Below are 56,547 nucleotides of genomic sequence, written 5' to 3'. Positions count from 1 at the left end.
CAGGAGACTCCTTCATAGATGGTCTTGGCTTCTTCCTCGCCCGAGATGATCTCGATGCTGTGGTTGAGCACCCGTTCCGCTTCGCTGATGAATTCGTCGACGTTGGTGGCCAGGCGCAGGGTGGCGGTGCCCACTACCCGGATGTTGTCGGACGGGATGTCCTGCAACTGCTCGGAGAAGAGGCGCAGACAATCCCAGCCCCGCTCCATGGCGGCACGGTTGAGGCGAAAATCGGCATCGAGGCCAGCGGCGAGGCGTACCTTGCGCTTGACCTTGGTGACGGTGCGCAGGGCACCGGCGACCTCGCGCACCACCAGCATGTGAAAGCTGTTGGAGCCGAGGTCGATGGCGGCATAGAGAGGCGAGTTGTGCAACTTGGCCGATCCCTCAGTTCTTGCGGGGGAGACGACGACGGTTGTTGCTGTTGCCACCGCCCTGGCGATCCCGCATGTTGCGGTTCACCGGCTGGCGGTTGCGGAACACCCGTTTTGGCGCGGTGACGTCATCCAGCAGCGCCTCGCGGTCATACTTGCTGACCGGGATGGGGTGGTGGATGTACTCCTCGATGGCCGGCAGGTTGAAGGCATAGTCTTCACAGGCCAGGCTGATGGAGTGACCGCTTCTGCCGGCGCGGCCGGTACGACCGATGCGGTGGACATAGTCTTCGGCATCATCGGGCAGGTCGTAGTTGAAGACGTGAGTCACGTCGGGGATGTGCAGACCACGGGCGGCCACGTCGGTGGCGACCAGGATATCCAGGGTGCCCTTGGTGAACTCTTCCAGGATCTTCATCCGCTTCTTCTGCGGCACGTCGCCGGTCAGCAGGCCGACGCGGTGGCCGTCGTTCTCCAGCCAGGCGTGAACGTCTTCACAGACGTGCTTGGTGTTGGCGAAGACGATGGCTTTCTCGGGCCACTCCTCTTCCATCAGGGAGAGCAGCAGCAACATCTTGTCTTCGTTGGAGGGGTAGAAGAGCTCCTCCTTGATCCGCACGCCAGTCATCTGTTCCGGTTCGACCTGTACATGTTCCGGGTGGTTCATGTGTTCATAGGCCAGCTCCTGCACCCGCAGGGAGAGGGTGGCGGAGAACAGCATGCTCAGACGCTCGGTGGCGGGGGGCATGCGGCGGAACAGGAAACGGATGTCCTTGATGAAGCCCAGATCGAACATGCGATCCGCTTCGTCCAGCACCACGACCTGGATGTTGCCGAGATCGATGACCTTGGACTTGAAGTAGTCGATGATGCGACCCGTGGTGCCGATCAGGATGTCGACGCCCTGTTCCAGCACGGCCAGCTGCTTGTCGTAGCCTTCGCCACCATAGGCGAGACCGAGCTTGAGCCCGGTGGAGGCGGACATGCTCTCTGCATCGTTATAGATCTGGACGGCCAGCTCCCGGGTCGGGGCCATGATGATGGCGCGGGGCTGGTTGACGAGGCGCGGCCTGGTCAGCGGATGGGTCAGCAAATAGTTGAATGTCGCCGCCAGGAAAGCCAGGGTTTTGCCGGTCCCCGTCTGGGCCTGACCGGCAAGGTCATGACCTTCAACCAGCAGGGGCAGGGACAGTGCCTGGATGGGCGTACAATAGTGAAATCCCTTTGATTCCAGACCAGCCAGAACTTCGGGTTCGAGGCCCATTTGGGCGAATTTTTCGGTCGTTAGATGTGTTTTGCTCATGGCGGTAGGTTATCAGGTTAGGCTTGCAATAATAAACAGGATCATTTCAAATAGGGCAACTATTGCCTTTGTTGAACCATCAATAAAGCCTTAATTACTGACTGGAGTTGGAGATGAGTGACAAGATTGTTCAGCTGAGCGATGCCAGCTTCGAGGCCGATGTAATCAACGCCGACAGCCCTGTTCTGGTCGATTTCTGGGCCGAATGGTGTGGACCGTGCAAGATGATTGCCCCGATCCTGAACGAAGTTGCTCAGGAATATGAAGGTCGCGTGACCGTGGCGAAATTGAACATCGATCATAACGCCGACACTCCGCCCAAGTACGGCATTCGTGGTATCCCGACCCTGCTGCTGTTCAAGAATGGTGAAGTGGCAGCGACCAAGGTCGGCGCCCTGTCCAAGACCCAACTGAAAGAGTTCCTGGACGGCAACCTGTAATAATCAAGAAGGAGCGCATTGCAATAATGCGCTCCTTGTGTTTTATCACCTAGACGCTCACCCTGATTGGTGCTAGTTTATCGCTCGTTTGCTAACCTTTTTGCCTGACTCTTTGCTTAACTACCAGCCTGGCAAGTCAAATCCGATCAGCATCAATCCAGCAGACTGTCTCCTCATTTCAATCCTTGCTTACAGACTTTCACCACTATGAATCTGACTGAACTTAAGAACACTCCTGTGTCCGAGCTGGTCCAGCTTGGCGAATCCATGGGGTTGGAAAATCTGGCTCGGGCGCACAAGAAAGACATTATCTTTGCAATCCTCAAGGCGCACGCCAAGGGCGGCGAGGATATCTTTGGCGACGGTGTGCTGGAAATCCTGACCGACGGTTTCGGTTTCCTGCGCAGTGCAGACGGCTCTTATCTCGCTGGTCCGGATGACATCTATGTCTCCCCGAGCCAGATCCGCCGCTTCAACCTGCGTACCGGCGATACCATTTCCGGCAAGATCCGGCCGCCGAAAGAGGGCGAGCGCTATTTCGCCCTGCTCAAGGTCAACGATGTCAACTACGACCGTCCGGAAAACTCCCGCAACAAGATCCTGTTTGAAAACCTCACTCCCCTGCACGCCAACGAGCGTCTGCGCATGGAGCGTGGCAACGGTTCCACCGAAGACATCACCGCCCGTGTACTGGATCTGGCATCCCCGATCGGCAAGGGCCAGCGCGGTCTCATCGTTGCACCGCCCAAGGCCGGTAAGACCATGCTGCTGCAGAACATCGCCCAGAGCATCGCCTACAACCACCCGGATTGTGAGCTGATCGTGCTGCTGATTGACGAGCGTCCGGAAGAAGTGACCGAGATGCAGCGCATGGTGAAGGGCGAAGTCATCGCCTCCACCTTCGACGAGCCGGCCTCCCGTCACGTCCAGGTCGCCGAAATGGTGATCGAGAAGGCCAAGCGTCTGGTCGAGCACAAGAAGGACGTGGTGATCCTGCTGGACTCCATCACCCGTCTGGCCCGCGCCTACAACACCGTCATCCCGTCTTCCGGCAAGGTGCTGACCGGTGGTGTGGACGCCAACGCCCTGCACCGTCCGAAGCGTTTCTTCGGTGCGGCGCGCAACGTCGAAGAGGGCGGCAGCCTGACCATCATCGCCACCGCGCTGATCGATACCGGCTCCAAGATGGATGAAGTCATCTACGAAGAGTTCAAGGGTACCGGCAACATGGAACTGCACCTCTCGCGCAAGATTGCCGAGAAGCGCGTCTACCCGGCCATCGACATCACCCGTTCTGGCACCCGCAAGGAAGAGCTGCTGACCGCCCCGGACGAGCTGCAGAAGATGTGGATCCTGCGCAAGATCATTCACCCCATGGGCGAGATCGACAGTATCGAGTTCCTCATCGACAAGCTGGCTGCGACCAAGACCAACGACGAGTTCTTCGACTCCATGAAGCGTCAACAGAAGTAACAGCCTCTTCAATGACAAAACCGCGGCCCAGGTCGCGGTTTTTGTTTATCTATTTCACGGCTGGCTTAGTAGTATGAAGCCTCGATGTCACAAGGAAAGGGACGTCATGAAGCTGGTGTTGTTCATATGGATGGGTTGGTTGTGGCTGGCGGCCCCGGTGCATGCCGACTCCCCGCCGCAATTGCAGGCTCCCCTGGTGGCGGACGAGGGACTGGAGGGGCATCGGGCGTACCTGGACGGCCGCATGGCGCTCGGACAGTTTGATGCCATGGACTCGTTGCTCGAGACCCTGTCGGTGGGGCAGCGGGAGTTCCTGTTGTTCCAGTTGCTGGGTGAGCTCAAGTCATCGGGCGCACCGAGCCCGGCGCTGCTGGCCTGGGTGCGGGCACAAGCGGCCAAGGCGCCACAATGGCTGGTGGAAGGGAAGGTGGATGGTTTCCTGGTACAGCTACCCGCCTACGACTTCCCCGCCGAGGCCCGGCTGGTGCTGAGCCACTGGCAGCAGCTGGCCTGGCAGGACAACTATCGCCAGTTGCTGGAGCAGGATCGCTTCGACTTCAAGCAGGTCTACTACAGCCGCAATCCCGAGCTGACACAGCAGCAGCAGGCCCTGCTGGCGGTGCTCGATCGGCAGCCGGTATCCGTGCTGCGCCGGGAGGCGCAGCGGCTTGCCGCCCTCAATCTCTTCCTGCCGGACAACCAGTTGCTGCTGTACTTCATCGAACAGACCGGGGAGACGGCACTCTACCTCAAGCTGTGGCGTCAGCCAGTGGATCACGATAGCCTGACTGCACTACACACCATTTCCCGCTTTTATTCAGGGCAGGAGGCGAGCGATCTGCTGATCGCCGCCAGCCAGAACAGCCGCCTGATGGTCCCCGCCCTGCATCAGCTCAGCCGCCTCTCCCCCTTGCCGGACGGGGCCCAGCAGTTCCTCCTGGCCGAACTCGGCAAGCACCAGTATGGCGGGCTGGTGGCCGGCCTGTTGTTGCAGATGGACGAGCCCAGGCTCCTGGGTCAATTGGCAAACCGGCTGACGCTTCAGGAGCGGCGACACGCCTCGTCCGTCATGAGGTCCGATACGGGTACACCGGATACGCCGCCAGGGTTATAATGCGGGACCACCTGATCCCGCTGGGGTACTTGCATGAAATACAAGGACTTGCGTGATTTTATCGCGCAGTTGGAACAAAACGGACAGCTCAGGCGCATCAGTCGCGAGATAGACCCCTATCTGGAGATGACCGAGATCAGCGACCGCACCCTGCGGGCGGGCGGGCCTGCCCTGCTGTTTGAAAATCCCAAGGGCTATACCATGCCGGTGTTGACCAACCTGTTCGGCACGCCGGACCGGGTTGCCATGGGCATGGGCCAGCCCAACGTCAGCGCCCTGCGCCAGGTGGGGACCTGGCTCTCCTATCTGAAAGAGCCGGAGCCGCCTCGCGGGCTCAAGGAGCTGATGGAGAAGCTGCCCATCTTCAAGCAGGTGTTCAACATGCCGACCAAGCTGCTCTCTTCGGCCCCCTGTCAGCAGGTGGTGCTGGAAGGGGGCGCGGTGGATCTGGATCAGATCCCGATCCAGCACTGCTGGCCCGGGGATGTGGCGCCCCTGGTCACCTGGGGTCTGACCATCACCCGCGGTCCCTACAAGAAGCGGCAGAACCTCGGCATCTATCGTCAGCAGAAGATCGGCAAGAACAAGCTGATCATGCGCTGGCTGGATCATCGGGGCGGCGCTATCGATTTTCGCGAGTGGCAGGAGGCCCACCCGGGCGAACGCTTCCCGGTGGCGGTGGCGCTGGGCGCCGATCCGGCGACCATCCTGGGCGCGGTGACGCCGGTGCCGGACAGCCTCTCCGAATACGCCTTTGCCGGTCTGCTGCGGGGCAGCCGTACCGAGGTGGTGAAGGCGCTGAGCTGCGATCTGGAAGTACCCGCCAGCGCCGAGATCGTGCTGGAAGGCTATCTGGAGCCGGGGGAGATGGCCCCCGAAGGGCCTTACGGCGATCACACCGGCTACTACAACGAAGTGGACGAGTTCCCGGTCTTCACCATCACCCACATGACCATGCGCCGGGATGCCATCTACCACAGCACCTACACCGGACGTCCGCCCGATGAGCCGGCGGTGCTCGGGGTGGCGCTCAACGAGGTGTTCGTGCCGCTGTTGCAGAAGCAGTTCCCCGAGATCGTGGATTTCTACCTGCCGCCGGAGGGGTGCTCCTACCGGATGGCGGTGGTGACCATCAAGAAGCGTTACCCCGGCCACGCCAAGCGGGTGATGCTGGGGGTCTGGTCCTTCCTGCGCCAGTTCATGTACACCAAGTTCGTGATCGTCTGCGATGACGACATCAACGCCCGGGACTGGAAAGACGTGATCTGGGCCATCACCACCCGGATGGATCCGGCCAGGGACACCACCCTGATCGAGCACACCCCCATCGACTACCTGGACTTCGCCTCGCCGGTCTCCGGGCTCGGCTCCAAAATGGGGCTGGATGCCACCAACAAGTGGCCGGGGGAGAGCAATCGGGAGTGGGGTCAGCCCATCGTCCAGGACGAGGCGGTAAAGCAGAAGATCGATGCCATCTGGGACGAGCTGAAGATCCTCGACTGAGGGATCCCCGATGCGGCGCGGCCATTGTGACGCAAAAGTGCGGTATTGCCGTGCCGAATTGGGTATGCTCGACGGACCTGACCACCAACTGGTCGCCATAAAAACAGTGAAACCATGAGCGAAGCGGGCCGGGCAGGCCCCTCACAAGGACAAGAATGCAACGTATCAAGTGCCGCGTAGAGGAACTGCGCGAATATGTCGACACCATCTGGCACGTGGCGCTGGCGCCGCAGCAGGAGGTGAGCTTCAAGCCGGGCCAGTATCTGCTGGTGGTGATGAGCGATTCGGACAAGCGCCCCTTCTCCATCGCCAACTCGCCGACCCGCTCCGGCGTGCTGGAGCTGCAGATCGGTGCCACTCCCGAGAATGCCTATGCCGGTCAGGTGCTGGCCCGCATGCGCGAGCAGGGAGAGATCGAGGTCGAGCTGGCCGCCGGCAAGGCGTTCCTGCGCGACGAATCCCCCCGACCGCTGATCCTGATGGCGGGCGGCACCGGCTTCTCCTATGCCCGCGCCATCCTGGAATACCTGATCGGCAGTGGCAGCAAGCGTCCGGTGTTCCTCTACTGGGGGGTACGCCAGGCGCACTGGCTCTACGAGCTGGAGCAGATGCAGCAGTGGGAGCGCGACTACGCGCCGCTGACCTTCATTCCCGTGGTGCAGGAGCCCGAGAGCGACTGGACCGGCAGGACCGGGCTGGTGCACAAGGCCATCATGGATGACTTCGTCAGCCTGCATGACTACGACATCTATGTGGCGGGCCGATTCGAGATGGCCGGTGCCGCGCGGGAAGAGTTCAAGGTGCTGGGCGCCGAGCCAGAGCGCATCTTCGGCGATGCCTACGAGTTTATCTGACCACGGCCAACCGCAGTGCGTCGATCTGCCCCCTTATCGTCTTGCGAGAGAGGGGGGATGAGAAACTCGTTGTCCCCATAAAAACGACAAACCCCAGCCTGGCTGGGGTTTGTGCTATCTACGGCGGGTCACGCCGGATCATTCGCCCTTGGCGGCGAGCTGCTGCTCGAGCTGGGCCAGCTTGGCCTCGAGGGCGGTCAGCTTCTCCCGGGTGCGCAGCAGCACCTTGGTCTGCACGTCGAACTCCTCGCGGCTCACCAGATCCAGCTTGTTGAGCTGGGCCTGCAAGACCTGACGGGTCTTTTTCTCCACCTCTTCACCCATGCTGCGAATGCCGGGGGGCAGGGCGTTGTGTATCTGTTTGGCGATCTCTTCCAGTTTTTTCGGGTCGATCATGGGGGTCTCCTTAAGCAATGGCGCCATTCTACCGACAAATCGTCCCCTTTGCCGAGATCGGGGCGGCTTTTTGCGCCATGGATCCCATCGGGCTCTGGTCGGGTCTGGTTGATGCACCCTGGCTGCTACCCTGTGACACCGGGAATCAATTCCAATTCCTTGATGGTGTACACAAAAAAATCAGATCAGATGACTGACCAGAGGCTTATTAATTGTTGCGTTGCTGTTAATATGATTCGGTCGGGTTTGAACCCTACCCCGTCAGGCTCATCATGGATAACAACATAAAAGAGATAAGGATATGAAGAAAAAGCTAATTTACGCGGCCGTCGTCAGTGCGCTGCTGAGCGGTTGTGGTGGCAGTGACGACAACACAGGCGATACCTCAAGCTATCTCGATTATCTGCTGAGCGGCTCCAATGCAGTCCGACCCAGCGCCCTGGCAGCCCGTGCGACCGACGGTACCCTGAAATTCTCCACGGAAACGGCGGATCTCTCCAACCCGGTGTCCGCCCTCTCCACCCTGGATGGCTGGTCGACTACCCAGGCGATCCAGATAGTGCCGGTGACGGCCTCCGGCATCTAGGTCAAGGCGCCGGCCGCTGCTGAATTCGCAGCCTCCGTGGCACCCCTCTACCTGATGGAGCTGGAGTTTGACAGTGCGGCCCTGCGTCCGAGCGGCGTGAAAAAGGTGCTGACCTACGGGGTGGACTTCGTGGTGGCCGAGACGACCGGCAAGCTGAATCTGGTGCCGCTCAAGCCGCTCAACCCCTCTTCCTACTACATGATAGTGGCGACCGATACCCTCAAAGACAGCACGGGTGCCCCCCTGCGACCGGGTAGCGACTACAGCAACTACAAGACCAGCACCGGCAGCAACGCCCAGGAGCAGACCATCAGCGGCCTGATTGCGCTGCAGGAAGGGCTGTTCAAGGCTGCCACCGGTATCACCAGCGACCACGTGATCTTCTCCGACTGGTTCGGTACCCAGTCCGGCGCCGACGTGCTGGTGGCGGTGAAAGGGGCGGCCGCATCCGTGCTCAAGAGCCCGACCCTGGACGCCGCCGCTCTGTGGAAGCAGGACGCCCTGGGCAATACCAGCCTGCCTGGCACCTATACCCTGTCGGTGAGCGGCGGCAGCCCCTTCCTGACCCAGCTGGACGCCGAGAACTTCCTGCCCCAGGAGCAGAAGGATGCGATTGCCGCCGCTTTTGGTGACGGCACTCCACTCCACAATCTGGCCTTGGGTACCACCGTCTACAGCGGTACCGTCAAGCTGCCCTACTTCCTCTCCTCCCCGGCCACCGCCGGCTCCTGGGACAAGGCGAAGACCCAGTCCTGGCACGGTGCCATCCCCAGCCTCTACGCCATCGCGAACGCCCTGAAAGCCCAGGATGCCGAAGTGATCGGCGGCCTGGTGGGGGCGGGCGTGGATCCGGCCCTGCTGGGCGAACTCATCGCCGATCCGAGCCGTCAGGCCGAGCTGCTGGCGGAGGCGAGCAAGCTGATCGGGGTGACCCTCACCTCCGGCGGCAAGGCGCTGGATCCCGAGATGAACATCGGGCGCTTCAACCCGCTGCCGGCACAGGAAGAGGTGCAGTCCGTCCCGATGCGGATCTTCGCCGCCGCACCGCTGGCGAACATCACCGACGTGATCATCTATCAGCACGGCGTCACCTCCGTGAAGGAGAACGCCTATGCGCTGGCCCTTGGCCAGATTGGTGCCGGTGCCCAGGCGAGCAAGAACGTGGCCGTGGTGGTGATCGATCATCCGTTGCACGGTGAACGCGGCTTCGCCCTGACCGGCAGCATGGACTCGGTGACCACCTCCGACAACCCGACCCCCTACCTGAACCTGAGCTACCTGACCGTGGCCCGCGACAACCTGAAACAGAGCGTGGCGGATCTGCTGGGCCTGCGTCTGGCAGTGGGGCTGGCCAATGCCAAGGGCGCCATCGGCACCGCAGGCAGCCTCAAGGTACACTTCCTGGGTCACTCTCTGGGTGCCATCGCGGGGGCCAACCTGCTGGCGGTGGCCAACCAGTCTGTTGGCAACCCGACGGCAGACGCCCTGTTCAAGTTCGACACTGGCGGCCTGGCCATGCCGGGTGGCGGCATAGCGCCGCTGTTGCTGAACTCGCCGACCTTCGGCCCGACCATCCAGATGAGCGTGCTGACCGCTGGCAGTGCGGCCCTGAAGGCAGCCTTCACCGCCTATGCCCCGAACTGCAAGACGGCGGTGCCGACCTGCTTCGTCAACGAGTTCCTGCCGAGCCAGGATGCGGCCACCCAGGCCACGGCGGCCAGCACCCTGCAGAGCTACAGCTTCGCGGCGCAGTCGGTGCTGGATTCGGCAGACCCCATCAACCTGGGGAGCGGTATCGCGGCGGACTTCCCGCTGTTTGCCACCGAAATCGTCGGCGACGGCGCCCTGAGTCTGTCGGATCGGGTGATCCCGAACAGCATCGCCACCGCCCCGCTGGGTGGCACCGAGCCGCTGTTCAAGGTCCTGGCCCTGCAACCGCTGACCGCCACCGGCGCCGCCAACCACAGAGCGGCCCGTTTCGTGGCCGGGGGTCACAGCTCGCTGCTGGCACCGGACGAGAACTTCGATCCGACCGGCGCCGTCACCACCGAGATGCAGACCCAGTTCGGCAGCTTCTTCGCAAGCGGCGGTACCGCGGTCAAGGTGACCGACGGCAGCCTGCTCAAGCAGTAAGCCGGCCGACCAATAAAAACGCCGCCCCTTGGGGCGGCGTTTTTTTATGGCAAATCGGCTCAGGCTGGCCTGTGGTGCCTGTCCAGCCAGCCCTGGGCAAGGCCGATCAGCAGGCCCGCTAGGTGAGCCATGTTGGTGGTCGCTTTGGTTACCGAGCAGTTGCCGGCAACCAGGCCTCACCCCGGCCTGTGGTGCCTGTCCTGCCAGCCTTGGGCAAGGCCGACCAGCAGACCCGCCAGGTGAGCCATGTTGGTGGTCGCTTTGGTTGCCGAGCCGTTGCCGGCAACCAGGCCTCACCCCGGCCTGTGGTGCCTGTCCAGCCAGCCTTGGGCAAGACCGACCAGCAGGCCCGCCAGGTGAGCCATGTTGGTGGTCGCTTTGGTTACCGAGCAGTTGCCGGCAACCAGGCCTCACCCCGGCCTGTGGTGTCTGTCCAGCCAGCCCTGGGCAAGGCCGACCAGCAGGCCGACCAAATGGGCCATGTTGGCTGTGGGGGTGCCGAGCATGTCCAGGAAGCCGAGCACCAGCCAGACCAGCATGAAGCCCATCAGGGCTGGCGGCATGGCGAGGCCGCAATCCGGTTGAAGCCTGGTTCGCAGCCAGCTGTAGCCGAGCAGGGCATAGACCACCCCGGAGAGGCCGCCAAAGCGCGGGCCGCTGACAAAGAACTCGGCGATATTGGGCAGGGCAGCCCCGACGATGAGCAGTATGAACAGCTTGCCGCTGCCGAGGCGCTGCTCTATCTGGCCACCGAGATACCACCACCACAACAGGTTGAACACCAGGTGCAGCACCGAGAAGTGGATGAAGGCCGGGGTGACGTAGCGCCAGGCCTGCCAGTCGGTGAACTGGGCCAGGGTGGGGTGGAAGGCGAGCTCGTCGAAGATGGGCAGGCCGATGGCATCTAGAGCGTAGATGGCCAGGCAGGCGATGATGACCACCAGGGTCAGGGGGCCCGCCTGGTGGAGGAAATCGGTGACCGGATCCGTCATCCCCTTGCTGTAGTCGATCCGGGCATCGGCATGGCCGGATTGCCAGGAGGCCTCCATGTAGCGGGGGTGATTGGGTTCGCTCAGGAAGCGCTTGACCTCCTGCTGGGCCTGGGCGAGGCGCCGTTCGTCTGCCAGCCAGACCGAGACGCCAAGCTCTGACTGGGTCAGCTCGCACGGAATGCCCAGGGTAGCGAGATAATCCACCAGCGCCTGGGCCATGCGGGCGTCACCCAGCACCAGCAGTTGGATCATGCCGGTGGAGGAGGAGCGACCCGCCTCTGTCATGCGTCCCCCGCCTGGATGGGGAACTCCCTGCGCCAGGCCTCGAAACCGCCATCCAGGCTATAGACCTCGTCATAGCCTTGTTGCAGCAGGTACTGGGCCGCCCCCTGGCTGCTGTTGCCGTGATAGCACATCACGATGACAGGGGTATCGAAGTCCACCTCGTTCATAAAGCGAACCAGGGTGCCGTTGGTGAGGTGGAAGGCGCCGACTGCGTGGGCCGTCTCGAAGGATTGGGGATCGCGAATGTCCACGAGACGGGCTTCGCCTGCGCTCAGCTTCTGATGGGCATCCTGGGCGCTGATATGGGCAAACTGGTCCATTGAGATGTCCTGAAAATGGAAGGTTGAAGGGCAGTTTACCGCAAGCGGCGGTTTGCGCTAAGTGTGCAATGGAGGCGGCATCCAGGGGATCGCAATTTTCTTCAATATCGTGCCGCCCGGGCCGGGTAGGCTCGGGCTTCCCTCAATTGAATGAGCATCATCCATGGAATTCAGTCTGCTGTTATCCATGGCCGGGTTTGCCCTGGCCATGTCCATCTCCCCGGGGCCGGTGAATCTGGTCGCCCTTGGCACCGGCGCCCGGTACGGTTTCACGGCCAGCCTGCGCCACGTGGTGGGGGCCACCCTCGGCTTCATCCTGCTGCTCCTGCTGATGGGGCTGGGTCTTGGTGGCGCCCTGTCCCGCTGGCCTGTGGCGCTGGGGGCCATTCACTGGGGCGGCGTGCTCTTTCTCGGCTGGATGGCCTGGCAGTTGCTGGTGGACAGCGGCGAGGTGAAGGAAGTAGAGGGTGTGCCCCCCGCCTTCTGGTACGGGGCCTTGATGCAGTGGCTCAATCCCAAGGCCTGGCTCGCCGCCAGCATGGGGATGGGAGCCTATGGGATCGCGGGCGGCATGAGCCAGATCGCTTTCTTTACCGGCATCTATCTGGTGATCTGCCTCGGCTCCATCGCCTGCTGGGCCTATGCGGGCAGCCGATTGCAGGGGTGGCTGGTCTCTCCCCGCCGGTTGCGCTGGTTCAATCGGGCCATGGCGCTCTTGCTGCTGCTCAGCGCCGCCTATCTGGTGCGCTCGTCCTGAGGGACGAGCTGCGCTCTGTACTGGCCCGGGGTGGCTGCCACCCGGCGTTTGAACTGGCGCTGGAAGTGGGCCTGATCGGCAAAACCGCTGGCAAGGGCCACTTCCGCCAGGGGCTGCCCCTGGCGCAGCAGGGTGCGGGCGTGGCGAATGCGCTGATCGAGCAGGTAGGCGTGGGGCGTCATGCCGTAATGGCGGCTGAAGGCGCGCACGAAGTGGGAAGGGGTAAGCCCGGCCACCGCACTCAGCTGTGCCAGGGTGAGGGCGCAGGCACTCTCGTCCTGCATCAGCTCGGCGGCTCGCTGCAGGTGCTGGGGAGGGCGGTCATCCCACTTGGCCGGGGTGAGCCTGGCCAGAAGCTGGCGGCTGAAGAGGTGGCAGGCCACTTCGCGAGCCAGGGGATCCGGCTCCGCCACCAGTTGCCGATGAAGCCGGCAGAGCCCCTGGTAGAGCAGGGGATCCCGGCTTGCGGTCATGTCGAAGGGGCGAAACGCGTTGCCGAGCCCGGCCTCCTCCTGCTGGCGCTGCAACCAGAGGTTGTCGATGTAGAACATCAGATAGGACCAGGGCTGGTCCGCGACGGGATTGCAGGCGTGCACCTCTTCCGGGTTCATCAGCACCAGGCTGCCGCGGCCGACCTCTTGCAGGCTGCGCTGGTTGAGGTAGTGGCTGTGGCCGCCGGTGATGGCGCCGATGGAGAAGTGGGGGTGGCTGTGCTTGTCATAGCAGACGCGCCGGCCATCCTGCACCGCCCGCGCCTCGATGAAGGGCAGGGCGGGATCGTGCCAGAAGTGGTGCTGATCCTGCGTTGCCCGCGCACGGCTCACAATGTGCTCCTCGGCGGGGGGCTGTTCCCCTGCCTGGCTCGGGGAGCGCGGCAGGGGAAGGGTGACGATGGTAGCTGCATCCTCAGCCGCCGAGATAGGCCTGGCGGACGGCGGGGTTGGCCAGCAGGGCCTCTCCCGTGTCTTGCAGCACCACCCGGCCGTTCTCCAGCACATAGCCGCGATCCGCCAGCTTGAGCGCCTGGTTCGCGTTCTGCTCCACCAGGAAGATGGTCATCCCCTTCTGGCGCAGTTGCTCTATGGTGTCGAAGATCTGCTGGATGACGATGGGCGCGAGTCCCAGGGAGGGTTCATCCAGCAGCAGCAGGCGCGGCTTGCTCATCAGGGCGCGGCCGATGGCCAGCATCTGCTGCTCGCCGCCGGACATGGTGCCTGCCCGCTGCTCCAGCCGCTCGTGAAGGCGGGGGAACAAGGTAAATATCTGATCCAGCAGGCCGCGCTGCTCCGCCTTGTCGACGAAGAAGGCCCCCATCAGCAGGTTCTCCTCCACCGTGAGGCGGGCGAAGATGCGGCGCCCCTCCGGCACCACGGCGATGTCCTTGCGCATGATGCGGGCGGTGGTGAGAGAGTCTATCTGCTCCCCCTCGAACCAGATGGAACCGCTGCTGGGCTTGGGCTCGCCACACAGGGTCATCAGCAGAGTGGTCTTGCCGGCGCCGTTGGCGCCGATCAGGGTGACGATTTCCCCCTCTTTCACCTCGACGCTGACGTCGTGCAGCGCCTGAATTTTGCCGTAGTGGGTCGATACGTTGCGAAGTTCTAACATCTTTTTGTCCTTACGACTCGCCCAGATAGGCCTTGATCACCGCCGGATTGCTGCGGATTTCGTCCGGTTTGCCGTGGGCCAGCGGGGTGCCCTGGTTGACCACGAAGATGCGGTTGGAGATCTCCATCACCAGCTTCATGTCGTGCTCGATCAGCAGCACCGAGACCCCGAACTCGTCCCTCAGGTTGGAGATGAGCTCGTTGAGCTCGTCGGTCTCCTTGGGGTTGAGGCCTGCGGCCGGTTCATCGAGCATCAGCAGTTCGGGCCGGGTCGCCATGCAGCGGGCGATCTCGAGGCGGCGCTGCTGGCCGTAAGCCAGGTTGCCCGCGGCGCGGTTGGCGAGATCCTTGAGGCCCACCTTTTCCAGCCAGAAGGCGGACTGCTCCAGCCCCTCTTTCTCGGCACGGCGGAAGGAGGGGGTCTTGAACAGGCCGGCGATGAAGCCGGTATTGAGATGCCTGTGCTGGGCCACCAGCAGGTTTTCCACCGCCGTCATCTCCTTGAACAGGCGCACGTGCTGGAAAGTCCGCACAATGCCCTTGCGGGCGATGAGGTGGCCGGGCAACCCCTGGATCTCCTCACCCTTGTAGCGAATGACACCGCCACTCGGGCGATAGAAGCCGGTCAGGCAGTTGAAGATGGTGGTCTTGCCCGCCCCGTTGGGGCCGATGATGGAGATCACCTCCCCCTTTTCCACATCCAGCTTGACGCCGTTGACCGCGAGCAGGCCGCCAAAGCGCATCGACAGATCTGAGACATCCAACAATGGTTGATTGTTGCTCATTTACGCAGCTCCATATGGGGTCGACTCATGGGCAGCAGTCCCTGCGGCCGCCAGATCATCATGAATACCATCAAGAGACCGAACATCAGCATGCGATATTCGTTGAACTCGCGGGCGAGCTCCGGCAGCACCGTCATCACGATGGCCGCCAGCACCACCCCGATCTGGGATCCCATGCCCCCCAGCACCACAATCGCAAGAACGATGGCCGACTCGATGAAGACGAAGGATTCCGGGCTGATGAAGCCCTGGCGCGAGGCGAAGAAGCTGCCGGCAAAGCCCGCGAAGCAGGCGCCTATGGTGAAGGCGGTCAGCTTGATGATGGTGGGGTTGAGCCCCAGGGACTTGCAGGCGATCTCGTCTTCCCGCAGCGCCTCCCAGGCACGGCCGAGCGGCATGCGCAGCAGGCGGTTGATGACGAACAGGGTGACCACTACCAGCACCAGGGCCATCAGGTAGAGGAAGATCACCTTGTGGTTGGCGTTGTAGGCGATGCCGAAGAAGTCGTGGAAGGTGCCAAAGCCCCCGTCCTTGACGGTGCGGTTGAACTCGAGCCCCCCCAGGGTCGGTTTCGGAATGCCGGAGATCCCGTTCGGACCGCCGGTCAGGGTGGTCATGTTGTTGAGCAGGATGCGGATGATCTCGCCAAAGCCCAGGGTGACGATGGCCAGGTAGTCCCCCCGCAGCCGCAGCACCGGGAACCCGAGCAGGAAGCCGAAGGTGGCCGCCAGCAGACCGGCGATGGGCAGACACTCCCAGAAGCTCAGACCGAAGTAGGTGTTGAGCAGGGCGTAGCTGTAGGCGCCGACCGCATAGAAGCCGACATAGCCGAGGTCGAGCAGACCGGCGAGGCCCACCACCACGTTCAGTCCCAGCCCCAGCATGATGTAAATCAGGGTGAGGGTGGCCAGATCGATGGCGCCGCGAGAGGCCATGAAGGGCCAGCTCACCGCAAACAGCAGCACCAGCACGGCGGTGAGGTTATAGAGCTTGGGGGCCTCTTCGGGGCTTGGCAGCACCAGCTTGGTGAAACCGACGGAGAAGCCGCTGATGGAAGCCTGGAACAGCCGGCTTATCTGGCCGCGCAGCATCTGGAACCAGAAGACGATGGTGGCGCCCCCCAGCAGCCAGGCCAGCGACACATCGAGGCGGCTCACCACCAGCAGGCGGGAGCCATCGGTCTCCAGCTTGAAGCCGAGCAGCCAGAAGGAGAGCACCAGCAGCACCAGGCTGGCGATGCAGGCATGGATAAATTGACGTTTCATCAGACTTTCTCCACTTCCGGACGGCCGAGAATGCCAGTGATGGTCATGAACAGCAGCACGAGGGCATGCATAGATTGGTTTTTCATACCTTCTCGACCTCCGGACGACCCAGGATGCCGGTGGGCATGAAGAGCAACACGAAGATGAGCAGGGCAAAGGCCATCACATCCTTGTACTCGGTGCTGAGATAGCCCGCGGTGAGCGCTTCCACCACGCCGAGCAGCAGGCCGCCCAGTACGGCACCGGGAATGCTGCCGATGCCGCCCAATACCGCAGCGGTGAAGGCCTTCAAGCCCGCCATGAAGCCGAGATAGGGGTTGATGACACCGTAGTACATGCCGAGCAGCACCCCCGCGACGGCGGCCAGGGCGGCCCCCAGTACGAAGGTGATGGAGATGACCACGTGGGTGTCTATCCCTAACAGGTTGGCCATCTTGATGTCTTCGGAACAGGCACGGCAGGCACGCCCCATGCGGGAGCGGCCGATGAACTGGGTCAGCGCCAGCATGGTGACGAAGGTCACCACGAAGATGATGAGCTGCATGTAGGAGAGGCTGGCCTGGAAGCCATCCTCACCGCCGAGGGTCCAGCCCCCGGAGATCAGAGTGGGCATGGCGATGTCACGCGAGCCCTGGGCCATCCGCATCATGTTCTGCAGGAAGATTGACATGCCGATGGCGGAGATGAGGGGGATCAGGCGGTTGCCGCCCCGCAGTGGGCGATAGGCCACCCGTTCTATGGACCAGCCATAGCTGCCGGTGATGATGATGCTGACCAGGAAGGCGCCCCCCAGCAGCAGCACGGTGCTGTCGATGCCCATCATCATGAGCCCGGCCATCACCATGAAGGCGACATAGGAGCCGATCATGTAGACCTCGCCGTGGGCGAAGTTGATCATGCCGATGATGCCGTAGACCATGGTGTAGCCGATGGCGATCAACGCATAGGTGCTGCCTATGGTCAATCCGTTCAGCAACTGCTGAACCAGATAAAGAAGGTGTTCGGACATACCGCGTTCCCTGTGTACTTGCCCGCAAAGAAAGGAGGGGTGACTCACGTCACCCCGACCGGCAGATTATTTGAGTTGAGTGGAGGTACCGTCGGCGTGCCACTGGAACACACCGAATTCGAAGCCTTTCAGGTCACCGTTCGGCGCCCAGGTCAGGGGGCCCATCACGGTGTCGATCGGTGCGGCCTTGATGGCGGCAGCGACGGCAGCCGGATCATCCTCGCCCGCCTTGGCGATACCGGCCGCCAGGGCCTGCATGGCGGCATAGGTGGTCCAGACGAACGGACCGGAGGAGTCCTGACCCTTGGCCTTGAACGCTTCTACGATGGGGGCGTTGGCCGGCACCAGGTCATATTTGTTCGGCAGGGTCACCAGCAGGCCTTCGGAAGCCGGGCCGCCGATGGCGGAGATGTCCTTGTTGCCCACGCCTTCCGGACCCATGAACTTGGCCTTCAGACCCTTCTCGCCAGCCTGGCGCAGGATCAGACCCAGCTCCGGGTGGTAGCCGCCGTAGTAGACGAAGTCGACGTTCTCTTTTTGCAGCTTGGCGATCAGGGCGGAGAAGTCCTTGTCGCCGGCGGTGATGCCCTCATAGGCAACGACCTTGACGCCTGCCTTGTCCAGCGCGGCTTTCACGCTGGAGGCGATGCCTTCGCCGTACTGTTTCTTGTCGTGGATGACGGCCACGCGCTGGGGTTTGACCTGCTCGATGATGTACTTGGCGGCGGTCGGGCCCTGGTCGCTGTCCAGACCGATGGTGCGCAGAGTCAGCTGGTAACCGCGCTCGGTGATCTTGGGGTTGGTGGAGGCGGGGGTGACCATCAGTACCCCTTCATCTTCATAGATGTCGGAGGCGGGCAGGGTGTTGTCGGAGCAGAGGTGGCCGACCACGAACTTGACGCCGTCGTTGATCACCTTGTTGGCGATGGCCACGGCCTGCTTGGGATCGCAGGCATCGTCATAGATGACGGCTTCGATCTGCTTGCCCTTGATGCCGCCCGCCTTGTTGATCTGCTCGACCGCCATCTTGCCGCCGGTGAACTGCATGTCACCGTACTGGGCGACCGGGCCGGTCAGGGGGCCGGCGATGCCGATCTTGATTGTATCGGCCGCATTGGCCATGGAAACTGATCCAAACAGAGCCAAAGAAACCGCTGCTCTGACTGCCATTTTGCTGAAGTTATGCATTGATTCGTCCCTTAATCAGTGAATTGTTTCATTTTATGCACGTCATTCCGAGCCTGTGTCCCGCCAGCCCGGCGATAGATAAGGTTCTATCATTCCTCGCCGGGCAATAACAAGATGTTAAAGATACTAACCGGAGCAGGCGCGAGAGGGGTTTTGTGAAACTAACACGCAGTTTTTTGATTTTTACTGGAATTTAATGTTGTCAAGTTGATGCAACATACAGATAACAAATTGTCATGGTGACAATTTCCAGAGTAAAAAACTGACGATATTTCATTCTGCGTCCGCTCTCATTTTGACCAAAATCCGTTTGCGCAAAAAGAAATGACCGCATAGATTAGCCAGCATTGATAATTCACTGGCAGCGCCCGTTAAAACCAAGCCTTTATTCGGGAAATCTGCTACTGTTCCGCCTTTGTTATTCAGGAGACAGAGATGGCAACTATCAAGGATGTCGCCTCGCGCGCAGGCGTATCCATCTCCACCGTCTCACATGTACTCAATCACACCCGTCGGGTCAGCGAAGACGCAACCCAGAAAGTGCTTGAGGCGGTGGCAGAGCTGAACTACGCGCCCAACTCGGTGGCGCGCAGTCTCAAGATCAATTCGACCAAGACCATTGGCATGCTGGTGACCACCAGTGCCAACCCCTTCTTCGCGGAAGTGGTACAGGGGGTGGAAGCCTACTGCTTCGAGCAGGGTTACAGCCTGATCTTGTGCAACACCGAGAACCAGCCGCCACGCCAACAGCACTATCTGCGCATGCTGATGGAAAAGCGGGTGGACGGTCTGCTGGTGCTGGGGACCGATATCGACACCCAGTTCAGGGACATGCTGCGCATCCACAAGAAGGTGCCGCAGGTGGTGCTGGACTGGGGCAACGAGTGCGATTTCGCCAACGTGATCAACGACAACGCCCGCATCGGCGCGCGTCTGGCGGTGCGCCATCTGCTGGAGCAGGGCCACACCAACATCGTCTGCATCACCGGCCATCTCGCCAAGCCGACTACCCAGCAACGGCTGGACGGGGTGCGCGATGCCCTGGCTGAACAGGGGATGACCCTGAAAGAAGAGCAGATCTTCGAAGGGGACTACGAGAGCCAGAGCGGCTTCGATGCCATGCAGCGCATCCTGGCCCTCACCCCTCGCCCGACCGCGGTCTTTGCCTTCGACGACCCCATGGCCATCGGTGCCATCTGCGCCGCCTGGGAGGCCGGGGTCAAGGTGCCGGACGATATCTCCATGATCGGCTATGACGACGTGGAGATGGCGCGCTTCTCCAGCCCGCCGCTCACCACCATCCGCCACCCCAAGGCCGAGCTCGGCCTGCTGGCGGTGCAGCAACTGGTGAGCCGGATCCGCAACAAGGAGCTGGAAGTGGAGTCCATGACGGTGCAGCCCGAGCTCATTGTCCGCCGCTCGGTCAAGTCCCTGCGCTGACGGCGCCACGGGTGCCATGAACAAGAAACCCCCTCGCCAGCGAGGGGGTTTCTGTTTTTGGGCCCCTCTCGTATCTGGGGGCGTCAGGCCTTGAGGCCGAGCCGCCTGGCGAGGCGGTGCAGGTTGCCGCCGTCCAGATCCAGCGCCCGGGCGGTGGCGGCCCAGTTGCCGTCATGGGCGGTCAGGGTCTGCTCGATGAGCTGGCGCTGGAACAGATCGGTGGCGGCGCGAAGGCCGAGGCCGGCAATGGCCGGGGAGGCGTGCTGGCTGACGGTGTCGGCGGGCAGGGATGAGCCCGTCGGTCCCAGGTTGAAGTGGTGGGGTTCCAGGGTCGGCGAGGGGCTGCCCTGTTCGGCCCTGGCCAGCACGGCGGCGCGGTGGATGGCGTGCTCCAGCTCCCGCACGTTGCCGGGCCAGTCGTGGCGCTCGAGCAGTTGCAGCGCCTGTGGCTGGATACGCAGCTGCTCCAGCCCCAGGCCGAGCCGGCAGCGCTCGCAAAAGTAACCGGCCAGCAGGGGAATATCGTCTAGCCGCTCGCGCAGTGCCGGGGCGTGGATCGGGAACACGCTCAGCCGGTGGTAGAGGTCGGCCCGAAACTGCCCCTCGACCACCGCCTGTTTCAGGTCCCGGTTGGTGGCCGCCAGGATGCGCACATTCACCTTGAGCGGGGTGTCGTCACCGATCCGCTGCAGATCGCCGTATTGCAGCACCCGCAGCAGCTTGGCCTGCAGCGCAAGCGACAGCTCCCCTATCTCGTCGAGAAACAGGGTGCCCTTGTCCGCGAGCTCGAACTTGCCCGCCCGGTTGTGGATGGCGCCGGTGAAGGCCCCCTTCACGTGGCCGAACAGCTCGCTCTCGGCCACGGATTCGGGCAGGGCGGCGCAGTTGAGGTAGACCAGGGGGGCATGGGCGCGGGGCGAGCCGCCATGCACCGCCTTGGCGATCAGCTCCTTGCCGACCCCGGTCTCCCCCAAAATCAGCACGTTCAGCTCGGAGCTTGCCACCACGTCTATCTCGTGGCGCAACCGGGCCATGGCGGGGGAGCGGCCAATCATCTCGGGCTGGCCCGGCCCATTCTGGGTGGAGGGAGCGAGGGGTTCGCTGCTCTGGCGGGCGAGCCGCTCCAGCAGCAGGGCGTTGTCGAGGGCGGCGGCGGCCAGAGCCCCCACCAGCCGCAGCTCCTCGTCGCTGATGCCGTCGAACTGGGTCGGGTTCATGCCGTCTATGGTCAGGGCGCCGATCAGCGCCTGATCCGAGAAGAGCGGCAGGCCGACGCAGGCGTGTACCTTGAAGTCGTCGTGATCCGGCAGCAGGCCGTCATAGGGGTCGGGCAGGGCGCTGTCGGCAGGGAAGCGCACCACATCCCCGGCGCGGGCGATGGCCTCCATGCGCGGGTGATCCTTGAGGGCGAAGCGGCGCCCCAGCACGTCCTGCATCAGGCCGTCGATGGCCAGCGGGATGAACTGGCCCCCCTCGTAGCGCAGCAGGGCCGAGGCATCCGAGTTCAGCAGGCTGCGCACGCTCTGGATCAGGCGGTGGAAGCGGTCCTGATGGGAGATGCCGAGTTGCAGGTCGAGGGCGATGCGCGCCAGGCTGTCGGTCGAGATCACGATGATTGTCCAAATGACAGTGTGTTTGTGATTTTGACTATAAAGACATGGTGTCATAATGACAATGCGTGATATGCGAAACCATTAAAAACAATGAGTTACATTTTGGCACGTCCGCTGCAATAGCTAGTTCAGTCGAACATACACTATTGCATTCGAGGAACTGCCTGATGAGCATTCACGTCAAGAACAACATTCACTGGGTCGGCCAACGGGACTGGGAGGTACGCGACTTCCACGGCACCGAGTACAAGACCCACAAGGGCACCAGCTACAACAGCTACCTCATCCGCGAAGGGAAGAATGTGCTGATCGATACCGTCGATCACAAGTTCAGCCGTGAGTTCGTGCAGAACCTGGCGGCCGAGATCGATCTCGCCGCCATCGACTACGTGGTGATCAACCACGCCGAGGAGGATCACGCCGGCGCCCTGACCGAGCTGATGGCCCGTATCCCCGGCACCCCCATCTACTGCACCCACAACGCCATCGACTCCATCACCGGCCATCATCACCACCCGGAGTGGAACTTCCACCCGGTCAAGACCGGTGACAGCCTGGACATCGGCAACGGCAAGCAGCTGGTGTTCATCGAGACCCCCATGCTGCACTGGCCCGACAGCATGATGACCTATATGACCGAGGATGCGGTGCTGTTCTCCAACGACGCCTTCGGCCAGCACTACTGCGACGAGCACCTGTTCAACGACGAGGTGGACCAGACCGAGCTGATGGAGCAGTGCCAGCGCTACTACGCCAACATCCTTACCCCCTTCAGCCCGCTGGTGACCGCCAAGATCAAGGAAGTGCTCGGCTTCAACCTGCCGGTGAGCATGGTGGCCACCTCCCACGGCATCGTCTGGCGCGAAGATCCCACCCAGATCATCCTGAAATACCTGGAGTGGGCGGATCAGTATCAGGAAGACCGCATCACCCTGTTCTACGACTCCATGTCCAACAACACCCGCATGATGGCGGACGCCATCGCCCAGGGCATCCACGAGGTGGACCCCGGTGTGGCGGTGAAGATTTACAACGTGGCCCGCCACGACAAGAACGAGATCCTGACCCAGGTGTTCCGCTCCAAGGGGATACTGGTGGGTTCCTCCACCATGAACAACGTCATGATGCCCAAGGTGGCGGGCATGCTCGAAGAGATCACCGGCCTGCGTTTTCGCAACAAGCGCGCCTCGGCCTTCGGCAGCTACGGCTGGACAGGTGGTGCGGTGGACCGGATCCAGACCCGATTGATGGATGCAGGCTTTGACATCAGCCTCTCCCTCAAGGCCAAGTGGCGGCCGGATGGCTCGGCGCTTGCCGAATGCCGCGAGCATGGCCGCCAGCTCGCCCGTCAGTGGGCGTTGCACCCGCTGGACGCACCCCGCCCGATCACCACAACCCAGGCAACCGTGACGCCCGTCCCCGCGATGCCTGCTGTTGAGCCGCAAACCGAAGCGGCCGCCGCCGAATGGGACGATGATCAGGCCATGCTCTGCACCGTCTGCCAGTGGGTCTATGACCCGGCGCTGGGCGAGCCGGATCAGCTGGTGGCGCCGGGCACCCCCTGGGCCCAGGTACCGGAGAGTTTCCTTTGCCCGGGTTGCGGCATCGGCAAGGAGGTATTTGAACCCTGCGCCGTGGAGGTCTGTGTATGAGCGCAGCAACGCAGAGTGACGCCGGCATCAGCCGGGAGATAGTGGTGATCGGCAGCGGCTTCGCCGCCCAGCAACTGGTCAAGAGCCTGCGCAAGCTGGATGGGGAGCAACCCATCCGCCTCATCACCGCCGACAGCGGCGACGAGTACAACAAGCCGGACTTGAGCCATGTGGTGAGCCGGGGCTGCGCCGCCGCAGCCATGACCCGTCTTAGCGGCAGCGACTTTGCCGAGCAGCAGCGCATCGCGCTGCTGCCCCACAGCCCGGTGCTCGGCATCGATCCAGCCCGGCGGTTGGTGCTAACCGAGCAGGGGGAATTCCCCTACGGCAAGCTGGTGCTGGCCACCGGGGCGAGCGCGGCGCGCCCCGATCTGCCGGGCAGCGAACACCTGGTCACCCTCAACAGCCAGCAGGAGTACGCCGCCACCGAGGCGCAACTGCGCCAGGCCCGCCGCATCCTGGTGCTGGGGGCGGGGCTCATCGGCTGCGAGCTGGCGATGGACATGGCGAGCGCAGGAAAAGAGGTGACGCTGGTGGATCTGGCCGACAGCCCGCTCAGCGCCCTGCTGCCCGCCACCCTGACCGAGCCGCTGCAACAGGCGCTGCGCACCCAGGGGGTCAGCCTGCAGTGCGGGACGGGTCTCGCCAGGATGGATGCCCAGCCGGGGGATGGCTGGCGCGTCACCCTGACCGACGGGCGCGTCAGTGCGCAGGATCTGGTGATCGCCGCGATCGGCCTGCGGCCGAATCTGGCCCTGGCCCGCGGGGCCGGGCTGGCAGTGGAGCGCGGTATCCTGGTCGACGATCGGCTGCAGACCAGCGACCCCCATATTTTCGCGCTGGGGGATTGCGTGCAGTGGCAGGGTCAGCTGCTCCCCTTCCTGCAACCCATAGTGCTGGGGGCCAATGCGCTGGCGCGCACCCTGCTCGGCACGCCGACCCTGCTGGCCCTGCCGCCCATGCTGGTGAAGGTGAAGACGCCGCGCTACCCGCTGCAACTGGCGGGTCGTACCCGGGGTGAAGATCTCGCCTGGCAGTGCCGCTGGAACAGCCACGGCATGGTGGCCGAGGCGCGCGACCAAGCCGGCGAGTTGTGCGGCTTCGTGGTGGGGGGTGACCAGATGAGCGCCGCCTTCCCGCTGCTGCGTCAGCTGCCCCGTTAACCCCTTTCATTGCACCGGCCGGGTCGACCCGGCCACTCGAGGAGAACCGATATGGTCATGCAACTGATTCCGTCTCACTGGGTGGTGCGCCGCTCCACTCCCTTCTTCACCCGCGAGAATGTGCCCCAGGCCCTGCTCACCCATCACAACACCGCGGCCGGGGTGTTCGGCCAGCTCTGCGTGATGGAGGGGACCGTCACCTATCACGGCTTTGCCGACGAACAGGCCGAGGAGCCCGAGGTGAGCCTGGTGATCCGGGCCGGGGAGTTTGCCACCAGCCCGCCCCAGTACTGGCACAGGGTGGAGCTGTCGGAGGATGCCCGCTTCAATATCCACTTCTGGGCCGAGCAGGCAGAATCCGACCAGCCGCTGTTCCACAGCCGCAAATAACGGGGTTTAAGGCTGAGGGGGCGGAGCGGGCGAATGCCCCCTCTGCCCATGCAGATCAAAATCATCAACTCAGATGTTGGTTATCCTGCCCCCTCGATTCGGATGAGCACAGTGAGGGAAACATGAGCCTGTTGGAAGCCCTGACCATGACCTCGGGTCTGGTCTATCTGGTCCTGTTGTTGTGGCAGGGCCGCAGCGGTTGGGGCTGGACGCTCTCTCTGCTGTTGGCCGCCGCGCTCTGGCTGCTGGTGGCGGATTCGGTACTCTGGCTCGCACTGGGGCTGGTGGCCACGACCCTGGCGATCTGGCTGCGCTATCGCCCCCTGCTCATGCTGGCTCATATAGACAGTCAACGTCTCAGAACGGCTACCAGGCAGCTATTGCTGCTGTGTTGGGGGTTGGTGGCGGTTCAATATGTTGTTCATATCGGACAGTTGGGGCTGGGGATGACCCCCTGGCTGGTGCGCCCCGACGTGGTGGACGGTTTCCTGCCCATCGCAGGTGGTCTCGGGCTGCGGGCCTGGCTCGGGCAGGGGCTGACGGACCCCCATCACCCGGCGGCCACCGTCACCGTGCTGGTGCTCTCCCTGTCGGCCCTGCTGCTGGGTCGGGCGTTTTGTGCCTGATTCTGCCCGCTCGGGCTGGTGGGGGAGTGGCTGCACGGCCTGCGCTCGCGCCTGTTGCCGGGGGAGTGGACCCCGCCGCGCTGGCTCGATGCCGTGTTGCGCGGCCAGAAGTTTCTGGTGCTCGCCTTTCTGCTCTTCATCATATTGCTGGCGGTACCCGCCGCCGCCCTGCCCGGCTACCTTGCCAGCCCCTACCATCAGGCGGCGGACATGAAGATGGGGGCCTTCTTCTTCAACCTGACCCTGATCTCGGGCCTGTGCCTTGGCTGGGTGCTGCTGCTCACCGCCACCTTCCGGCAAGGGTTCTGCCGCTACCTCTGCCCCTATGGCGCCTGGTTCGCCCTGCTCGGCCTGCTGACCCCATTGCGCATTCGCCGCGACCCGGCCCGCTGCCTGCGAAGTGCGGGCCACGACTGCGACAAGTGCAGCCGGGTTTGCCCCTCGCGCATCCAGGTGCACCAGCTCATCGCGGTGCAGAGTCTCGAGTGCACCAGTTGCCAGAGCTGCGTGGCCGCTTGCCCCAAGCGGGCCGATGCACTGCATCTTGGCACGCAAGGGCAGCGACTCGCCCCCCGTCAGCTGCTGGGGCTGCTCTGTCTGTTGCTGCTGGTGTTGCCGCTGCTCTCCTACGGCTTGCTGGATCTCTGGGTCAGCCAGACACCGATCCCTGACCGCTACGAGTTGTTGCAGCGGCTGCCCTGGCTGAGCCACTGAGGGTAAGTATTCACCGGAACAGTATTGACACAGGAAAAATGAGACGATCGTCTCTTGATCCCACTTTCCTGCTTGCTTGATCCTGCTCCTTAGATACGCTCCCCCCATGAGCAAAAACACCATGCATTCCGCGGGAATGCCCACCACTCTGGAGCAGGCCAACGAGCTGATTTATAAGCTCCTCGACCGCATCGCCGAGCTGGAGGACCGCCTCAATCAGCACAGCGGCAACTCCTCCAAGCCGCCTTCCAGCGACGGCCCCGGTGCACCGCCGCCGGCCCGCAAGCGTCCGGCGTCCGGCAAGCAACGGGGGGCGCAGCCCGGTCACAAGGGACATCGCCGCGAGCGGCATCCGCTTGATGCCCGCCTGACCCTGGTCCCGCATTACCCTGCCGCCGATTGCGCTTGCTGTGGCGGGGACATGGTGGCCCATGCCAAACCCTATCAGGTTCATCAGGTGTTCGAGCTGCCCGAGGTGAGCTATCTCGTCACCGAACACCAACTGTATCGTGCGACCTGCTCACGGTGTATCGGCACGACCCAGGCCGCACTGCCAGACAACGTCAGCAGCAGCCAGATGGGGGCCAATCTGCTCAGCTACATCGCGCTGCAAAGCGGCCAGTTTCACCAGAGCGTCAGCCAGATACAGCAGCAGCTCAAACAGCATTTCGGCCTGAGTTTTAGCCGGGGCGCCATCAGTGAGGCGCAGGGGCGGGTGAGTGCCATGCTCACCCCGACCTACCAGGCCATCAAGCAGCAGGTGCAGACGGCCACCCACGTTCATGCCGATGAGACCCGGCATCAGCGGGGTGGAGAGCGCCGCTGGATGTGGCTGGCGCTGAGCAAGATAGCCGTCTGCTTCATGACGGCCTATGGCCGTGGTCAGGAGGCGGCCAAGCGGCTGCTGGGCGCCGAGTTTGACGGGGTGCTGGTGACCGACCAGTACGCCGGCTACCGGTTTATCGACGCCGACCAGCGGCAACTGTGCTGGGCCCACGTGGCCCGCAATCTCGCGGCCATCGCCGAGAGTAGCGAGCAGTGCAACCAGCCCATCGGTGCCCGGTTGGTCTTGCTGGCGGATGCGGTGTTTCGTACCCGGCACCGTTGGGAAAGCGGTGCGTTGAGCAAGCAGAAATACCTGCGCAGGCTCGCGCGTTACCGGCAAAGCTGGCGAAGCCAGTTGGAGCGCGGCGCCCTGTTGTGCAGCAAACGCTACCGTGGACGATGCCAGTTGCTGCTGCGGGATGACGAGATGCTGTGGCGGTTTATGACTGACGACGAAATAGCGCTGACCAACAACGAGGCGGAGCGGGCGCTGCGTGGCTATGTGCTCTGGCGCAAGGGTAGCTACGGCGTGTGGTCTCACCGGGGCGAGCTGTTTCGCCAGCGCATCCTGTCGTTGGTGGAGACCGGCAAGCGATTGGGCCGCTGCCCACAGGAGTGGTTGAGGGCCGTGGTCAGGGCGTGCATCGAGAAGACAGATTATCCCATCCCGGCAGAACTGATGCCGTCAACCCCGTCCTGGTGAATAGATACCACTGAGGGGGGAAAGGGCAAAAGGTGGATGATGGGGGGATCTTTCGGATTGGCGATAATAAGCTGTATAAAAATCCCCCGCCAAATTGTTAGCACCATCCCACTTTGCTCATATTGCAATTGATCATATAGCGCTCCCCACCATAATGGGTGCTGTTATTTGGCGTTGTTAATATCAATTGGATGAGCAACAACATGAATATCAAGGTCAGCTATCCCAAGTGGTTTACCCTGGACCATAAGATCGCGTTCTTTTTCCCGCTGTAATTCCCCGCGGCGGCGCGGCATGCCTGCCATGCCACAAGCCCGCCTCCATTCCTGAACTGAAATAGCTGCACCTGTCTTCGCCTGTTTATTCTGGCGAGGCGATGTCGTGCATCCATTTCCCAATATTTCCCACCTGCCGGACATTCTATTTTCGGCGGGGGAAGAGACTCATTTTGAATATTTAAATCTGGGGTGTTTATATTATGGAAAACTTCAAGCATCTGCCCGAACCCTTCCGTATTCGTGTCATCGAGCCGGTCAAGCGCACCACCCGTGCCTATCGGGAAGAGGCCATTGTCCGGGCGGGCATGAACCCCTTCCTGCTGGACAGCGAAGACGTCTTCATCGACCTGCTGACCGACAGCGGCACCGGCGCCATCACCCAGGACATGCAGGCCGCCATGCTGCGCGGTGACGAGGCCTACAGCGGCAGCCGCAGCTACTATGCCCTGCAACAGGCGGTGCAGGAGATCTTCGGCTACTCCCTGACCATCCCCACTCACCAGGGGCGCGGCGCCGAGCAGATTTACATCCCCGTGCTCATCAAGAAGCGGGAGCAGGAGAAGGGGCTGGATCGCAAGAAGATGGTGGCCCTCTCCAACTACTTCTTCGACACCACCCAGGGCCACACCCAGATCAACTGCTGCGTGGCGAAGAACGTCTACACCAGGGAGGCGTTCGATACCTCGGTCACCGCCGACTTCAAGGGCAACTTCGATCTGGTGAAGCTGGAAGAGGCCATCCTGGAGGCGGGTCCCGCCAACGTGCCCTACATCGTCAGCACCATCACCTGCAACTCCGCCGGGGGGCAGCCGGTCTCCATTGCCAACCTGAAGGCGGTGTACGAGATCGCCAGAAAGTACGACATCCCGGTCATCATGGACTCCGCCCGCTTCGCCGAGAACGCCTACTTCATCCAGCAGCGGGAGCCTGGCTACGCGAACTGGACCATCGAGGAGATCACCAGAGAGTCCTACAAGTACGCCGACGGCCTCGCCATGTCGGCGAAGAAGGATGCCATGGTGCAGATGGGGGGGCTGCTGTGCTTCAAGGATGACAGCATGCTGGACGTCTACACCGAGTGCCGCACCCTGTGCGTGGTGCAGGAGGGCTTCCCGACCTATGGCGGCCTGGAAGGGGGCGCCATGGAGCGCCTGGCGGTGGGCCTGCGGGACGGCATGCGCCAGGACTGGCTGGCCTATCGCATCGGCCAGGTGCAGTACCTGGTGGACGGGCTGGAGGCCATCGGCGTGGTGTGCCAGCAGGCGGGGGGCCATGCGGCCTTCGTGGATGCGGGCAAGCTGCTGCCCCACATCCCGGCGGATCAGTTCCCGGCCCACGCCCTGGCCTGCGAGCTCTACAAGGTCGCCGGCATCCGGGCGGTGGAGATAGGTTCCCTGCTGCTGGGGCGCGACCCCGCCACCGGCAAGCAGCACCCCTGCCCGGCGGAGCTGCTGCGCCTGACCATTCCCCGTGCCACCTATACCCAGACCCACATGGACTTTGTCATCGAGGCCTTCGGCGAGGTGAAGAAGAACGCCCACCGGGTGAAGGGGCTCGACTTCATTTACGAGCCAGCCGTGCTGCGCCACTTCACCGCCAGACTGAAAGAGGTCGAGCATAACGACCCGTCAGCCGGTAAGACGCAGAAAAAATTGATAGAAGCATAACGAGTCAGGGGCACAGATTTTTCTGTGCCCTTTTTTTTTCACTGCTCTGTGAAAGATTTGGAGTGACACACATGACATCAACACCGTCCGTCATCGGAGGGGCCTGCATCATTGCCAGCGTCTGTGTCGGTGCCGGCATGCTGGGGCTGCCGAGCGCGGGAGCCGGGGCCTGGACCAGCTGGTCAACCCTCGCCATCATTCTCACCATGGTCATCATGACGGTTTCAGGCTGGATGCTGCTGGAAGCCCTGAAACCCTACGCATTGACTGCCTCCTTCAACTCGGTGACCAAGGATCTGCTCGGTCGCAGGATCAATCTCTTCAACAACCTCACCGTCTATTTCGTGGGCGGCATTTTGCTCTATGCCTATATCACCTCGTCGGGTCTCATCCTGGGCGGCCTGCTGGGCATCAATAGCCAGCTGGCCTCGGTGTTGTTCGTGCTGGTGTTCTCCTGGTTTGTCTGGCATTCGACCCGGGCGGTGGACAGGATTTCGGTCGTCCTGATCGTCTTTATGGTGCTGAGCTTCGTGTTCGGGGTCTCCGGGCTTGCCAGCAAGGTCGACACCGCCAAGCTGTTCAACTCCTTTGCCGAAGAGCTGGGCCGCGCCCCCTATGCCCTGGCCATGTTGCCGGTGGCGCTCACCTCGTTTGGCTACCACCACTCGGTGGCATCGATGCGCGCCTATTACGGCGAGGAGCAGAAAGCCAGGCAGGCGATCCTGGGGGGGACCCTGATCGCCCTGGCGCTCTATCTGCTGTGGCTGCTCAGCATCTTCGGCAACCTGCCTCGTCCCGCCTTCGGCCCCGTCATCGCCAAGGGGGGCGACGTGGATGTGCTGCTCGGGGCGCTGGCCTCGGTGATAGAGTCCAGGCAGGTCTCCCAGGCCATCAACCTCTTCTCCATGGCGGCCATCCTCTCCTCCTTCATCGGGGTGGGGCTCGGGGTGTTCGACTATCTGGCGGATCTGTTCCGGTTCGACAACAGCCGCGCCGGTCGCACCAAGTCCTGGGCGGTGACCTTCCTGCCCCCCCTGGCGCTCTCCCTGATGTTCCCGTTCGGCTTCGTGGTGGCCATCGGCTATGCCGGGGCCGCGGCGACCGTCTGGGCCTGCATCATCCCGGCCCTGCTGGCGAAGAAGTCCCGGGAGCTGGCCCCGGACGAGGCGGGGTTCAAGGCTCCCGGCGGCCAGCCCATGGTGGTGGCCGTCATCGTCTTCGGGGTGCTTACCGCCATCTTCCACCTGATGGCCATGGCGGGTCTGCTGCCCGTCTACACCGGCTGACCCTGGTGTGCTGAACCTGGCCCCATCCCGAGCATATTCCACGGATGGGGCGCAGGATCCGGCCCGTTTCCCCCCATTTTCCCTCCGGATTTGATACCCGAAGGCATGCAGGGTAAAGTCCCCCGGCGCCAGCAGTGGCGAACGCAGGAGAAGCACGGCGGTGTGCCGTGACCAGTCGACAATCCGTTTGGGGGAGTAATGGAACAGAAACCATCGTTGGTGGGCGGGGCATGCATCATTGCCGGCGTCTGTGTGGGGGCCGGCATGCTGGGGCTGCCGAGTGCGGGGGCGGGCGCCTGGACCCTCTGGTCCATGCTCGCGGTGGCACTGACCATGGTGGTGATGACGGTCTCCGGCTGGATGCTGCTGGAGTCCTATCGGGGCTATCCCCTGCGCGTCTCCTTCGATACCGTGACCCGGGATCTGCTGGGGGAGAAGGTCAACGCCCTCAACAATCTCAGCGTTTATTTCGTCGGCGGCATCCTGCTCTATGCCTACATCACCTCGGCCGGTCTCATCATCGACGGCATGACGGGGATGGGCAGCCAGTGGGCGTCCGTGCTCTTTACCCTGGCCTTCTCCCTGCTGGTGTGGCACTCCACCCGGGCGGTGGACCGCATCTCGGTGTTGCTGGTGATCCTGATGGGGCTGAGCTTTGCCTTCGGCATCTCGGGCCTGTCGATGAACGTGCGCCTCGATCTGCTGCTCGACCGGGTGGGCAGCGAAGTGAGCTACGCTCCCTATGCCCTGGTGATGCTGCCGGTGGCGCTCACCTCGTTCGGCTACCACCATTCGGTCTCCTCCATGCGCGCCTACTACGGTGAAGAGCGTCGCGCCAGCCGCGCCATTCTGGGGGGCACCCTGATCGCGCTCGCGTTTTACCTCATCTGGCTGGTGAGCGTCTTTGGCAACCTGCCCCGCAGCGAGTTCGGCCCGGTGATCGCAGAGGGGGGCAACGTGGATGCCCTGCTCAAGGCCCTCGGCTCGGTGATCGAGTCCAAGGCGGTGGCCAGCGCCCTCAACGCCTTCTCCATGGCGGCCATCCTCTCCTCCTTCATCGGGGTGGGGCTCGGGGTGTTCGACTACCTGGCGGATCTGTTCAAGTTCGACAACAGCCGGGGTGGCCGCGTCAAGTCCTGGGCGGTGACCTTCCTACCGCCCCTCATGCTCTCCTTGCTGTTCCCGTTCGGCTTCCTGGTGGCCATCGGCTATGCGGGCGCCGTGGCGACCCTGTGGACCTGCATCATCCCACCCCTGCTGGCCTGGAAGGTGCGGGCGGCCCGGCGCGAAGAAAGTGGCGAGGGCTTCCGCGCCCCCGGCGGCCTCTTCATGATCGTCCTGGTGATCCTGTTCGGCGTGCTGACCGCCGCCTTCCACCTGCTCAACATGGTGGACCTGCTGCCCGCCTACAAGGGCTGAGCCGTTACCCGGGTCGCAGTGCCAGCACACAATGACAAAGAAGGAGCCTCATGGGCTCCTTCTTGCTTGTCACACAGGCAATATTGGCGTCGGTTACTGAATGCCGACCGACAGGGAGTGGGGGACCTTGGCGCCTTTACGGGCGGTGGCGCGCATCTGGTAGACCTGGATCAGGTACTTGCCCGACTTGGGCAGGGTGCCTTGCCATTTTGTGTCCACGTTGCCGCCGCCCAGTGCCTCGGCCTGACCCGGGATGGCGCCCGGTGCGAAGACGTTGAAGTTGGCATTGGTACTGCCGGTGATGGCGACCGTCATGGTCTGGCCTTCTTTGGCGCCCAGGGTGTAGTTGATGGTGTCATAACCGGAGAAGGTGCCGTCAACCTTGGCGCTGTGCGCGCCTTTGGCGAAGTGCACCGGCACCGTGGTCACCTTGTCTGCCGCCTGAACCGAGGCCGCCATCATCATGGCCAGCAAGGCGGCCGTTACTGCTTTTTTCATTATGTATTGCTCCTGTGATCGGGCCCTGGCACGGGCCTCAAGGGGAAGATATGCCTGAACGATGACGCGACTCCATCGAAATGATGGGACGGTCGGAGCGGGGGATGTTGCAAGATTTGGGGTATGCACAGACGGACATGGTGCCTTTTGGCCGCAAGTCAGATGAACACAAGGTCGATGGGGTTTTATATGGCGAGTTTCCTGATACAGGGGGCGTTTTTGTCAACGTGGTGTTGACGAACAGGGTGCCCGCTGCGGCCATGACTCTGCGACAGAATTGATCGCCCCGGGTCTCCTGCATGGTCAGGACGCGGGAGGGCTTGCGAAAAAGAGGACGTTAAGGTTGGCTGGTGCCCCCAGCCGCCATGGCCTGCTGCTCATAGCGCGCCACCGTGCCGTCCTGCTTCATTTGCCGGATCACGCCGGCAAGGGGGGCCAGCAGATCCCGATGCCGTTCGTGCAGATAGACGTAAGAATCGGCCAGCTCCATCACCCCGGCGGAGTAGATGCCGGCATAGCCCGGGTCCTGGCGCGTCAGGGCGGCGAGGGCCTGGCTGGCAATCAGGGTCTGCTCCACATAGAGGTCACTGCGCCCCTTGAGCAGCTTGCCCATCCCCTGCTCGGCGGTGGCGATGGCAAAGAGCCGGTCCGGTGCCACCACCTTGCCCAGCATCATCTCCGGCAGCTTGGCGCCACGGCGAAACTCGACCCGATAACCGGTGCCCTGCAGGCTGTGCCACCCCTGCAGCTGGATCCCGGGCTGGTGGGCATAGGCCTGATAGGAGACGGCGAAATGGGGCTCGGGCACGCGCTGGAGGGTGCGGGTCTGCTGCTGGTAGCTGGCGGCGCGGTGGATCTCGCCATCGACCTGTCCCTGCTCTGCCAGCAGGGGGGCCCGTCCCCCGGGGTAGCCCTGGTACTGGAAGTCATAGCCCAGGCGGGCGAACGCATCCCGATAGATGAGATCGAGCCAGCGACCATAGGGGGACTCCCTGGTTTCAAGGGAGCTCACCAGTGTGATGTTGCCTCTGCCTTGCGCCCCCCATACCTGGAAGGCCAGCAGCAAGAGCAGTGAAAGAGCGAAGAAGCGGTATCCTGAAACCTGCGCCATGGTGTCCCTGTCAGAGCGGTGGTTGCAAAGGGTGACAGTCCCATCCTAGCCCAGGGGGTTGCCCGGTCCAGCGCTTTCTGCCGTCCGCCCGTGGATATCCTCCAGGCCGCCTCCCGTCCCGCCTTGTCCGAATGAACGTCAACCAAGGGAGACGGCCAGCGCCGCTCACAGGCTGGCGAAATCCACCTCGGGCAGGGTTTCGAAGCCGGGGCGGGCAAACAGATAGCCCTGCATCAGGCTGACGCCCATCTCCCGCAGGCAGGCCATCTCGTCGCGGGTCTCGACCCCCTCCGCCAGCGGGGTGATCTGCAACTCCGTAAACAGCGCCAGACAGTGGCGAACGATGGCCTGACGGATCGGGTCCTGGTCGATGCCGCGCAGCAGGTGCATATCGAGTTTGATGATGTCGGGGCGAAAATCGGCCAGCAGGCTCAGGCCCGAGTAACCGGCGCCAAAGTCGTCGATCGCCGTCTTGAAGCCAAGGGCCTGATAGTGATCCACGATGCCGCGAATATGGCGGTTGTCCTGCACCTGTTCCACCTCGGTGAACTCGAACATGATCTGCTCGATGGGAAAGAGATGCTCGCGGGCCGCCTGCAACGTGGTGCGGATGCAGCGCTCCGGGCGATAGACCGCATTGGGCAGGAAGTTGATGCTCAGCATCCCCTTCATCCCGAGCCGTGCCGCCAGCGCGATGGCCTTGATCCGGCACAGCTGATCGAAGCGGTAGCGGTTGTCGTCGTTGACCCGGTCAATCACGCTCTGCGCCGACTCGTTGTTGAGCCCCCGCACCAGGGCCTCGTAGCCGAAGACAGTGCGTTGGCTGCAATCGACGATGGGCTGAAAGGCCATGGTGAAGTCGAAGTCGAGATCCACCTGCTCATGACACTGCTGGCAGAGGGTGGAGGACGGGGCGGCAGGTATGTCCATGACGTTCCTTTCAAGGCGTGGGGTCGCGAGAGATTGCCTCAAAGGATAACAGCTCCTCTCTCGCCGGCAGAGGTTATTCCTTGGGGCTGGCGGGTATCGGGTAGAGGATTGTGTGGCAAAGTCGGGGCCATGATGGATTCGACAATGACCGATCAATACCAAGCAGCATACTCCGTAGGCCTCCGTCGCCCCGTAGGTTCGATTAGCGCAGCGTCATCGGACGAACGAGAGGTGTTGATAGTGGCTATTGCCGTGCAACAGGAGAGGCCAACCGGAGTGGAAAATTCGGCTGGCCGTGATGGCGGGAGAGCCCATTTACGCGAACGTCCGATTACGCCTGACGGCTAATCGAACCTACGGGCTTGGTTGCGGATGTTACCGTGCAGCAGGGGCGGCCAGCCGGAGGGGAAATTTGGCTGGCCGTTATGGCGGGAGAGTCTATTTACGCGAACGTCCGATTACGCCTGACGGCTAATCGAACCTACGGGCTTAATGATTAGTACAACGATACAGATCACAAACTAACTTGATCTCCTTTGAGTCCTTCATCTGATGCGAAGTATATTAAATGAAGGCTATGCAAAAAGGAGGATTAAGCTATGCCTGATTTGAGTCATGCTCGTTGTCCTTGTCGGGGATGTGGTAAAGTGGCTAACACAGCCGAAGAAGTAGAGATCTTGTTTGGAATTAGGAACATGGGGGATGGGAGGACGATCGTACAATCCTACTGCCGTGAATGCCGAGGGCTTCATTGTGAGGCTGGTGATCCTAAATGTAACAACTCATAATATCTGGTAGCAAGTGAGGCAGGGATTTTAACCTGCCTCTAAATATTTCTGCGTTCTTTTGGAAATTATATGAATGAAATCTTTAAGATGGATGCAATTGAGTGGTTGAGGACTCTTCCCAAGAATAGCATTGATCTTTTTATAACTGATCCTCCTTATGAATCTCTTGAAAAGCACCGAAAAGTAGGAACAACTACGCGTCTTAAAGATAGTAAGTCCTCTAGCAATCAATGGTTTGATATCTTCCCAAATGATAGATTCGAGGAGTTATTCATAGAAATATATAGGGTGCTCAAGAAGAACACTCATTTTTATCTTTTCTGTGATCAAGAGACAATGTTTATTGTCAAGCCGCTGGCGGAAAAAATAGGGTTTAAGTTTTGGAAGCCTATAGTTTGGGATAAATGCTCTATGGGCATGGGATATCACTATAGGGCAAGATACGAGTTTATCTTGTTTTTTGAAAAAGGAAAACGAAAGCTTAATAACTTGGGTATTCCAGATGTTTTGCAGTGTAAACGAGTATGGCGAGGTTATCCTACTGAAAAACCAGTTGAGATTATTGAAATATTAATATCCCAGAGCTCATTAGAAAATGATGTTGTTGCCGATTCTTTCTTTGGGTCAGGCTCAACATTGGTAGCTGCAGTTAATACATCAAGAAAGTACCTTGGTTGTGATATTTCTACTTCAGCGCATGAGTGTTTTATAAACCGGATGAAAAAGTCTTAATCAAATTAAATAAAAGTATCTCAAAAATTCAAGATGTTTATAAAAACGGCGCCTTAACGGCGCCGTTTTTAATATCACTGACTCAACCAAGATCACTGCAGCAGGGAGATATCCGCGACTTGCAGGAACAGGTTGCGCAGGTTGTTCAGCAGCGCCAGACGGTTGGCCTTGAGGGCTTCGTCGTCGGCCATCACCATCACTTCGTTGAAGAAGGTATCGACCGGCTCGCGCAGGGCGGCCAGACGGGTGAGGGCAGCCTGATAGTCACCGGCAGCGAACAGCGGGGCCAGCTCGGCTTGCAGTTCGGCAACCTGGGTGGCCAGCGCCTTCTCGGCGGCATCGACCAGCAGTTCCGGTTTGACGGCAGTCGGAAACTCGCCTTCGACCTTGGCCAGAATGTTGCTCACGCGCTTGTTGGCGGCAGCCAGTGCCAGTGCGGCATCCAGGGTACGGAAGTGGCTGACGGCCTTGACGCGACGATCGAAGTCGAGAGGACGGGTCGGGCGGCGGGCCAGTACGGCCAGCACCACGTCGGCACCGATGCCTTCGTCCTGATAGGCGGCGCGGAAGCGGCCCAGCATAAAGTCGACCACGTCGGTGACGACGGTTTTGTTGGTCAGCTTGTCGCCGTAGACGCGTACCGCTTCTTCAACCAGTTCAACCAGATCCAGATCCAGCTGCTTCTCGGTCATGATGCGCAGGGCACCGATGGCGGCGCGGCGCAGGGCGAACGGGTCCTTGTCACCCTTGGGCAGCATGCCGATGCCGAAGATACCGGCCAGGGTGTCGAGCTTGTCGGCCAGCGCGACGGCGCAGGCAACCAGACCGGACGGCAGGGCATCACCGGCAAAGCGCGGCATGTACTGCTCGTTGAGGGCCACGGCCACCGCTTCGTCTTCGCCATCGTGACGGGCGTAGTGCATCCCCATGACACCCTGGGTGTCGGTGAACTCGCCGACCATGTTGGTCATCAGGTCACACTTGGAGAGCAGACCGGCACGCTTGGCCTGAGCCACGTCGGCACCGATACGCTCGGCGATAAAGCCGGCGACGGTCTCGATGCGCTCGACCTTGGCTTTGACGGTGCCCAGCTGTTGCTGGAACAGCACGGTTTCAAGGCGCGGCAGGCGGGAGGCCAGAGTTTGCTTGAGGTCGGTCTTGAAGAAGAACTCGGCGTCAGAGAGACGGGGGCGAACCACCTTCTCGTTGCCGCTGATGATCTGGCTCGGGTCTTTGGACTCGATATTGGTGACGAAGATGAACTTCGGCAGCAGCTTGCCGCTCTTGTCGTAGACCGGGAAGTACTTCTGGTCACCCTTCATGGTGTGCACCAGCGCTTCAGCCGGCACGGCCAGGAACTTCTCTTCGAAGTTGGCGGTCAGCACCACAGGCCATTCGACCAGTGCGGTCACTTCTTCCAGCAGGGCATCGTCCAGATCGGCCACGCCACCGAAGGCGGCAGCGGCCGCTTCGACGTCAGCCTTGATCTTGGCCTTGCGCGCCATAAAGTCGGCAATCACCATGCCGCGCTCCTGCAGGATCTGCGGGTACTGGCTGGCGTTGTCGATGGTGAATTCGCTCTCGCCCATAAAGCGGTGGCCGCGGATGGTGCGGGCAGAGTCGATACCCAGAATGTGGGCGGGCACCAGATCCCCATCCAGCAGCAGGGTCACGGTGAAGACCGGACGCACGAACTGGATGGTCTTGTCGCCCCAGCGCATCATTTTCGGGATCGGCAGCTTGGCCAGTGCAGAGGCAACCAGTTCGCCTAGCAATTCTTTGGCCGGACGGCCTTCGACCTTGGCGGTGTGAACCAGCCACTCGCCCTTGTCGGTGACCAGACGCTCGGCCTGCTCAACGGTGATGCCGTTGCCACGGGCCCAGCCTTCGGCGGCCTTGGTCGGCTTGCCTTCGGCATCGAACGCCTGTGCTACGGCCGGGCCGCGCTTCTCGACGCTCTTGCTCGGCTGTTCGCCAGCCAGCCCGCTCACCTTCAGCGCCAGACGGCGCGGTGAGGCAAACCACTCGACGTCGCCAAAGGCCAGATCGGCCTTGGTCAGTTCGGCTTTGAAGTTGTCGGCAAAGGCTTCGGCCAGGGAGCGCAGGGCTTTGGGCGGCAGCTCAGCAGTACCGATCTCTACCAGAAATGTATGTTGTGCCATGTCCGTTCCTTAACCTTGCTTGTTCTCTGTGCGCTGACACATGGGGAAACCCAGCGCTTCGCGGGAGGCGTAGTATGCCTCTGCCACGGCCTTGGTCAGGGTGCGAATGCGCAGGATGTAGCGCTGACGCTCGGTGACCGAGATGGCCTTGCGGGCATCCAGCAGGTTGAAGGAGTGAGCGGCCTTGAGGATGCGCTCGTAGGCAGGCAGCGGCAGCGGTTTTTCCAGTGCCAGCAGATTCTGGGCTTCCTTCTCGTACTGCTCGAAGCAGTGGAACAGGAACTCCACATCGGCGTGTTCGAAGTTGTAGGTGGATTGCTCCACTTCGTTCTGGTGGAATACGTCGCCGTAGGTGGTCTTGCCAAGCGGGCCGTCAGACCAGACCAGATCGTAGACGCTGTCCACGCCCTGAATGTACATGGCCAGACGCTCGAGACCGTAGGTGATCTCGCCGGTGACCGGCTTGCACTCGAGGCCGCCAACTTGCTGGAAGTAGGTGAACTGGGTCACTTCCATGCCGTTCAGCCACACTTCCCAACCCAGACCCCAGGCGCCCAGCGTCGGGTTTTCCCAGTTGTCTTCCACGAAGCGGATGTCGTGGATTTCAGGATCCATACCCAGTTCTTTCAGGGAGCCCAGATAGAGTTCCTGAATGTTGTCGGGGGAAGGCTTGATGATCACCTGGAACTGGTAGTAGTGCTGCAGGCGGTTCGGGTTCTCACCGTAGCGGCCGTCAGTCGGACGGCGGGACGGTTGTACGTAGGCGCAGGCGATGGGCTCCGGGCCCAGGGCGCGCAGGCAGGTCATGGGGTGGGAGGTACCGGCACCCACTTCCATATCCAGCGGCTGAATGATGGTACAGCCCTGGCGGGACCAATAGTCCTGCAACTGCAGGATCAGGCCCTGAAAGGTTTTGACATCGAATTTTTGCATAGTGTTTTTCGCGCGAAATGAAATCAGAGCAAGATTTGCTGAATGTGAACCGAGGGAGTATACCGTCTGGCATGGTCGGATAATAGGCGAAATTACAGGGGATTAGTGGGGCTATGTTGCCGCTTGCCCTATGATGTCGCCGACACAAGCGGCCTGCCGATGGCCGATGAAAAACAGGGGAGAGGAAATGGAACTGCGCTGCGCCTGGGTGACCAGAGACCCGGAATACATCGAATACCATGACAAGCAGTGGGGCAGGCCGGTGTATGACGCCCGCGAGCTGTTTGCCAAGCTCTGCCTCGATGGCCAGCAGGCGGGGCTGTCGTGGATCACCATCCTCAAGCGCACCGAGAGCTATTACCGCGCCTATGCCGACTTTGATCCACAGCGTATCGTGCAGTTCGATGAGCAGGATGTGGAGCGGCTGATGCAGGAGAGCGGCATTATCCGCAACCGGCTCAAGGTGCAGTCGATCATCAAAAACGCCCGCGCCTATCTGGCGCTGGAGGCTGAAGGCATCGACTTCGTCGATTATCTGTGGAGCTTTGTCGGCGGCGCCCCCATCGTCCACCAGCGCCAGGGCAACGGCGACATTCCGGCGACCTCGCCGGAGTCGGATGCCATGTCGAAAGCGCTCAAGAAACGCGGCTTTACCTTCGTCGGCAGCACCATCTGCTACGCCTTCATGCAGGCGGTGGGCATGGTGAACGATCATCTGGTGACCTGCCCCTGCCACGCCGAGTGCCAGCAAGCAGCGGCGACGTGAAGGGGAAATGCACGAAGAAGGGAGGCTCAAGCCTCCCTTCTTTTTTGCTCTGAATCAGCAGGGCTCAAGGGGGCGGCCGAGCGCCTCGCACACCTCGTCGCTGCTCATCAGCCGCACGAAGGGGCCGGCCAGGGTGGCGTTGTGATGGGCGATGATCTGGGGGGCGGTCAGTTGCGGCGTGTCCATGCAGGTATGGGCATCGCTCACCAGCACTACGGTGTAGCCGAGATCTGCCGCCGCCCGGCAGGTGGTGTCGATGCAGTACTGGGTCTTCATGCCGGTGATGATCAGGGTCTGCACGCCGTCCTCTTTCAGCCAGCCATCGAGACCGGTGCCATGGAAGGCGCTGGGGCGCTGCTTGTCGAACACCCGATCGGCCTCGCCGACGACCAGCTCAGGCGCAAGCTGCCAGAACGGACTGCCAGCGGCGATGGGGCTGCTGGCCGGGCCCGTGTGGCGCACCGCCAGCACGGGGAGAGCGGCACTGCGGGCCGCCTGGCTCAGGCGATTGATGTTGGCCAGGGTCTCGGCCCCGGCATGGGGGGCTTCCGGGCCGTGAAGGAGGCCCACCTGGATGTCGATGATGAGCAGCGCGGGGCGGGAAAGGGACGACATGGTCATGGCTCCGTGAGAAATGTCCCCCACTCTGGGGCCATGGGCTCTTATGAGACAACCCGCATCTGGGGGGCAACCACTCCAGACCCCGGGAGCATGTTCTGTTGCGCCGGGCCGGGAGCCTTTTCGCCCCTTGGTACAGCCGGGATACAGTCACACGGGTTCACCATCGGGAGCGCCATCACGAGGGAGTCCCGTGTCACTGAGCGCCGTTCGCCCTCTCTCCCCCGGCCTGATCGGCTGCACCCTGGGGATGATGTCGCTCGTCAGGGTAAACACGAGGGGAAGCTGGCCCTGTGCAAGAAGGTCCGAGGCTGCACAGACGACGCCCCCGAGGGCCGAGTTGGCGCTACCGGGATCTTGCCCCTCCCCTATCATTGAAAGACGCCGGACCGGTTCAGGTTGTCTGGCGAAGGAGCCATCATGAAGAAGTCCGTATTGGCGTTGCTTGCCGCCACCGCCTTGCTGGCCACCCTGCCTGCACAGGCCACCAAGCAGGCCCAGGAGCGCCGTGACGCCCGCGATGTGCGTCAGGATACCCGTCAGGAGTCCCGTGACGCGAAACAGGCGTGTCGTGAGGGGGTGGTGGGCAATGCCGACTGCCGCCAGGAGCATCGTGACAACAAGCAGGAGGGGCGAGACAAGGCCCGGGATATCAAATATTGATGCGGGCCCGTCCGAAGAGGGCCTGCACCGGGTAAGTCGCTAGGGGCAGGGGGGCGTGTTGCCCCCTGCCCATCTTCGCAATGCGCGCGTCACACTCTGGCGCCTCTCTGGGTTAGAATGCGCGGCCATCGGCTAGAGTCGTTCTTTTTCAGAGGTTTTTTCATGCATTTCAAGAAACTGGTTCCTGCACTTGCCCTGACCGTCGCCATCACTGGCTGTACCACCAACCCCTATACCGGTGAATCCCAGACCTCCAAGGGCGCCTGGGGCGCGTTGGCGGGTGCGGCGACCGGCGCAGCCGTGGGGGCGCTCTCCTCCAGCAAGGGCGATCGCAAAAAGGGCATCCTGACTGGCGTCGCCGCCGGTGCGGCCCTGGGTGGTGGTATCGGTTACTACATGGATGTGCAGGAAGCCAAGCTGCGCGAGAAGCTGCAAGGCACCGGCGTCAGCGTGACCCGCAACGGTGATCAGCTGATCCTCAACATGCCGAACAACGTCACCTTCGACAGCTCCAGCGCCCAGCTGAAAGCTGCCGGTGCCAACACCCTGTCCGGCGTGGCCCTGGTGGTTGCCGAGTTCGACAAGACCCGTCTGAACGTGGTTGGCCACACCGACAGCACCGGCTCCCGCGAGCTGAACATGAAGCTCTCCCGGGATCGCGCCGATGCCGTCGCCGCCCAGCTGATCGGCCAGGGCGTGTCCGGCAGCCGCATCGCCATCAGTGGTGTGGGCCCGGATCAGCCGGTGGCCAGCAACAGCACCGCCGAAGGCAAGGCCCAGAACCGTCGGGTGACCATCACCCTGACCCCGACCGCCTAAGCGGCCTGCGTTGCAGTCATGAAAAAGGCCCCGCCAGCGATGGCGGGGCCTTTCTATTGGCGCCGGTGCGTGCCCTTTGCTCCTTGCCCCTTTCTCCCCTTGCGGGAGAAGGGTCGGGGATGAGGGGATAACCGCCTCTTAGACAGCGGCAGTCAGCTGCACTTCTACCCTGTAGCCTTCGTGGGCGAGGCGGGCCTGTACGCAGGCGCGGACCGGGGCAGTGTCGGCATCAGGGGAGCCAGGCATCCCGCTTTGTTTAGACAGCGGCTGTGAGCTGCGCTTCTACCCTGTAGCCTTCGTGGGCGAGACGGGCCTGCACGCAGGCGCGGCCCGGGGCTGTGTCGGCATCAGGGGAGCCAGGCATCCCGCTTTGTTTAGACAGCGGCAGTGAGCTGTACTTCCACCCTGTAGCCTTCGTGGGCGAGACGGGCCTGCACGCAGGCACGAACGGGGGCTGTGTCTGCATCAGGGGAGCCAGGCATCCTGCTTTGTTTAGACAGCCGCAGTCAGCTGCACTTCCACCTTGTAGCCTTCGTGGGCGAGACGGGCCTGTACACAGGCGCGAACGGGGGCTGTGCCGGCCGGGATCCAGGCATCCCACTGCGCGTTGAAGGCGGCGATGTCTTCAATGTCCTTGAGATAGATGTTGGCCATCAGGATCCTGTCGACGCCGGAACCGTTGGCTTCCAGCAGACGCTGCAGGCTTTCCAGCACTTCACGGGTCTGCTGGTGGATGTCGGCGGTCTCGGTGGCGGGCACTTCCACCACGTAGAGGGTGCCGTTGTGGATGACCACATCAGACCAGCGCTGGGTGGTCCCGATACGGGTAATGGATGTCATGTTTGCTCCGGTACGGGGTTATTGACCCTTGCGGATCAGGTAGCGGTAAGGGGCCTGCTCAGTCTCGCTGGCGACCAGGGTATGGTCCATGAAGCGGCAGAAGCTGGGAATGTCGCGGGTGGTGGAGGGGTCGTCGGCGCTGACCAGCAGGGTCTCCCCATCCGCCATCAGCCGCACTTTCTTGCGAACCATCATCACGGGTTCGGGGCAACGAAGCCCAATTGCGTCCAGCTCGTGGGTCGCATTGCAGAATTCAGTACTCATGAATAATCAACCTTCAGCCGCACCTTCTTGCGCGCTATCGTCACGGATTCGGGGCAACGAAGCCCGATTGCGTCCAGCTCGTGGGTCGCATTGCAGAATACAGTACTCATGAATAATCAACCTTCAGCCGCACCTTCTTGCGCGCCATCGTCACGGGCTCGGGGCAACGAAGCCCGATTGCGTCCAACTCGTGCGTTGCGTCGCAGAATAAAGCACTCATCAATAATCAACCTTCAACCAATTCGGCCAGCAATGATACTCGCGGCGAAAAAATAATCAAACCACGGGGCGGTTATGCAGCATATGCTACCAAAATGTGAACCGGCTCTACCCAGGCTTCGCTCGATGAGTAATATAAAAATTGAACCATATTCAACAAGGAGGTGTGAATATGCAGGTCTCCTACGGCAGATTGCAAGCCTACGCAGGCATGGGGTTCTTGTCATTCGCCATGATAGTGCTGGGCAGCCCGATCGGTAATACCGGTACCTGGTTCGGCTCCATGGTGATGATCGGACTGGGGCTCTGGATCGAGCTCAGCGACTACTACGACGAGGATGAGGACGAGAACGATCCCTCCTGAGAGCCTGGCTCTCGGCACTCAAAGGCGGACGATGTCCGCCTTTGTCATTTCTGCTCCGCGCCGGAACGGGTCGAGCGCATGGCGCGCTCCAACTGCTGCGCCGTCTGCTCGGGGTTGGCCCTGGCGTCGTTGAAGAAGCTGCTCAGCACATCCATGATCCCCTGGCGCATGTTGGTGGGCACCGCCATCCCCTCCGCCATGCTGGGCAGCAGGTTGTCCTGTTGCTCGGCGTGGAGGAAATCCTGATAGGAGCGGATGGCGCAGCGATCGAACTTGCTCATGTCCGGCTTGATGAGCGCCGGGATGGAGCCCTTCACCCGGTTGAACTCCTCCTGAAAGCGCGGCGTCATCAACAGCCTGGCCAGCTCGCCCTGGGCCTGCAACTGGGCGGGATCCCGCTGCTTGAACATGGCGATGGAGTCGAGGTTGTAGCTGAACAGCCCCTGGCTGCCCGGGCTTGGCAGGCACTCGATATCCTCGCCGGGGCGGTAGTTGCCTGCACTCAGCTCCCCTTTCACCCAGTCCCCCATCACCTGCATGGCGGCGCCGCCGCTCTCCAGCAGGTTGGTGGCCTGGTGCCACTTCAGGCCGGCGTATTTCTCGGGTACATAGGCGCGCAACTGCTGGAAGCGGGTCAGCACCCGCACCATGTCTGGGCCGGTCAGGGTGGTGCTGTCCTGTTCGAGGAAGGCCTTGCGATAGAAGCTCTTGCCCCCTTCGCCGAGGGCCACCGTTTCGAACAGCACCGCGATCTGCCAGGGTTCGTTACCGATGGCGAGGGGGGTGATGCCCTGCTCCTTGAGCTTGTCCGCAACCGCCACGAACTGGGCCCAGTCGGTGGGGGGCTTGAGCCCCTGTCGCTCGAATACCTTGCGGTTGAGCCACAGCCAGTTGACCCGGTGGATGCCGGTGGGGACCGCCATCAGGGCGCCGTTCTGGCTGAGTGTGTCGCGCACCATGGGGGGCAGCTGAGGGTACCAGCCGAGGTGCTCGGCCATGGGGGTGAGATCGCGCAGAAAGCCCAGGCTGCCCCACTCGTGCAGCTCGAACCCCTTGAGGTGGGCCGCCTCCGGCGGGTTTGCCGCCAGGGCCCGGCTCTTGAGCACCGTCATGGCGCTCTTGCCGCCCCCCCCCTGTACCGCGAAGTCGTTCCACTGGTTGCCCTGTTCGGCCCACTCGGACTTGAGCACTTCCACGGCCCTGGCCTCGCCGCCGGAGGTCCACCAGTGCAATACCTCCACCTGGGAGGCGCAGACGGGCAGGGAGAGCAGGGCGATGACAGAAAAAGACAACCACTTCATACATTACTGCCTTGGTAGGGAGAGGGTGGCCTGCAGGCCGCCCTGGGGGCGATTTTCCAGCACCAGGTCGCCGCCGTGGGCGTGGGCTATGTTGCGGGCGATGCCAAGGCCCAGCCCGGTGCCGGCGGCATCGGTGCTGAGGCGGTAGTAGGGCTCGAAGATGCGCTCGAACTGATCGTCCGGCAGACCGGGCCCCTCGTCCATGATGAAGAGGATCAACATCTCCTCGTCATCCATGATGATGATGCGCACCTTCTGGCCGTACTTGATGCCGTTGTCCACCAGGTTGCCGATGCAGCGCTTGAGGGCCAGCAGCTTGCCGCGATAGGGCCACTTGCAGTGGCCCTCGATGGTGAGCAGATCCTCGTGCAGGTTCATGGCCTCCGCCATCTGCTCCAGCAGGGCGTTGACGTCGATCTGCTCGAGGTTCTCGTGAATGTCCGTCTCTTTGACCGTCTGCAGCGCCCCTTTGACCATCAGCTCCAGCTCGTCCAGGTCCTTGTTGAACTTGGCGATCTGCACCTCGTCGTCCAGCAGTTCGACCCGTAGTCGCAGCCGGGTGATGGGGGTCTTGAGGTCGTGGGAGATGGAGCTGAAGAGGCGCTCCCGATCGTCGATGAAGCGGCGAATGCGCTGCTGCATGATGTTGAAGGCGCGGGTCGCCGCCACGATTTCGGAGGCACCCTCCTCCTTGAGGGACGGCTGGTCGATGTCCTTGCCGAGGTTGACCGCCGCCTTGGCGAGGCGACGCAGGGGGCGGGTCTGCCAGCGCACCAGCATGAAGGTGAAGAAGCAGAGGAAGACCGTCATCAGGGCGATGAAACGCACCTGGTTGCTCGGCATCACGGTGTCATCCAGCGTCATGTAGGGGGCGGGCAGCAGGGCCGCCAGATAGAGCCACTCCCCTGGTTCTATCTCGATCTGGGTCACCAGCACCGGCGGATTGATAGGCTCCAGGGACAGGGTGTAGCGGGCCCAGGAGGAGGGGAGATCCGCCAGCAGGGTGTCGTTGTTGAAGACGTGCAGCTCCTCGGGGCGGGAGAAGTCTACCTTGATCGCCATGGCGTCGGAGAGTTTGCGGCTGAGCACCTCCTGCACCTCTTTGAGCACCAGCGTCTTGCGCTCGCTGTCGGGGATGGCGCTGATGTGGATCTCTTCCTCGTTCAGGGAGACGAAGAAGCGGCTGCCCCCCATGTTGCGCAGCTGATCCAGGGCGATGTGGCGGTATTGCAGGGGCAGGGACTTGAAGAAGTTGACGGTGGAAGCCGCCGACAGCGCCAGGTTGCGGGTGGTGCTGAGCATGCCCTCCAGCTCCCGCTTCTGGATCTGCTGCATCCAGATGCCGGTGAGGATGGTCTGGGAGAGCAGGATGGCGAGCAGCAACAGCAGCAGCATCCGCGACAGCAGGGAGCGGGGCACCAGGGCCCGCCAGAACTTCTGCCCCGTCATGGCAGCGTGTGTCTCTTGTCGATCAGCATGGGGTGCTTACCTCTGTGCCTTGCCGTTGCCCCGTGATGGGTCTCTCTTCTGCCCGTTCAAGGTCTCGCCGCAGCGTCTGTCTGTTACGGGATCTCGTGGACTTCGGCTATCAGCATGTAGCCGCTGCCGCGAATGGTCTTGATGATGCGCGGGCTCTTGCCGTTGTCACCCAGCTTCTGGCGCAGGCGGCTGATCTGCACATCGATGCCGCGTTCCATGGGCAGGCTCTCGCGACCGCGGGTGGCGTCCGAGATGGTATCCCTGTCCAGCACCACGCCGGGCTGCTGCAGGAACATGCCGAGCAGCAGGGCATCGCTGCCGGAGAGATCCAGCAGGCTGCCATCTTCGTGGGTCAGCTGGTGGCTCAGAGTGTCCAGGGTCCACTCGGCGAAGCGCAGCCGACGGCTCGGTTCCTTTTCTTTCTCCGGCTGGCGGAATTCGGCGCGGCGCAGCAGCGCCTTGATGCGGGCCTGCAGTTCGCGCGGGCTGAACGGCTTGGCGATGTAGTCGTCGGCGCCAAGTTCCAGACCGATCACCCGATCCGCTTCGTCGGAGGCGGCGGTGAGCATGATGATGGGTACCTGGGAGTCGCGGCGGATCTGCTGGCAGAGGGTAAAGCCGTCGTCGCCGGGCATCATGATGTCCAGAATGATGAGGTCCGGGCTGTGCTGGGCCAGTTGTTGGCGCATCTCGTTCCCTTCGGCCGCGGTCAGTACCTCGAAACCAGCCCGGGTCAGGTACTCGTTGAGCAGCTCGCGGATCTCCCGATCGTCGTCGACGATAAGCAGTTGTTTGCTCGTTGACATATGTATGTGCATCCACCCATTTTTTTGTGCAGATTGAACCTGTCGGGGGAGCAAAAAGCAAGCAAGCCCCCCCTCTAATGTGAAGTTATGGGCAATATAGCCTCAGGATTGGCCCCGATCGCGGGAAAAGAATAAAAAAGGCCGACCCAAACGGGCCGGCCAACACGCAGATTCCGACGGCAGGAGCGCACCCCGTGTGGCGCGTTCCACAGACTCGACAGCAGGATCGGCAGGCCGACCCGGTATTCGTGATGGGGCCGCTGTGCCGGGAAGCAGGGCCGCCTTCTGTCTGTTGTTGCCGCCCCGAGGCGGCGTCCCTGACCTGTGAGCAGTCAGGGGCGATTCACTTACACCCGTTCGAACACGGTGGCGATGCCCTGACCCAGGCCGATGCACATGGTGGCGACTCCCAGGGTGGCGTCCTTCTCTTCCATCAGGTTGATCAGGGTGGTGGAGATGCGGGCGCCGGAGCAGCCGAGCGGGTGACCCAGGGCGATGGCGCCACCGTTGAGGTTCACCTTCTCATCCATCAGGTCCTGCAGACCCAGATCCTTCACGCAGGGGAGGGACTGGGCGGCAAACGCCTCGTTCAGCTCGAACAGGTCGATGTCGCCGACGGTCAGACCGGCTCGCTTGAGCGCTTTCTGGGTGGCCGGCACCGGGCCGTAACCCATGATGGCGGCGTCACAGCCGGCGATGGCCATGGCACGTACCTTGGCGCGGGGCGTGAGGCCGAGGGCCTTGGCGCGATCCGCACTCATCACCAGCATGGCGGCGGCGCCATCGGACAGGGCCGAGGAGCTGCCGGCGGTGACGGTGCCGTTGACCGGGTCAAACACCGGGCGCAGCTGGCTTAAGCCATCGACCGTGGTCTCGGGGCGGATCACCTCGTCATAGTCGTAGAAGAAGCGGGCGCCGCTGGCGTCATGGCCTTCCAGCCCGACGATCTCCTTGGCAAAACGCCCTTCCACGGTGGCAGCGTGAGCGCGGCGGTGGGAGCGAGCGGCAAACTCGTCCTGCTGCGATCGGCTGATGCCGTGCAGCTTGCCGAGCATCTCGGCGGTCAACCCCATCATGCCGGAGGCTTTCGCCACCGACTTGGCCATGCCGGGGTGGAAGTCTACCCCGTGGCTCATCGGCACATGACCCATGTGCTCGACGCCACCGATGATGAAGATATCCCCATCACCTACCTGAATGGCGCGAGAGGCATCATGCAGCGCCTGCATACTGGAGCCGCACAGACGGTTGACGGTGACCGCCCCCACCTGTTTCGGGATGCCGGCCAGCAGGGCGGCGTTGCGGGCGATGTTGAAGCCCTGCTCCAGGGTCTGCTGCACGCAGCCCCAGTAGATATCCTCGATCTCGTTCGGGTCGAGGTTGGGGTTGCGCAGCAGGATGGATTTCATCAGGTGCGCGGACAAGTCTTCTGCACGCACGTTGCGGAAGGCGCCGCCCTTGGACCGGCCCATGGGGGTCCGGATACAGTCGACAATGACTACGTCTTTCATGAATGGATCTCCTTTCCGCAATCAGTAGAAGGTGTTGCCCTGGGCGGCCATCTCGCGCAGCTTGTCGCTGACGCGGTAGAGCGGGCCCAAGTCGGCATACTGGTCGGCCATGGCCACGTAGCGATCCAGGCCAATGGTGTCCAGATAGCGGAACACGCCGCCGCGGAAGGGAGGGAAGCCCAGACCGTAGACCAGCGCGATGTCGGCTTCGGCTGGCGTGGCGACAATGCCCTCTTCCAGGCAGAGCACCACCTCGTTGATCATCGGGATCATCATGCGGGCGATGATGGCCTCCTTGTCGAAATCCTGCTTCGGCTTGACGATGGGGGCCAGCAGCTCGTAGCTGGCTGCGTCGGCCACCTTCTTCGGCTTGCCCTTCTTGTCCTGCTCGTAGGCGTAGAAGCCCTTGCCGTTCTTCTGACCGAAGCGGCTGGCGTCATACATTACGTCGATGGCGGTACGACCTTCCTTGCTCATGCGCGCCGGGAAGCCTTGCGCCATCACGTCACCGGCGTGGTGCCCGGTGTCGATGCCGACCACATCCAGCAGGTAGGCAGGGCCCATGGGCCAGCCGAACTCCTTCTCCATCACCTTGTCGACGGCGGCGAAGTCGGCGCCATCGGCGACCAGCTTGTTGAAGCCGAAGAAGTAAGGGAACAGCACGCGGTTCACGAAGAAGCCGGGGCAGTCGTTGACCACCACCGGGGACTTGCCCATGGCGGCGGCGTAGGCCACCACGCGGTTGATGGTTTCATCGGAAGTTTGCTCGCCGCGGATGATCTCCACCAGTGGCATGCGGTGCACCGGGTTGAAGAAGTGCATGCCGCAGAAATTCTCGGGGCGCTTCAGTCCCTTGGCCAGCAGGGAGATGGGGATGGTGGAGGTGTTGCTGGCGAGCACGGCGTCTTCGCCGATCACGCCTTCCACTTCACTCAGCACGGCCGCCTTCACTTTCGGGTTCTCGACCACGGCCTCGACCACCACGTCCACATGCTTGACGTTGTCATAGCTCAGGGTCGGAGTGATGGCAGAGAGCACCTGGCCCATCTTGATGCCATCGATGCGGCCCTTTTCGAGCTGGCCGTTGAGCAGCTTGGTGGCCTCATTCATGCCAAGTGCCAGCGCCTTCTCGTTGATGTCCTTCATCACCGCCGGGATGCCTTTGCTGGCAGACTGGTAGGCGATGCCGCCCCCCATGATGCCGGCACCCAGCACGGCGGCATGGCCGGTGGCCTTGTTTGCCTGCTTGGCGGCCTTCTTGGCCAGCGCCTTGATGTGTTGATCGTTGAGGAAGATACCGACCAGCGCCTTGGCCACGTCGGTTTTCGCCAGTTTGATGAAGGTGGCGGCCTCGGCGGCCAGCGCTTCGTCACGGCCCATGCCAGCGGCGGCTTCCACCGTCTTCACGGCGGCCATGGGGGCCGGATAGTGTTTGCCCGCCACGGCGGCAACCATACCAGCGGCGGTGGTGAAGCTCATCATGGCTTCCAGTTTGGAGAGGCGCAGCGGGGCCTTCTTGGCGGCGCGGCGGCCCTGCCAGTCCAGCTTGCCTTTGATCGCGTCCTTGATCATCTGCACGGCGGCGCTCTGCAGCGCGTCGGGGGCGACCACGGCATCGATGGCACCCACCTTGAGGGCGTCATCGGCACGGTAATCCTTGCCGGTGGTGATCCACTCGAGCGCGTTGTCGGCACCGATCACCCGCGGCAGACGGACAGTGCCGCCAAAGCCGGGCATGATGCCGAGCTTGGTCTCGGGCAGGCCAATCTTGGCGCTGGTGTCAGCCAACCGGAAATCGGTGGAGAGAATGGTCTCGCAGCCGCCGCCCAGAGCATGGCCCTTGATGGCGGAGAGGGTGGGCACCGGCAGATCTTCGATGGCGCTGAAGATGTCGTTGGCCTTCTTCAGCCAGCCGAGCAGGTCTTCTTGCGGCAGATCGAACAGTTCCAGGAATTCGGTGATGTCGGCGCCGACGATGAAAGCGTCTTTGCCGGAGGTGAGGATCAGACCCTTCAAATCGGCTTGTTGCTGTAATGCGGCGATCGCTTCGCTCAGGGAGAGCAGGGTAGCGCGATCCAGCTTGTTGACTGAACCCGGGGCATCGAACCTCAGCTCGGCAATGCCGTCTTCGAGGTAGCTGACCGTCAGGGTTTCGCCTTGGTAGATCATGAGAGTGTCTCCTTGTTCCCACTCTGTGGGGAATGGTGCTCCTTTATCCCCAGCAGGGGGCGAGGCTCACTATTGATCCAAAAGGAGACATTTTCAACACCTATTTAAAACATTTGTTTAACAGTTATCGAGTAAAAGCTCTTCATCACAAAACGGGCAAAAAAGAGGCGCCTTGCGGCGCCTCCGATGGAGATGAGCGTGGTATCAGCTAGCCAGTTCCGGCCGGTTGCGATACTGGTTCAGGACCTCGGGATCGGCGAGGGCGTGGGTGTTGTTGACCGGGCGGTTGTGCACCACTTCCCGCACCGCCAGCTCCACTATCTTGCCGGACTTGGTGCGGGGGATGGCATCCACCTGCAGGATGCGGGCAGGCACATGACGGGCGGTGCAGTGCCGCTTGATCTGCTGGCAAATCCGCTCACGCAGCCCATCGTCCAGCTTGCAACCCGCCTTGAGCTTGACGAACAGCACCACCCGCTCGTCCTGTTTCCATTGCTGGCCGATGACGATGCTCTCTTCCACCTCGTCGAGTTGTTCCACATAGCGGTAGATCTCGCTGGTGCCGATGCGCACGCCGCCCGGGTTGAGGGTGGCGTCGGAGCGGCCGTAGAACAGAATGCCGCCGGTCGGGGTCAGCTCGATCCAGTCCCCGTGGCACCAGATGTTGTCGAACCGCTCGAAGTAGGCGGCGTGGTATTTGTCGCCGTTCTCGTCACCCCAGAAGTAGATGGGCTGGGCCGGGAAAGGCTTGGTGCAGACCAGTTCGCCCTTTTCACCCAGCACCGGCTGGCCCGCCTCGTTGAATACCTGCACCGCGAGACCGAGGCCGCGCCCCTGGCTCTCGCCGCGATAGACGGGGCTCAAGGGGTTGCCGATGACGAAGCAGGAGCAGATGTCGGTGCCACCAGAGATGGAGCTGAGCTGCACATTCTGCTTTATCTGCTGGTAAACGTAGTCAAACCCCTCCGGCGACAGCACGGATCCGGTGCTGCAGATGAGGCGCAAGGCAGGCAGGTCGTGGGTATTGACGGGGGCATAACCCTGTTTGTGCAGCGCATCGAGATACTTGGCCGAGGTGCCGAACAGAGCGACCTCTTCGTCCCGTGCCAGATCCCACAGCACGTTGCCATCCGGGTAGAAGGGGGAACCATCGTAGAGCACCAGGGTGGCGCCGGAGGCGAGGGCGCTCACCAGCCAGTTCCACATCATCCAGCCACAGGTGGTGAAGTAGAAGATGCGCTCCCCCGGCTTGATGTCGCAGTGCAACTGGTGCTCTTTCAGGTGTTGCAGCAGGGTGCCGCCAATGCCGTGCACGATGCACTTGGGTTTGCCGGTGGTGCCGGAGGAGTAGAGGATATAGAGCGGGTCGTTGAAGGCCATGGGCTCGAAGGCGAGCTGGGCATCATGCTGGCTTGCCAGCAGTTGCTGCCAGTCGTGACCAAGCTGCTGCGGGTTGCCGAGTAGAGGGATCAGCACCGTCTGCTCTATGCTGTCGAGCTGACCGACGACGCTGGCCACTTTGTCCTGAATGTCGATGGCCTTGCCGCCGTAGCGGTAGCCATCCACCGCGAACAGCACCCTGGGACGGGTCTGGCCGAAGCGCTCCACCACGCTGGCCTCGCCAAAATCGGGGCTGGTGGAGGTCCAGATCGCGCCGAGGCTGGTGGTTGCCAGCATGGCCACCACGGTTTCCGGGATATTGGGCAGGTAGGCTGCGACCACATCACCTCGGCCTATGCCCTGGCTGCGAAGCCACTGGGCCAGGCGGGCGACCTGATCTGCCAGCTCATGCCAGCTCAGGGTCCGGCTTGGGCCCCCTTCGATGCGGGAGATAATGGCCGGGCTCTCATCCTGACGGCGCAGCAGGTTCTCGGCGAAGTTGAGCTGGCTGTCGGGGAACCAGCGGGCGCGCTGCATATCCTGGCGGTTCTCCGCCACAATGTTGCCAAGTTCGCCCTTGACGCCGCAGTGCTGCCACACCAGGGGCCAGAAGCGGGTGGTCTTCTCCACCGACCATTGATACAGGTCGGCATAGCTGCGTAGTTGCAGGCCATGGAAGTGATTGACCTCGGCCATGAACTGGTGGAGGTTGGAGTGCTGCATCCTGTCCTGATCCGGTGTCCACAGACAAAGGTTTTGCATGAGTCGTTCCTGACGGCTGATATCTACTGTCTGTGGGCAGTGTATTGAATTGTTCTTTGTTTGTTAATTGTCTGTTTTATCTTCATAACAAAAAGCCTGTAACCTATGCGTTACCTCACGAAGCGAAAGCCGGGTGGCTCGAGCCTTGATTCGCTTGATGTTATGCTGAAGTCACATTCGCCCGGAGCAGGACGCCATGAGCAGTTACAGCCAACTTTTTGCCCAGCATCTCGACACCCTTCAGCAGCGTACCCGCGACATCCTGCAACAACAGGGTCTTGGCGGTCTCGCTATTCACTCCGGCCAGACTCATCGCATCTTCCTCGATGACCAGGATTATCCCTTCAAGGTGAATCCCCAGTTCAAGGCCTGGTTGCCGGTGCTGGACAACCCTCACTGCTGGTTGCTGGTGGATGGCGTGAGCAAGCCGGTGCTGCTGTTCTACCGGCCGGTGGACTTCTGGCACAAGGTGGCGGAGTTGCCCAACGCCTTCTGGGTCGACTTCTTCGACATTCGCTTCCTGACTCGCCCGGAGCAGGTTGCCGATCACCTGCCGGCCAACAAGCAGGAGTGGGCCTATCTGGGCGGCCATCTGGAAGTGGCCGAGCTGCTGGGACTGGGTCAGCCCAATCCGGAGGCGGTCCTCAACTACCTGCACTACCACCGTGCCTACAAGACGCCCTATGAGCTGGAATGTCTTCGCGATGCCAACCGCATCGGCGTGCGCGGTCACATCGCGGCCAAGGACTCCTTCATGGCGGGGGCGAGCGAGTTCGAGATCAACCTGGCCTACATGAAGGCGGTCGGGCAGGGGGCCAATGAGGCGCCCTACGGCAACATTGTTGCCATCAACCGCAATGCGGCCATCCTGCACTACACCCATCTCTCCACCCAGCGGGTGCCCGATGCGGAACGTTACTCCTTCCTCATCGATGCCGGTGTGGACGTGCACGGTTATGCCTCCGACATTACCCGGACCTGGGCCTGGCGCCGCGGTGAGTTCGCCGATCTGATCGCAGCGCTGGATGCACAGCAACAAGAGATCATCGACGAGATCAAGCCGGGCCGCCGCTACAGCGAGCTGCACCTGCAGATGCACCACAGGCTGGCGCGCCTGCTGCAAGCCACCGAACTGGTAGACATGTCGGTGGACGAGATGATCCACACCGGGGTGACCAATGTCTTCTTCCCCCACGGTCTCGGTCACTTCCTCGGCCTGCAGGTACACGATGCCGGCGGCTTCATGCAGGATGAGCGCGGCACCCACCTGGCGGCCCCCGAGCAGTTCCCCTATCTGCGCTGCACCCGGGTGATCGAAGTGGGTCAGGTCTTCACCATAGAGCCCGGCCTCTACTTCATCGACAGCCTGCTGGAGCCGCTGCGCCAGGGTGAGCAGGGCAAGCGGATCAACTGGAACAAGGTGGAGGCGCTGCGTCCCTATGGTGGCATTCGCATCGAGGACAACGTGGTGCTGCATGCCAACGGGGTGGAGAACCTGACCAGACAAGCAGGGCTCTGATGGCGACGGATTACCCCATACCGGCAGCCCCGCTGGAGGTGAGCGAGGAGATCAAGAAGAGCCGCTTCATTACCTACATCGCCCACACTCCGACCGTCGAGGCCGCCAAGGCCTGGATAGACGAGATCAAACAGCAACACCCGGGAGCCCGGCATCACTGCTGGGCTTTTGTCGCCGGCGCCCCCCAAGACAGCCAGGTTTATGGTTTCAGTGATGATGGCGAACCCTCGGACACGGCGGGCAAACCCATGCTGGCCCAGTTGATGGGGGCCGGTCTGGGTGAAGTCGCCGCCGTGGTGGTGCGCTATTACGGTGGTGTGCTGCTGGGGACCGGTGGCCTGGTCAAGGCCTATGGCGGTGGTGTGGGGGCAGCACTCAAGCAACTTGAAACCTGTATCAAGCGTCAGCTGACCTCTTCCGTGATCCAGTGTGACTACACCGACATGGGGGCCGTGGAGTCCCTCATCTCTGCCCATCAAGGGCAGTTGCTGGTGGCCGATTATGGTGCCAGCGTCACCCTTCAGGTAGCGTGGGAGTCTGCACTCTGGGCCCGTATCGCACAGGAATTGACCGACCGGACCCAGGGTCGGGTATCCCTTCGTCCCTTAGATGGCTAGAATCCATCGCTCTTTTAGTCTGAAGAGGGAGCCGGAATGCAGATTCTGAGCATCATTCGTATCGTCGGTCTGCTGGTTGCCCTGTTCAGCTCGACCATGCTGCTGCCCGCGATGGTCGCTTTTGGGTATCGTGATGGCGGTGGTACCGAGTTCGTCAACTCCTTCGTCATAGCCCTCCTGCTCGGCCTCCTGCTCTGGTTCCCCAACCGCCACCAGAAAAAGGAACTCAGGTCCAAGGAAGGCTTCCTCATCGTGGTGCTGTTCTGGGTGGTGCTGGGGAGCGTGGGTGCCGTCCCCTTCATCATCAGCGACGTGCCGAACATGTCGGTCTCGGAGGCATTTTTCGAGTCGTTTTCCGGCCTGACTACCACGGGCGCAACGGTGCTGACCGGGCTGGACAATTTGCCCAAGGCGTTTCTCTTCTACCGCCAGCTGCTGCAATGGCTCGGTGGCATGGGGATCATCGTGCTGGCGGTGGCCGTGCTGCCACTGCTGGGTATCGGGGGCATGCAGCTCTATCGCGCCGAGATCCCGGGGCCCGTCAAGGACAACAAGGTGACCCCGCGCATCGCCGAGACGGCCAAGGCGCTCTGGTTCATCTATCTGTTGCTGACTTCCCTCTGCGCTCTCGCGTACTGGATGGCGGGAATGACGTTGTTCGATGCCATCTGCCACTCCTTCTCCACCTTGTCGGTTGGGGGGTTCTCGACCCACGACGCCAGCATCGGTTTCTTCGACAGCCCGGCCATCAACCTGATCACAGTGGTGTTCCTGCTGCTGGCGAGCGTCAACTTCGCGCTTCACTTCATGGTGTTTGCCCACAAGCCGGTGCGCGTGAGCAGTTATCTGCGTGACTCCGAGCTCAAGGTGTTTCTGAGCATCCAGTGCGTGCTGGTGCTGATCTGTTTCGTCTCTCTGCTGTTCCACGGCCACTACGATACCTGGCAGGATGCGCTCAACCATGGCCTGTTCCAAGCGGTGTCTCTGGGCACGACCACGGGGTACAGCACGACCAGCTATGCGGAGTGGCCCTCTTTTCTGCCCATGCTGTTGATGTTCTCTGCCTTCATCGGCTGTTGTGCCGGCAGTACCGGGGGGGGCATCAAGGTGATGCGTTTCATGATCCTGTTCCTGCA

50 protein-coding genes and 3 pseudogenes (2 of these 53 only partly in view) are annotated in these 56,547 nt (G+C 62.1%); 26 read left to right on the top strand and 27 right to left on the bottom strand.

The genetic code is table 11. From position 1 onward, the window contains the following. Nucleotides 1-374: the 5' portion of a guanosine-5'-triphosphate,3'-diphosphate diphosphatase gene (gppA, locus tag H7R73_RS22690; RefSeq protein WP_182951421.1), read on the bottom strand. 1,117 nt of this gene lie to the left of the window's left edge; only the first 374 of its 1,491 coding nucleotides appear in the window; the start codon lies at nt 372-374; the stop codon falls past the left edge of the window. A gap of 13 nt (nt 375-387) precedes the next feature. Beyond that, entirely contained in the window at nt 388-1,677 is a 1,290-nt protein-coding gene (rhlB, locus tag H7R73_RS22685) for an ATP-dependent RNA helicase RhlB (RefSeq protein WP_103261015.1), read from the bottom strand. 113 nt (nt 1,678-1,790) lie between these two features. On the opposite strand from rhlB, the gene trxA reads away from it, so the two are divergent. The 5 genes from trxA (at nt 1,791) to fre (ending at nt 7,061) form a co-directional block, all read left to right on the top strand. Next, a complete protein-coding gene (trxA, locus tag H7R73_RS22680; RefSeq protein ID WP_010672369.1) occupies nt 1,791-2,117 on the top strand; it encodes a thioredoxin TrxA in 327 nt (108 codons plus the stop codon). Between the two features lie 207 nt (nt 2,118-2,324). Continuing rightward, the gene (gene rho, locus H7R73_RS22675; protein ID WP_010672370.1) at nt 2,325-3,590 is read left to right on the top strand and encodes a transcription termination factor Rho; all 1,266 of its coding nucleotides are present in this window, start codon (nt 2,325-2,327) and stop codon (nt 3,588-3,590) included. 106 nt (nt 3,591-3,696) lie between these two features. Then, nucleotides 3,697-4,704 carry a hypothetical protein gene (locus tag H7R73_RS22670; protein WP_103261014.1) on the top strand — a complete coding sequence of 336 codons (1,008 nt, stop codon included), beginning with the start codon at nt 3,697-3,699 and terminating at the stop codon, nt 4,702-4,704. Between the two features lie 33 nt (nt 4,705-4,737). Continuing rightward, entirely contained in the window at nt 4,738-6,207 is a 1,470-nt protein-coding gene (ubiD, locus tag H7R73_RS22665; protein WP_182951420.1) for a 4-hydroxy-3-polyprenylbenzoate decarboxylase, read from the top strand. A gap of 155 nt (nt 6,208-6,362) precedes the next feature. Beyond that, nucleotides 6,363-7,061, top strand: a complete 699-nt coding sequence (fre, locus tag H7R73_RS22660; RefSeq protein ID WP_010672373.1) for an NAD(P)H-flavin reductase — start codon at nt 6,363-6,365, stop codon at nt 7,059-7,061. Nucleotides 7,062-7,199: 138 nt separating this feature from the next. Here the strand turns inward: fre and ubiK are convergent, their stop codons facing one another. Continuing rightward, nucleotides 7,200-7,457, bottom strand: coding sequence for a ubiquinone biosynthesis accessory factor UbiK (gene ubiK, locus H7R73_RS22655; RefSeq protein WP_010672374.1), 258 nt, complete (start codon nt 7,455-7,457; stop codon nt 7,200-7,202). Nucleotides 7,458-7,758: 301 nt separating this feature from the next. Between ubiK and H7R73_RS22650 the strand changes: the two are divergent. Continuing rightward, nucleotides 7,759-10,176, top strand: a pseudogene (locus H7R73_RS22650) (VolA/Pla-1 family phospholipase). Nucleotides 10,177-10,586: 410 nt separating this feature from the next. Here the strand turns inward: H7R73_RS22650 and glpG are convergent. Together glpG and glpE are read right to left on the bottom strand one after the other, a co-directional pair. Next, complete coding sequence (gene glpG, locus H7R73_RS22645; RefSeq protein WP_029313427.1) at nt 10,587-11,420, bottom strand: rhomboid family intramembrane serine protease GlpG; 834 nt, start codon at nt 11,418-11,420, stop codon at nt 10,587-10,589. Between the two features lie 29 nt (nt 11,421-11,449). After that, nucleotides 11,450-11,773 (bottom strand): thiosulfate sulfurtransferase GlpE, encoded by a 324-nt coding sequence (glpE, locus tag H7R73_RS22640; protein ID WP_042079198.1) that lies wholly within the window; start codon nt 11,771-11,773, stop codon nt 11,450-11,452. Nucleotides 11,774-11,936: 163 nt separating this feature from the next. On the opposite strand from glpE, the gene H7R73_RS22635 reads away from it, so the two are divergent. Next, the gene (locus H7R73_RS22635; RefSeq protein WP_232092720.1) at nt 11,937-12,530 is read left to right on the top strand and encodes a LysE family translocator; all 594 of its coding nucleotides are present in this window, start codon (nt 11,937-11,939) and stop codon (nt 12,528-12,530) included. On the opposite strand, the gene H7R73_RS22630 is transcribed toward H7R73_RS22635, so the two are convergent. From H7R73_RS22630 to H7R73_RS22605, 6 genes are all read right to left on the bottom strand, one after another. Further along, the gene (locus tag H7R73_RS22630) at nt 12,509-13,354 is read right to left on the bottom strand and encodes a helix-turn-helix transcriptional regulator (RefSeq protein ID WP_103261011.1); all 846 of its coding nucleotides are present in this window, start codon (nt 13,352-13,354) and stop codon (nt 12,509-12,511) included. The two genes, H7R73_RS22635 and H7R73_RS22630, sit on opposite strands and share 22 nt — an antisense overlap. Before the next feature lie 82 nt (nt 13,355-13,436). Further along, nucleotides 13,437-14,138, bottom strand: a complete 702-nt coding sequence (locus H7R73_RS22625) for an ABC transporter ATP-binding protein (RefSeq protein ID WP_010672380.1) — start codon at nt 14,136-14,138, stop codon at nt 13,437-13,439. A 10-nt stretch (nt 14,139-14,148) separates the two neighbouring features. Next, the gene (livG, locus tag H7R73_RS22620; RefSeq protein ID WP_010672381.1) at nt 14,149-14,922 is read right to left on the bottom strand and encodes a high-affinity branched-chain amino acid ABC transporter ATP-binding protein LivG; all 774 of its coding nucleotides are present in this window, start codon (nt 14,920-14,922) and stop codon (nt 14,149-14,151) included. Continuing rightward, a complete protein-coding gene (locus H7R73_RS22615; RefSeq protein WP_048209328.1) occupies nt 14,919-16,187 on the bottom strand; it encodes a high-affinity branched-chain amino acid ABC transporter permease LivM in 1,269 nt (422 codons plus the stop codon). The genes livG and H7R73_RS22615 overlap by 4 nt, the downstream gene beginning before the upstream one ends. An 82-nt stretch (nt 16,188-16,269) precedes the next feature. After that, nucleotides 16,270-17,196 (bottom strand): high-affinity branched-chain amino acid ABC transporter permease LivH, encoded by a 927-nt coding sequence (gene livH / locus H7R73_RS22610; protein WP_010672383.1) that lies wholly within the window; start codon nt 17,194-17,196, stop codon nt 16,270-16,272. 66 nt (nt 17,197-17,262) lie between these two features. Beyond that, a complete protein-coding gene (locus tag H7R73_RS22605) occupies nt 17,263-18,384 on the bottom strand; it encodes a branched-chain amino acid ABC transporter substrate-binding protein (protein WP_039041003.1) in 1,122 nt (373 codons plus the stop codon). 435 nt (nt 18,385-18,819) lie between these two features. Between H7R73_RS22605 and H7R73_RS22600 the strand changes: the two genes are divergently transcribed. Beyond that, nucleotides 18,820-19,824 (top strand): substrate-binding domain-containing protein, encoded by a 1,005-nt coding sequence (locus H7R73_RS22600; protein WP_042017407.1) that lies wholly within the window; start codon nt 18,820-18,822, stop codon nt 19,822-19,824. Between the two features lie 83 nt (nt 19,825-19,907). Here the strand turns inward: H7R73_RS22600 and norR are convergent, their stop codons facing one another. Further along, nucleotides 19,908-21,434, bottom strand: a complete 1,527-nt coding sequence (gene norR / locus H7R73_RS22595) for a nitric oxide reductase transcriptional regulator NorR (protein ID WP_103261010.1) — start codon at nt 21,432-21,434, stop codon at nt 19,908-19,910. A 170-nt stretch (nt 21,435-21,604) separates the two neighbouring features. Here norR and norV point away from each other — a divergent pair, with 170 nt between their 5' ends. The 9 genes and pseudogenes from norV to H7R73_RS22550 all read left to right on the top strand — a co-directional run bounded on the left by norV (nt 21,605) and on the right by H7R73_RS22550 (nt 32,160). Then, nucleotides 21,605-23,089, top strand: coding sequence for an anaerobic nitric oxide reductase flavorubredoxin (gene norV, locus H7R73_RS22590; RefSeq protein ID WP_103261009.1), 1,485 nt, complete (start codon nt 21,605-21,607; stop codon nt 23,087-23,089). Continuing rightward, complete coding sequence (gene norW, locus H7R73_RS22585; RefSeq protein WP_103261008.1) at nt 23,086-24,252, top strand: NADH:flavorubredoxin reductase NorW; 1,167 nt, start codon at nt 23,086-23,088, stop codon at nt 24,250-24,252. The genes norV and norW overlap by 4 nt, the downstream gene beginning before the upstream one ends. Nucleotides 24,253-24,303: 51 nt before the next feature. Next, nucleotides 24,304-24,642 carry a DUF1971 domain-containing protein gene (locus tag H7R73_RS22580; RefSeq protein ID WP_103261007.1) on the top strand — a complete coding sequence of 113 codons (339 nt, stop codon included), beginning with the start codon at nt 24,304-24,306 and terminating at the stop codon, nt 24,640-24,642. Nucleotides 24,643-24,764: 122 nt separating this feature from the next. Beyond that, nucleotides 24,765-25,982, top strand: a pseudogene (locus tag H7R73_RS22575) (4Fe-4S binding protein). Between the two features lie 106 nt (nt 25,983-26,088). After that, nucleotides 26,089-27,510 carry an IS66-like element ISKpn15 family transposase gene (locus H7R73_RS22570; RefSeq protein ID WP_043155065.1) on the top strand — a complete coding sequence of 474 codons (1,422 nt, stop codon included), beginning with the start codon at nt 26,089-26,091 and terminating at the stop codon, nt 27,508-27,510. A gap of 191 nt (nt 27,511-27,701) precedes the next feature. Further along, complete coding sequence (tnaC, locus tag H7R73_RS24600) at nt 27,702-27,785, top strand: tryptophanase leader peptide (RefSeq protein ID WP_069652909.1); 84 nt, start codon at nt 27,702-27,704, stop codon at nt 27,783-27,785. Between the two features lie 203 nt (nt 27,786-27,988). Continuing rightward, nucleotides 27,989-29,455 (top strand): tryptophanase, encoded by a 1,467-nt coding sequence (gene tnaA, locus H7R73_RS22560; RefSeq protein WP_010672391.1) that lies wholly within the window; start codon nt 27,989-27,991, stop codon nt 29,453-29,455. Between the two features lie 71 nt (nt 29,456-29,526). Then, nucleotides 29,527-30,741 (top strand): aromatic amino acid transporter, encoded by a 1,215-nt coding sequence (locus tag H7R73_RS22555; protein ID WP_039041009.1) that lies wholly within the window; start codon nt 29,527-29,529, stop codon nt 30,739-30,741. 198 nt (nt 30,742-30,939) lie between these two features. Then, nucleotides 30,940-32,160 carry an aromatic amino acid transporter gene (locus H7R73_RS22550; RefSeq protein WP_103261005.1) on the top strand — a complete coding sequence of 407 codons (1,221 nt, stop codon included), beginning with the start codon at nt 30,940-30,942 and terminating at the stop codon, nt 32,158-32,160. A 93-nt stretch (nt 32,161-32,253) separates the two neighbouring features. Here H7R73_RS22550 and H7R73_RS22545 read toward each other — a convergent pair whose 3' ends face one another. Further along, nucleotides 32,254-32,658, bottom strand: a complete 405-nt coding sequence (locus H7R73_RS22545) for a hypothetical protein (RefSeq protein WP_010672394.1) — start codon at nt 32,656-32,658, stop codon at nt 32,254-32,256. Nucleotides 32,659-32,762: 104 nt separating this feature from the next. Between H7R73_RS22545 and H7R73_RS22540 the strand changes: the two genes are divergently transcribed. Next, entirely contained in the window at nt 32,763-32,939 is a 177-nt protein-coding gene (locus tag H7R73_RS22540) for a hypothetical protein (RefSeq protein WP_158657362.1), read from the top strand. 56 nt (nt 32,940-32,995) lie between these two features. Here H7R73_RS22540 and H7R73_RS22535 read toward each other — a convergent pair whose 3' ends face one another. Both H7R73_RS22535 and H7R73_RS22530 read right to left on the bottom strand, forming a co-directional pair. Next, nucleotides 32,996-33,769 carry a hypothetical protein gene (locus H7R73_RS22535; protein ID WP_103261004.1) on the bottom strand — a complete coding sequence of 258 codons (774 nt, stop codon included), beginning with the start codon at nt 33,767-33,769 and terminating at the stop codon, nt 32,996-32,998. Nucleotides 33,770-33,934: 165 nt separating this feature from the next. Beyond that, nucleotides 33,935-34,699, bottom strand: a complete 765-nt coding sequence (locus tag H7R73_RS22530) for an EAL domain-containing protein (RefSeq protein ID WP_103261003.1) — start codon at nt 34,697-34,699, stop codon at nt 33,935-33,937. A gap of 857 nt (nt 34,700-35,556) precedes the next feature. On the opposite strand from H7R73_RS22530, the gene H7R73_RS22525 reads away from it, so the two are divergent. After that, nucleotides 35,557-36,219 carry a DNA-methyltransferase gene (locus tag H7R73_RS22525; protein ID WP_080989850.1) on the top strand — a complete coding sequence of 221 codons (663 nt, stop codon included), beginning with the start codon at nt 35,557-35,559 and terminating at the stop codon, nt 36,217-36,219. A gap of 92 nt (nt 36,220-36,311) precedes the next feature. Here H7R73_RS22525 and glyS read toward each other — a convergent pair whose 3' ends face one another. Both glyS and glyQ read right to left on the bottom strand, forming a co-directional pair. Continuing rightward, a complete protein-coding gene (gene glyS, locus H7R73_RS22520) occupies nt 36,312-38,381 on the bottom strand; it encodes a glycine--tRNA ligase subunit beta (RefSeq protein ID WP_103261002.1) in 2,070 nt (689 codons plus the stop codon). Between the two features lie 9 nt (nt 38,382-38,390). Further along, entirely contained in the window at nt 38,391-39,314 is a 924-nt protein-coding gene (glyQ, locus tag H7R73_RS22515; protein ID WP_041212022.1) for a glycine--tRNA ligase subunit alpha, read from the bottom strand. 187 nt (nt 39,315-39,501) lie between these two features. On the opposite strand from glyQ, the gene H7R73_RS22510 reads away from it, so the two are divergent. Then, the gene (locus tag H7R73_RS22510; RefSeq protein ID WP_103261001.1) at nt 39,502-40,080 is read left to right on the top strand and encodes a DNA-3-methyladenine glycosylase I; all 579 of its coding nucleotides are present in this window, start codon (nt 39,502-39,504) and stop codon (nt 40,078-40,080) included. Between the two features lie 54 nt (nt 40,081-40,134). Here H7R73_RS22510 and H7R73_RS22505 read toward each other — a convergent pair whose 3' ends face one another. Then, nucleotides 40,135-40,695, bottom strand: a complete 561-nt coding sequence (locus H7R73_RS22505) for a cysteine hydrolase family protein (protein ID WP_103261000.1) — start codon at nt 40,693-40,695, stop codon at nt 40,135-40,137. 423 nt (nt 40,696-41,118) lie between these two features. On the opposite strand from H7R73_RS22505, the gene H7R73_RS22500 reads away from it, so the two are divergent. Together H7R73_RS22500 and H7R73_RS22495 are read left to right on the top strand one after the other, a co-directional pair. Beyond that, nucleotides 41,119-41,361, top strand: a complete 243-nt coding sequence (locus tag H7R73_RS22500; RefSeq protein WP_103260998.1) for a hypothetical protein — start codon at nt 41,119-41,121, stop codon at nt 41,359-41,361. A gap of 162 nt (nt 41,362-41,523) precedes the next feature. Further along, nucleotides 41,524-42,180, top strand: coding sequence for an OmpA family lipoprotein (locus tag H7R73_RS22495; RefSeq protein ID WP_010672405.1), 657 nt, complete (start codon nt 41,524-41,526; stop codon nt 42,178-42,180). Nucleotides 42,181-42,318: 138 nt separating this feature from the next. Here the strand turns inward: H7R73_RS22495 and H7R73_RS22490 are convergent. From H7R73_RS22490 to tusA, 3 genes and pseudogenes are all read right to left on the bottom strand, one after another. Further along, nucleotides 42,319-42,408: pseudogene (locus tag H7R73_RS22490) on the bottom strand (endoribonuclease L-PSP); the annotation flags it as partial. A gap of 264 nt (nt 42,409-42,672) precedes the next feature. After that, nucleotides 42,673-43,020 carry a RidA family protein gene (locus tag H7R73_RS22475; RefSeq protein WP_103260996.1) on the bottom strand — a complete coding sequence of 116 codons (348 nt, stop codon included), beginning with the start codon at nt 43,018-43,020 and terminating at the stop codon, nt 42,673-42,675. An 18-nt stretch (nt 43,021-43,038) separates the two neighbouring features. After that, nucleotides 43,039-43,284, bottom strand: a complete 246-nt coding sequence (gene tusA / locus H7R73_RS22470; RefSeq protein ID WP_041214136.1) for a sulfurtransferase TusA — start codon at nt 43,282-43,284, stop codon at nt 43,039-43,041. Between the two features lie 391 nt (nt 43,285-43,675). On the opposite strand from tusA, the gene H7R73_RS22460 reads away from it, so the two are divergent. Then, nucleotides 43,676-43,867: a hypothetical protein gene (locus H7R73_RS22460; RefSeq protein ID WP_010672410.1), complete on the top strand. Its 192-nt coding sequence runs from the start codon at nt 43,676-43,678 to the stop codon at nt 43,865-43,867. Nucleotides 43,868-43,911: 44 nt separating this feature from the next. Here H7R73_RS22460 and H7R73_RS22455 read toward each other — a convergent pair whose 3' ends face one another. The 6 genes from H7R73_RS22455 to H7R73_RS22430 all read right to left on the bottom strand — a co-directional run bounded on the left by H7R73_RS22455 (nt 43,912) and on the right by H7R73_RS22430 (nt 53,275). Beyond that, nucleotides 43,912-45,168, bottom strand: a complete 1,257-nt coding sequence (locus tag H7R73_RS22455; RefSeq protein WP_103260995.1) for an ABC transporter substrate-binding protein — start codon at nt 45,166-45,168, stop codon at nt 43,912-43,914. Nucleotides 45,169-45,171: 3 nt separating this feature from the next. Further along, a complete protein-coding gene (locus tag H7R73_RS22450; RefSeq protein ID WP_010672412.1) occupies nt 45,172-46,617 on the bottom strand; it encodes an ATP-binding protein in 1,446 nt (481 codons plus the stop codon). A gap of 113 nt (nt 46,618-46,730) precedes the next feature. Further along, nucleotides 46,731-47,453: a response regulator gene (locus tag H7R73_RS22445; protein WP_010672413.1), complete on the bottom strand. Its 723-nt coding sequence runs from the start codon at nt 47,451-47,453 to the stop codon at nt 46,731-46,733. Between the two features lie 347 nt (nt 47,454-47,800). Next, nucleotides 47,801-48,964 carry an acetyl-CoA C-acyltransferase FadA gene (gene fadA, locus H7R73_RS22440; RefSeq protein ID WP_103260994.1) on the bottom strand — a complete coding sequence of 388 codons (1,164 nt, stop codon included), beginning with the start codon at nt 48,962-48,964 and terminating at the stop codon, nt 47,801-47,803. Nucleotides 48,965-48,985: 21 nt separating this feature from the next. Continuing rightward, on the bottom strand, nt 48,986-51,133 hold the full coding sequence (gene fadB / locus H7R73_RS22435; RefSeq protein ID WP_103260993.1) for a fatty acid oxidation complex subunit alpha FadB: 2,148 nt from the start codon (nt 51,131-51,133) through the stop codon (nt 48,986-48,988). Between the two features lie 204 nt (nt 51,134-51,337). Then, a complete protein-coding gene (locus H7R73_RS22430; protein ID WP_103260992.1) occupies nt 51,338-53,275 on the bottom strand; it encodes an acetoacetate--CoA ligase in 1,938 nt (645 codons plus the stop codon). Nucleotides 53,276-53,471: 196 nt separating this feature from the next. Here H7R73_RS22430 and pepQ point away from each other — a divergent pair, with 196 nt between their 5' ends. The 3 genes in view from pepQ to H7R73_RS22415 are tightly spaced (at most 36 nt apart) and all read left to right on the top strand, a layout consistent with a single transcriptional unit that may run on beyond the window. After that, complete coding sequence (gene pepQ / locus H7R73_RS22425; protein ID WP_103260991.1) at nt 53,472-54,794, top strand: Xaa-Pro dipeptidase; 1,323 nt, start codon at nt 53,472-53,474, stop codon at nt 54,792-54,794. Then, the gene (locus H7R73_RS22420) at nt 54,794-55,411 is read left to right on the top strand and encodes a YigZ family protein (RefSeq protein WP_182951419.1); all 618 of its coding nucleotides are present in this window, start codon (nt 54,794-54,796) and stop codon (nt 55,409-55,411) included. The genes pepQ and H7R73_RS22420 overlap by 1 nt, the downstream gene beginning before the upstream one ends. A 36-nt stretch (nt 55,412-55,447) precedes the next feature. Beyond that, nucleotides 55,448-56,547 carry the 5' portion of a TrkH family potassium uptake protein gene (locus H7R73_RS22415; RefSeq protein WP_039041357.1) on the top strand. It continues 358 nt past the right edge of the window, so only the first 1,100 of its 1,458 coding nucleotides appear in the window; it begins with the start codon at nt 55,448-55,450; the stop codon falls past the right edge of the window.

The sequence above is a fragment of the Aeromonas sp. WP2-W18-CRE-05 genome (genome assembly GCF_014168615.1).
Classification (GTDB): Bacteria; Pseudomonadota; Gammaproteobacteria; order Enterobacterales; family Aeromonadaceae; genus Aeromonas; species Aeromonas caviae.
The sequence above is the reverse complement of the archived record's forward strand: the minus strand, read 5'-3'. Positions and strand labels throughout refer to the sequence as shown.

Coding starts and splice junctions, on each gene's coding strand:
- H7R73_RS22505 (WP_103261000.1), bottom strand. CDS start 40,695: ATGTCGTCCCTTTCCCGCCCCGCGCTGCTCATCATCGACATCCAGGTG.
- tnaC (WP_069652909.1), top strand. CDS start 27,702: ATGAGCAACAACATGAATATCAAGGTCAGCTATCCCAAGTGGTTTACC.
- glyQ (WP_041212022.1), bottom strand. CDS start 39,314: ATGCAAAAATTCGATGTCAAAACCTTTCAGGGCCTGATCCTGCAGTTG.
- H7R73_RS22545 (WP_010672394.1), bottom strand. CDS start 32,658: ATGAAAAAAGCAGTAACGGCCGCCTTGCTGGCCATGATGATGGCGGCC.
- pepQ (WP_103260991.1), top strand. CDS start 53,472: ATGAGCAGTTACAGCCAACTTTTTGCCCAGCATCTCGACACCCTTCAG.
- H7R73_RS22445 (WP_010672413.1), bottom strand. CDS start 47,453: ATGTCAACGAGCAAACAACTGCTTATCGTCGACGACGATCGGGAGATC.
- H7R73_RS22615 (WP_048209328.1), bottom strand. CDS start 16,187: ATGAAACGTCAATTTATCCATGCCTGCATCGCCAGCCTGGTGCTGCTG.
- H7R73_RS22670 (WP_103261014.1), top strand. CDS start 3,697: ATGAAGCTGGTGTTGTTCATATGGATGGGTTGGTTGTGGCTGGCGGCC.
- H7R73_RS22510 (WP_103261001.1), top strand. CDS start 39,502: ATGGAACTGCGCTGCGCCTGGGTGACCAGAGACCCGGAATACATCGAA.
- H7R73_RS22455 (WP_103260995.1), bottom strand. CDS start 45,168: ATGAAGTGGTTGTCTTTTTCTGTCATCGCCCTGCTCTCCCTGCCCGTC.
- glpG (WP_029313427.1), bottom strand. CDS start 11,420: ATGATCCAACTGCTGGTGCTGGGTGACGCCCGCATGGCCCAGGCGCTG.
- H7R73_RS22625 (WP_010672380.1), bottom strand. CDS start 14,138: ATGTTAGAACTTCGCAACGTATCGACCCACTACGGCAAAATTCAGGCG.
- H7R73_RS22580 (WP_103261007.1), top strand. CDS start 24,304: ATGGTCATGCAACTGATTCCGTCTCACTGGGTGGTGCGCCGCTCCACT.
- H7R73_RS22430 (WP_103260992.1), bottom strand. CDS start 53,275: ATGCAAAACCTTTGTCTGTGGACACCGGATCAGGACAGGATGCAGCAC.
- glpE (WP_042079198.1), bottom strand. CDS start 11,773: ATGGACCAGTTTGCCCATATCAGCGCCCAGGATGCCCATCAGAAGCTG.
- trxA (WP_010672369.1), top strand. CDS start 1,791: ATGAGTGACAAGATTGTTCAGCTGAGCGATGCCAGCTTCGAGGCCGAT.
- tusA (WP_041214136.1), bottom strand. CDS start 43,284: ATGAGTACTGAATTCTGCAATGCGACCCACGAGCTGGACGCAATTGGG.
- H7R73_RS22605 (WP_039041003.1), bottom strand. CDS start 18,384: ATGCATAACTTCAGCAAAATGGCAGTCAGAGCAGCGGTTTCTTTGGCT.
- H7R73_RS22550 (WP_103261005.1), top strand. CDS start 30,940: ATGGAACAGAAACCATCGTTGGTGGGCGGGGCATGCATCATTGCCGGC.
- H7R73_RS22530 (WP_103261003.1), bottom strand. CDS start 34,699: ATGGACATACCTGCCGCCCCGTCCTCCACCCTCTGCCAGCAGTGTCAT.
- fadB (WP_103260993.1), bottom strand. CDS start 51,133: ATGATCTACCAAGGCGAAACCCTGACGGTCAGCTACCTCGAAGACGGC.
- H7R73_RS22555 (WP_039041009.1), top strand. CDS start 29,527: ATGACATCAACACCGTCCGTCATCGGAGGGGCCTGCATCATTGCCAGC.
- H7R73_RS22450 (WP_010672412.1), bottom strand. CDS start 46,617: ATGACGGGGCAGAAGTTCTGGCGGGCCCTGGTGCCCCGCTCCCTGCTG.
- H7R73_RS22460 (WP_010672410.1), top strand. CDS start 43,676: ATGCAGGTCTCCTACGGCAGATTGCAAGCCTACGCAGGCATGGGGTTC.
- H7R73_RS22635 (WP_232092720.1), top strand. CDS start 11,937: ATGGAATTCAGTCTGCTGTTATCCATGGCCGGGTTTGCCCTGGCCATG.
- H7R73_RS22540 (WP_158657362.1), top strand. CDS start 32,763: ATGTTGCAAGATTTGGGGTATGCACAGACGGACATGGTGCCTTTTGGC.
- norW (WP_103261008.1), top strand. CDS start 23,086: ATGAGCGCAGCAACGCAGAGTGACGCCGGCATCAGCCGGGAGATAGTG.
- ubiK (WP_010672374.1), bottom strand. CDS start 7,457: ATGATCGACCCGAAAAAACTGGAAGAGATCGCCAAACAGATACACAAC.
- livG (WP_010672381.1), bottom strand. CDS start 14,922: ATGAGCAACAATCAACCATTGTTGGATGTCTCAGATCTGTCGATGCGC.
- fre (WP_010672373.1), top strand. CDS start 6,363: ATGCAACGTATCAAGTGCCGCGTAGAGGAACTGCGCGAATATGTCGAC.
- tnaA (WP_010672391.1), top strand. CDS start 27,989: ATGGAAAACTTCAAGCATCTGCCCGAACCCTTCCGTATTCGTGTCATC.
- H7R73_RS22420 (WP_182951419.1), top strand. CDS start 54,794: ATGGCGACGGATTACCCCATACCGGCAGCCCCGCTGGAGGTGAGCGAG.
- norV (WP_103261009.1), top strand. CDS start 21,605: ATGAGCATTCACGTCAAGAACAACATTCACTGGGTCGGCCAACGGGAC.
- H7R73_RS22495 (WP_010672405.1), top strand. CDS start 41,524: ATGCATTTCAAGAAACTGGTTCCTGCACTTGCCCTGACCGTCGCCATC.
- livH (WP_010672383.1), bottom strand. CDS start 17,196: ATGTCCGAACACCTTCTTTATCTGGTTCAGCAGTTGCTGAACGGATTG.
- H7R73_RS22600 (WP_042017407.1), top strand. CDS start 18,820: ATGGCAACTATCAAGGATGTCGCCTCGCGCGCAGGCGTATCCATCTCC.
- H7R73_RS22500 (WP_103260998.1), top strand. CDS start 41,119: ATGAAGAAGTCCGTATTGGCGTTGCTTGCCGCCACCGCCTTGCTGGCC.
- H7R73_RS22570 (WP_043155065.1), top strand. CDS start 26,089: ATGAGCAAAAACACCATGCATTCCGCGGGAATGCCCACCACTCTGGAG.
- fadA (WP_103260994.1), bottom strand. CDS start 48,964: ATGAAAGACGTAGTCATTGTCGACTGTATCCGGACCCCCATGGGCCGG.
- ubiD (WP_182951420.1), top strand. CDS start 4,738: ATGAAATACAAGGACTTGCGTGATTTTATCGCGCAGTTGGAACAAAAC.
- rhlB (WP_103261015.1), bottom strand. CDS start 1,677: ATGAGCAAAACACATCTAACGACCGAAAAATTCGCCCAAATGGGCCTC.
- rho (WP_010672370.1), top strand. CDS start 2,325: ATGAATCTGACTGAACTTAAGAACACTCCTGTGTCCGAGCTGGTCCAG.
- H7R73_RS22535 (WP_103261004.1), bottom strand. CDS start 33,769: ATGGCGCAGGTTTCAGGATACCGCTTCTTCGCTCTTTCACTGCTCTTG.
- H7R73_RS22475 (WP_103260996.1), bottom strand. CDS start 43,020: ATGACATCCATTACCCGTATCGGGACCACCCAGCGCTGGTCTGATGTG.
- glyS (WP_103261002.1), bottom strand. CDS start 38,381: ATGGCACAACATACATTTCTGGTAGAGATCGGTACTGCTGAGCTGCCG.
- H7R73_RS22525 (WP_080989850.1), top strand. CDS start 35,557: ATGAATGAAATCTTTAAGATGGATGCAATTGAGTGGTTGAGGACTCTT.